This window comes from Streptomyces sp. NPDC047079 (assembly GCF_040643755.1).
Lineage (GTDB): Bacteria > Actinomycetota > Actinomycetes > Streptomycetales > Streptomycetaceae > Streptomyces.
Genome location: NZ_JBEYUZ010000017.1, coordinates 113319 through 158051, shown reverse-complemented (window position 1 = coordinate 158051; position 44733 = coordinate 113319). Strand labels below are relative to the sequence as shown.

At 71.3% G+C, this 44733-nt stretch carries 42 protein-coding genes (1 of these 42 cut by a window edge); 21 read left to right on the top strand and 21 right to left on the bottom strand.

Features of this window, described 5'->3' with window-relative positions:
- Window positions 1–123: 123 nt before the first annotated feature.
- From fxsT to ABZ823_RS22250, 7 genes are all read right to left on the bottom strand, one after another.
- Window positions 124–3099 (bottom strand): FxSxx-COOH system tetratricopeptide repeat protein, encoded by a 2976-nt coding sequence (gene fxsT, locus ABZ823_RS22280; RefSeq protein WP_361662988.1) that lies wholly within the window; start codon window positions 3097–3099, stop codon window positions 124–126.
- 57 nt (window positions 3100–3156) lie between these two features.
- The gene (locus tag ABZ823_RS22275; protein ID WP_361662985.1) at window positions 3157–4308 is read right to left on the bottom strand and encodes an FxsB family cyclophane-forming radical SAM/SPASM peptide maturase; all 1152 of its coding nucleotides are present in this window, start codon (window positions 4306–4308) and stop codon (window positions 3157–3159) included.
- A complete protein-coding gene (locus ABZ823_RS22270) occupies window positions 4305–4505 on the bottom strand; it encodes a hypothetical protein (protein ID WP_361662982.1) in 201 nt (66 codons plus the stop codon). Before ABZ823_RS22270 ends, ABZ823_RS22275 begins: the two co-directional genes overlap by 4 nt.
- The gene (locus ABZ823_RS22265; protein ID WP_361662979.1) at window positions 4502–7753 is read right to left on the bottom strand and encodes an SAV_2336 N-terminal domain-related protein; all 3252 of its coding nucleotides are present in this window, start codon (window positions 7751–7753) and stop codon (window positions 4502–4504) included. The genes ABZ823_RS22270 and ABZ823_RS22265 overlap by 4 nt, the downstream gene beginning before the upstream one ends.
- A gap of 6 nt (window positions 7754–7759) precedes the next feature.
- Complete coding sequence (locus ABZ823_RS22260) at window positions 7760–8797, bottom strand: MoxR family ATPase (RefSeq protein WP_361662976.1); 1038 nt, start codon at window positions 8795–8797, stop codon at window positions 7760–7762.
- A gap of 157 nt (window positions 8798–8954) precedes the next feature.
- Entirely contained in the window at window positions 8955–10937 is a 1983-nt protein-coding gene (locus tag ABZ823_RS22255; protein ID WP_361662973.1) for a trypsin-like peptidase domain-containing protein, read from the bottom strand.
- Entirely contained in the window at window positions 10930–11334 is a 405-nt protein-coding gene (locus ABZ823_RS22250; protein WP_361662970.1) for a CU044_2847 family protein, read from the bottom strand. Before ABZ823_RS22250 ends, ABZ823_RS22255 begins: the two co-directional genes overlap by 8 nt.
- A 144-nt stretch (window positions 11335–11478) precedes the next feature.
- Here ABZ823_RS22250 and ABZ823_RS22245 point away from each other — a divergent pair, with 144 nt between their 5' ends.
- The 3 genes from ABZ823_RS22245 (at window position 11479) to ABZ823_RS22235 (ending at window position 14022) form a co-directional block, all read left to right on the top strand.
- Window positions 11479–11658 carry a DUF6104 family protein gene (locus tag ABZ823_RS22245; RefSeq protein ID WP_028420339.1) on the top strand — a complete coding sequence of 60 codons (180 nt, stop codon included), beginning with the start codon at window positions 11479–11481 and terminating at the stop codon, window positions 11656–11658.
- Between the two features lie 449 nt (window positions 11659–12107).
- On the top strand, window positions 12108–12998 hold the full coding sequence (locus tag ABZ823_RS22240) for a DUF4097 family beta strand repeat-containing protein (protein WP_361662967.1): 891 nt from the start codon (window positions 12108–12110) through the stop codon (window positions 12996–12998).
- 1 nt (window position 12999) lies between these two features.
- Entirely contained in the window at window positions 13000–14022 is a 1023-nt protein-coding gene (locus ABZ823_RS22235) for a helix-turn-helix transcriptional regulator (RefSeq protein ID WP_361662964.1), read from the top strand.
- A gap of 69 nt (window positions 14023–14091) precedes the next feature.
- Here ABZ823_RS22235 and ABZ823_RS22230 read toward each other — a convergent pair whose 3' ends face one another.
- On the bottom strand, window positions 14092–15057 hold the full coding sequence (locus tag ABZ823_RS22230; protein ID WP_361662961.1) for a zinc-binding dehydrogenase: 966 nt from the start codon (window positions 15055–15057) through the stop codon (window positions 14092–14094).
- Window positions 15058–15207: 150 nt separating this feature from the next.
- Window positions 15208–16431, bottom strand: a complete 1224-nt coding sequence (locus ABZ823_RS22225) for an NADP-dependent malic enzyme (protein WP_361662958.1) — start codon at window positions 16429–16431, stop codon at window positions 15208–15210.
- Between the two features lie 535 nt (window positions 16432–16966).
- Here ABZ823_RS22225 and ABZ823_RS22220 point away from each other — a divergent pair.
- Genes ABZ823_RS22220 through ABZ823_RS22210 form a run of 3 tightly spaced genes read left to right on the top strand, consistent with a single transcriptional unit; the run spans window position 16967 to window position 19701 of the window.
- On the top strand, window positions 16967–17926 hold the full coding sequence (locus tag ABZ823_RS22220) for an ABC transporter substrate-binding protein (RefSeq protein WP_361662956.1): 960 nt from the start codon (window positions 16967–16969) through the stop codon (window positions 17924–17926).
- A gap of 33 nt (window positions 17927–17959) precedes the next feature.
- Window positions 17960–18898, top strand: a complete 939-nt coding sequence (locus ABZ823_RS22215; protein ID WP_361662953.1) for an amino acid ABC transporter permease — start codon at window positions 17960–17962, stop codon at window positions 18896–18898.
- Window positions 18895–19701, top strand: a complete 807-nt coding sequence (locus ABZ823_RS22210; RefSeq protein ID WP_361662950.1) for an amino acid ABC transporter ATP-binding protein — start codon at window positions 18895–18897, stop codon at window positions 19699–19701. The genes ABZ823_RS22215 and ABZ823_RS22210 overlap by 4 nt, the downstream gene beginning before the upstream one ends.
- A 94-nt stretch (window positions 19702–19795) precedes the next feature.
- Here the strand turns inward: ABZ823_RS22210 and ABZ823_RS22205 are convergent, their stop codons facing one another.
- Window positions 19796–20563 carry a class I SAM-dependent methyltransferase gene (locus tag ABZ823_RS22205; protein WP_361662948.1) on the bottom strand — a complete coding sequence of 256 codons (768 nt, stop codon included), beginning with the start codon at window positions 20561–20563 and terminating at the stop codon, window positions 19796–19798.
- A gap of 101 nt (window positions 20564–20664) precedes the next feature.
- Here ABZ823_RS22205 and ABZ823_RS22200 point away from each other — a divergent pair, with 101 nt between their 5' ends.
- Window positions 20665–21294, top strand: a complete 630-nt coding sequence (locus tag ABZ823_RS22200; protein WP_361662945.1) for a CGNR zinc finger domain-containing protein — start codon at window positions 20665–20667, stop codon at window positions 21292–21294.
- Here ABZ823_RS22200 and sodX read toward each other — a convergent pair.
- On the bottom strand, window positions 21198–21632 hold the full coding sequence (gene sodX / locus ABZ823_RS22195) for a nickel-type superoxide dismutase maturation protease (protein WP_361662942.1): 435 nt from the start codon (window positions 21630–21632) through the stop codon (window positions 21198–21200). The genes ABZ823_RS22200 and sodX overlap by 97 nt on opposite strands.
- A 145-nt stretch (window positions 21633–21777) precedes the next feature.
- Between sodX and sodN the strand changes: the two genes are divergently transcribed.
- The 3 genes from sodN to ABZ823_RS22180 all read left to right on the top strand — a co-directional run bounded on the left by sodN (window position 21778) and on the right by ABZ823_RS22180 (window position 23483).
- A complete protein-coding gene (gene sodN / locus ABZ823_RS22190; RefSeq protein WP_361662939.1) occupies window positions 21778–22173 on the top strand; it encodes a superoxide dismutase, Ni in 396 nt (131 codons plus the stop codon).
- A 212-nt stretch (window positions 22174–22385) separates the two neighbouring features.
- Complete coding sequence (locus ABZ823_RS22185; RefSeq protein ID WP_361662936.1) at window positions 22386–22817, top strand: helix-turn-helix transcriptional regulator; 432 nt, start codon at window positions 22386–22388, stop codon at window positions 22815–22817.
- A gap of 249 nt (window positions 22818–23066) precedes the next feature.
- Window positions 23067–23483 (top strand): VOC family protein, encoded by a 417-nt coding sequence (locus tag ABZ823_RS22180; protein ID WP_361662933.1) that lies wholly within the window; start codon window positions 23067–23069, stop codon window positions 23481–23483.
- Between the two features lie 392 nt (window positions 23484–23875).
- Here the strand turns inward: ABZ823_RS22180 and ABZ823_RS22175 are convergent, their stop codons facing one another.
- The 3 genes from ABZ823_RS22175 to ABZ823_RS22165 form a co-directional block, all read right to left on the bottom strand.
- Window positions 23876–24223 (bottom strand): DUF952 domain-containing protein, encoded by a 348-nt coding sequence (locus ABZ823_RS22175; RefSeq protein WP_361663012.1) that lies wholly within the window; start codon window positions 24221–24223, stop codon window positions 23876–23878.
- Between the two features lie 346 nt (window positions 24224–24569).
- Window positions 24570–25694, bottom strand: coding sequence for a family 2 encapsulin nanocompartment cargo protein polyprenyl transferase (locus ABZ823_RS22170; protein WP_361662930.1), 1125 nt, complete (start codon window positions 25692–25694; stop codon window positions 24570–24572).
- A gap of 156 nt (window positions 25695–25850) precedes the next feature.
- Window positions 25851–27257: a family 2B encapsulin nanocompartment shell protein gene (locus tag ABZ823_RS22165; RefSeq protein WP_361662927.1), complete on the bottom strand. Its 1407-nt coding sequence runs from the start codon at window positions 27255–27257 to the stop codon at window positions 25851–25853.
- A gap of 315 nt (window positions 27258–27572) precedes the next feature.
- On the opposite strand from ABZ823_RS22165, the gene ABZ823_RS22160 reads away from it, so the two are divergent.
- The gene (locus ABZ823_RS22160) at window positions 27573–28163 is read left to right on the top strand and encodes an N-acetylmuramoyl-L-alanine amidase (protein ID WP_361662924.1); all 591 of its coding nucleotides are present in this window, start codon (window positions 27573–27575) and stop codon (window positions 28161–28163) included.
- Between the two features lie 25 nt (window positions 28164–28188).
- The gene (locus ABZ823_RS22155) at window positions 28189–29175 is read left to right on the top strand and encodes a pyridoxal-phosphate dependent enzyme (RefSeq protein WP_361662921.1); all 987 of its coding nucleotides are present in this window, start codon (window positions 28189–28191) and stop codon (window positions 29173–29175) included.
- Here ABZ823_RS22155 and ABZ823_RS22150 read toward each other — a convergent pair.
- On the bottom strand, window positions 29157–30752 hold the full coding sequence (locus tag ABZ823_RS22150; RefSeq protein ID WP_361662918.1) for a Na+/H+ antiporter: 1596 nt from the start codon (window positions 30750–30752) through the stop codon (window positions 29157–29159). The two genes, ABZ823_RS22155 and ABZ823_RS22150, sit on opposite strands and share 19 nt — an antisense overlap.
- A gap of 63 nt (window positions 30753–30815) precedes the next feature.
- On the opposite strand from ABZ823_RS22150, the gene ABZ823_RS22145 reads away from it, so the two are divergent.
- The 3 genes from ABZ823_RS22145 to ABZ823_RS22135 all read left to right on the top strand — a co-directional run bounded on the left by ABZ823_RS22145 (window position 30816) and on the right by ABZ823_RS22135 (window position 32915).
- The gene (locus tag ABZ823_RS22145) at window positions 30816–31076 is read left to right on the top strand and encodes a UBP-type zinc finger domain-containing protein (protein WP_361662915.1); all 261 of its coding nucleotides are present in this window, start codon (window positions 30816–30818) and stop codon (window positions 31074–31076) included.
- A gap of 250 nt (window positions 31077–31326) precedes the next feature.
- Window positions 31327–31740 carry an anti-sigma regulatory factor gene (locus ABZ823_RS22140; RefSeq protein WP_055492491.1) on the top strand — a complete coding sequence of 138 codons (414 nt, stop codon included), beginning with the start codon at window positions 31327–31329 and terminating at the stop codon, window positions 31738–31740.
- Between the two features lie 17 nt (window positions 31741–31757).
- Window positions 31758–32915: an RNA polymerase sigma factor SigF gene (locus tag ABZ823_RS22135; RefSeq protein ID WP_361663009.1), complete on the top strand. Its 1158-nt coding sequence runs from the start codon at window positions 31758–31760 to the stop codon at window positions 32913–32915.
- A 67-nt stretch (window positions 32916–32982) separates the two neighbouring features.
- Here the strand turns inward: ABZ823_RS22135 and ABZ823_RS22130 are convergent, their stop codons facing one another.
- Window positions 32983–33432 carry a hypothetical protein gene (locus ABZ823_RS22130; protein WP_361662912.1) on the bottom strand — a complete coding sequence of 150 codons (450 nt, stop codon included), beginning with the start codon at window positions 33430–33432 and terminating at the stop codon, window positions 32983–32985.
- A 174-nt stretch (window positions 33433–33606) separates the two neighbouring features.
- On the opposite strand from ABZ823_RS22130, the gene ABZ823_RS22125 reads away from it, so the two are divergent.
- On the top strand, window positions 33607–34575 hold the full coding sequence (locus tag ABZ823_RS22125) for a diacylglycerol kinase family protein (RefSeq protein ID WP_361662910.1): 969 nt from the start codon (window positions 33607–33609) through the stop codon (window positions 34573–34575).
- Between the two features lie 318 nt (window positions 34576–34893).
- Window positions 34894–35151 (top strand): WhiB family transcriptional regulator, encoded by a 258-nt coding sequence (locus ABZ823_RS22120; RefSeq protein WP_003992873.1) that lies wholly within the window; start codon window positions 34894–34896, stop codon window positions 35149–35151.
- 188 nt (window positions 35152–35339) lie between these two features.
- Here ABZ823_RS22120 and ABZ823_RS22115 read toward each other — a convergent pair whose 3' ends face one another.
- Entirely contained in the window at window positions 35340–36806 is a 1467-nt protein-coding gene (locus ABZ823_RS22115; RefSeq protein ID WP_361663006.1) for a PAS domain-containing sensor histidine kinase, read from the bottom strand.
- 726 nt (window positions 36807–37532) lie between these two features.
- Between ABZ823_RS22115 and nagB the strand changes: the two genes are divergently transcribed.
- A complete protein-coding gene (nagB, locus tag ABZ823_RS22110) occupies window positions 37533–38318 on the top strand; it encodes a glucosamine-6-phosphate deaminase (protein WP_361662907.1) in 786 nt (261 codons plus the stop codon).
- Window positions 38319–38425: 107 nt separating this feature from the next.
- Here the strand turns inward: nagB and ABZ823_RS22105 are convergent, their stop codons facing one another.
- The 4 genes from ABZ823_RS22105 to ABZ823_RS22090 form a co-directional block, all read right to left on the bottom strand.
- Complete coding sequence (locus ABZ823_RS22105; RefSeq protein WP_361662904.1) at window positions 38426–39919, bottom strand: glycoside hydrolase family 3 N-terminal domain-containing protein; 1494 nt, start codon at window positions 39917–39919, stop codon at window positions 38426–38428.
- Window positions 39920–39928: 9 nt separating this feature from the next.
- Complete coding sequence (locus tag ABZ823_RS22100; RefSeq protein ID WP_361662901.1) at window positions 39929–40771, bottom strand: carbohydrate ABC transporter permease; 843 nt, start codon at window positions 40769–40771, stop codon at window positions 39929–39931.
- Window positions 40768–41754, bottom strand: coding sequence for a sugar ABC transporter permease (locus tag ABZ823_RS22095; protein WP_361662898.1), 987 nt, complete (start codon window positions 41752–41754; stop codon window positions 40768–40770). The genes ABZ823_RS22100 and ABZ823_RS22095 overlap by 4 nt, the downstream gene beginning before the upstream one ends.
- 90 nt (window positions 41755–41844) lie before the next feature.
- Window positions 41845–43119, bottom strand: coding sequence for an extracellular solute-binding protein (locus ABZ823_RS22090; protein ID WP_361662896.1), 1275 nt, complete (start codon window positions 43117–43119; stop codon window positions 41845–41847).
- Window positions 43120–43543: 424 nt separating this feature from the next.
- Between ABZ823_RS22090 and ABZ823_RS22085 the strand changes: the two genes are divergently transcribed.
- The 3 genes from ABZ823_RS22085 to mctP all read left to right on the top strand — a co-directional run.
- Window positions 43544–44308: a GntR family transcriptional regulator gene (locus ABZ823_RS22085; protein ID WP_361662894.1), complete on the top strand. Its 765-nt coding sequence runs from the start codon at window positions 43544–43546 to the stop codon at window positions 44306–44308.
- Window positions 44309–44434: 126 nt separating this feature from the next.
- Entirely contained in the window at window positions 44435–44701 is a 267-nt protein-coding gene (locus ABZ823_RS22080) for a DUF3311 domain-containing protein (protein ID WP_361662892.1), read from the top strand.
- Window positions 44698–44733, top strand: partial view of a monocarboxylate uptake permease MctP gene (gene mctP / locus ABZ823_RS22075; protein WP_361662889.1) — the 5' portion only. Its footprint extends 1593 nt past the window's final position; only the first 36 of its 1629 coding nucleotides appear in the window; the start codon lies at window positions 44698–44700; its stop codon lies beyond the right edge, outside the window. The genes ABZ823_RS22080 and mctP overlap by 4 nt, the downstream gene beginning before the upstream one ends.

Genomic DNA, 44733 nt, shown 5'->3' with positions numbered 1-44733 from the left:
TGTCGAGCCATGTCGATGCACCCTGGTGCCGAGCCGTGGAGGAACCCCGGTGGTGAGCCGTGCGTGAGGTCGTGCGGCAAAGGAGCCCCTCCGGGAGCGGGCCCCCTGGGCGTGCGGCCGGTCTCACATCATCTGCGGTTCGAAGTCCCAGTAGGGGCGCCGCCCGTCGAGCATGTACCGCACCTGCCGGTGCTCCTCGAAGAAGTTCTCGGTGAGCCGGCGGACCGCCTCCCGGCGCACGCTCGCCGCCTCCTCGTGCCGGCCGGTCTCCGCCAGGTCCTGCGCGAGGCCCGCCGCGAGGTTGAGGGTGAGGACGTGCGCGTCCCCGACCGCGGCCCGCGCCCGCCCGAGGGCGTCCCGGCCCAGCGCCACCGCACGCTCCAGCTCACCGGTCCGGGCGAGCGCCGTCGCGGTGTTCATCGCGCAGCCGACCGACCAGACGTGGGCCGTGCCCAGGGCCCGTTCCATCCCCGCTCGGGCCAGCTCCGCGCGCTCCCGGGCGCCTTGCAGGTCCCCCTGGTCGCCCTGGATGAGGGCGCAGTTGTCGAGGGCTCCCGCGACATAGGGGTGGCTGTCGCCGAGCAGACGCTCATAGCTGCCGCGGGCGGCCTCGGCGAGTTCCCGGGCCTCCTCGAGTTCGCCGATGTCGCGCAGCAGCATCGCGTAGTCCGAGCTCAGCATCAGCGCCTCGGGGTGGTCGGGGCCGTGCCGGCGCAGCATCCGGTCGCGGGCTTCCCGCATCAGTCCCCGGGCCCGCAGGTGGGACCCGTCGCGGCGCAGGCACAGCGCGAGATTGTGCTGGGCGAGCAGGGTCTGACCGTGGTTGCCGCCCAACACCTCCCTGTGCAGGCGGAAGTTCAGCTCCTGGATGGCGAGCGCGTCGCCGTAGCGGCCCAGCAGCCGTAGCGTCCAGGCGGTGTGCAGCCCGGCGTCGAGGGTGGCCGGATCACGGCCGCCACTGAGGGCGATGTACGACTCCAGGACGGCGCGGTGCAGGGTGAGGGACTCCTCGTAGCGGCCCAGCAGCCGCAGGGCGATCGCCAGGTTGCCGCGGATGGCGAGGGTGCGGGGCACCTCGTGCTCGCCGAGGTCGGCTGCCGCCTGGGCCTCCGCGTCCTCGTACAGCAGGCGGGCCTCTTCGTACTGTCCGAGCGCCATCAGGGTTCCGCCGAGCCCGTTCTTGGCCCGCAGCACCTGGATGGGGCTGCGCTCGGGATCGGCGGTGATCCGGCGCAGGACGTCCCGCCCGATGCGCTCCGCCTCGCGGTAGCGGCCGAGCCGGCGTTCCATGTTGGCCAGTTGGTGCACGGCGATGAGCACATCCGGGTCGGTGTCCGGGGAGACGGCGGTCCAGGCGGCGACGGCCGCCCCGCTGAGCTGCCGGCCCTCCTTGTACTCGCCGCGGATCCGCAGGTACTCGATGCAGTCGAGCACCACGGCCCGCACGTCCCGATCGGTGGAGTGCAGCGCGCCCGTCGGTTCCAGATGCGGGATCACCTCCGCGTACCGCGGCCAGTGGACGCGGTCGCCGGGACGGCGGGGGTCGGCGGCGACGAGCACGCGGCGGGCGGTCTCGGCGGACTGCCGCGCCTCCTCCGGGCCCAGATGGCCGCGGACGAAGCGATGGAACAGCCGGTGCATGCGCAGCGTGCCGACGGTCTGGATGTCCATCGGCCCCTGCTCGTACTCCAGCCGCATGGAGGTGGCCTCGGACAGCACCCGCAGCGCGGTGTTCCAGCTGCTCGGCTCGGTGACCAGGGACACCAGGTGCGGGGGCAGGTCACCGGCGCGCGCCGACTGCACCAGGCCCAGCGGTATCACGTCGGGCGAGAAGAACGCGAAGAGCGAGAGCAGTTCGTAGGCGTTGGGGTGCTTCTCGCGCAGGGTGTTGACGGTCTGCCCCCAGGCGGCCTGGAACTCCTTGCGGTACTCCTCGGAGGGCACGACGGGAACGGTGTGCGGGTCGCCCTCCTGGATGCGGGCGATGTACGCGTCGATGTCGGCGGTCTCGTTCAGCTCCACCCAGGCCGCGGTCTGGTCCATCAGCAGCGGGTGGTCCTCGACCGCGGCGGCGAGGCGGTCGGCGCTGTCGCGGCTGAGCCGGCGGCTGCGCCGGCACGCGAAGTCGACGGACTCCTCACGGTCGAACGGGGGGAGGTCGATGATCTGGCCGACCCAGCGGTGCCACTCCTTGCGCGGGGTGGTGACCAGGAGATGGCCGGGGCCCTCGGGCAGCAGCGTCCCGAGGTCCTCGGGGTCCTCCGCCCCGTCCAGGACGACCAGCCAGCGGGTACGGTCTCTGAGGGCCCGTTTGGCCGCCTCGATGCGTCCTCGCAGGGCGTCGCCGGTGTCCGGTTCCGCGCCGAGCTTGTCGGCGAGCCGGGCGAAGTCCTCGCGGGCCCGGTTGCGCACCGACGCGCGGACCCACCAGACGATGTCGTACTCGCCCTTGTAGCGGTGCACGTACTCGGTCGCCGTCTGCGTCTTGCCGACCCCGCCCGGACCGCGCAGCGCGATGCGGGTGCCCTCGCCGCCCTCCGTGAACGCCTGGTGCATGCGCTCCAGGACGCGCTCCCGGCCGGTGAAGTCACGGTTGTGGCGGGGAGCGTTGTCGATGCCGGGCCGGTCCTCCGGGAAGCGAGGGCCACGGCTGCGGTCGAGGCTGACCGGACCGCCGGAGGGCGGGGTCACCTCCAGCGCGTCGAGCAGCACCTCGGCGGCCCGGTCGGCGTCGAGGCCGCGCAGCGGCAGCACCCGGCCGAGCCCTTCGGCGGCCGGCGGCAGGGAGGCGGCCGTGATCGACACGGCCACGACGCGGTGCCCCTCCCGGGGCATGAGGTCGGCCAGCACATCGGCCCAGGCCTGCCGGCGGGCCTCGTCGAACCGCACGAACCAGTCGTCGAGCAGGAGCAGCAGCTTGCCGGGTCTGGCCAGGAGACCGCTCAGCCGCCCCGGCTCCGGTGCGGTGTGCAGCGGATCCCAGCGGACCGCGTCCGGTGCCGCTCCCGCGTGCGCCAGACGGTGTTCGATCCACGTCGCCCAGGACCATGACTGTCCCGCGTAGACGATCGTGACGTGCTCAGGGGACGCGGATGGCATGCCGGGGGTCTCCTTCTGACGTAGGTGAGAGCTACGTCGTGGTCCGTCAACTCCACGTTAGACCAGACTCCTTGACGATACGGAGAGCTGCTCGCCGATGCGCGCGGCGGCGTGCCGGATGATGCGCTCCAGGTCGGCGCAGTGAACGCTCGGGTTCCGGAAGTGACCCGTGAGGCCGGAGTAGCGGTGGGCGTAGTTGCCGCCGCCGCAGACCCGGACCACAGGGCAGGTGCGGCAGTCCTCGCCGAGCGCGTCGAGCCCGGCCCTCAGCGCGGCGATCCGCGGGTGCCCGAGCGCCTCGTCGAAGGAGTTGCGGTGCACGTCCAGGCCGGTGGCGGGCGCGTTCGGATAGGCCGTCTTCAGCGAGTCCAGGCGCTCGATCGTGCCGTCGGTCTCCACCACGACCGCGGCGATCGGCGACAGCCCCACCGCGTCCGTCCGTGAGGATCCGCCCAGCAGCAGCGCCGCGATCTCGGTGAACAGGCGCACCCGCGGGCGGCCCGGTGTGCCGTCGTCCCACCACAGGTCGAAGGCGTCGGCCAGCCAGTCCCCGTAGGGCGTGGGAGCGGGACGGTGGCGGCCGGGCGGGCGGCTGCCCCAGTGCAGGTGCGGCAGCAGGAAGTCGAGGGCGGGCGGGGCCAGGGCCCGCAGCGAGCGGTAGACCTCGGCGGGGTCGGTGGCCGGGTCGACGGTGCACAGCAGGCCGGCGTAGGCGTCCGGCCGCCGTGCGGCCAGCATCCGGGCCGCACGGCGGGCGGCGGGCCAGGAGGGGCGGCCCGCGTGGTCGACGCGGCGGGCGTTGAGGGCGGGGGTGCCCCCGTCGAGACTGAGCCCGATCCGGATGCCGGCGTCGGCGAGGCGGTCGAGCGCGGGCCGGGTGAGGAGGGTCCCGTTGGTCTGCACGGTGACCGTCACGTCGGTGCCGTCCGGCACGGCGCGGCGCACGGCCTCGGCGTACGCGACGAGCGGTTCGGGTCCGGTCAGCAGCGGCTCCCCACCGTGCAGGTCGACCCGCACGGACCGGGGCCGGTGCGTCCTGACGTGCTCGGCGATGCGGCGGGCGGTCTGCCGCACGGTGTGCTCGCCGACGTGGTGCGGGCGGTCGCGCCAACTGCTGTCGGGGCTTCGGTAGATGTAGCAGTACGTGCAGTCCAGGTTGCAGCGGCTGTGCACCTTGAGGACGAACTGACGGAAGCAGTCGGAGCTCACGGTGCGGCTCCCCCCGGGAGGCGCGGCGGCGTCGGGTCGGGCGAGTCGTTGTAGTAGGCGGCCGGTGGTTCGTCCTCCGCTTCCCTCGCGCGCAGTTCGGCGAGCACTGCGGCGAGTACGGGATGGCGGGCGCGGCCGGGTAGGGGGCGCTCGAAAGCGGGCAGGGGTATGCCCGGGGTGTCGTCCGGACCCGTCATGCGTGGCCCCCGCCGCTCAGGGCGCTCAGGGCGGCCCGTGCCTGCTGCGCCTCGTCCCCGTCGCCGAGTCCGGCCTGCCCGTACAGGCTGAGCGCCGTGCGGTACTCCTCGGCGGCGCGGGCCGGGGCGGAGGTGCGGCCGAGGGCCTCTCCGCGTTCGACGCGCACGCGGGCTTCTGCGGCGGCGAGGCCGAGGTCCCGGTAGAGTTCGGCGGCCCGCAGCAGATGGTCGGCGACCGCCTCCCAGTCCGACCACTGGGCCGTGTGCTCGGCCAGCCGGCCGGCGGCAGCGGCGCGCAGCCGCCAGGCCCGCGCGGCGAGTAGGTCGTCATCGGTCTCCCGGGCGGCGGTGCCCACTATCCAGTCGGCCTCGTGGAGGTCGGACAGCCCTCCCTGGCGCAGGTTCCGGTGCAGGAGCGCATCGCCCAGTTCCACCCGGCGGCGCGGCAGTTCGGGGTCCTGTTCGGACGATTCGTCGACGGCCATCCGCAGCACCCGTACGGCGTCGGTCCATTCGCCGGCCGCGCCGAGGGCGAGGCCCAGCCGGAGCAGCAGCCCGGGCCGGGCCGGATCGTCCAGGGGCAGTTCTCCGGTCGCCTGCCACCAGGACCAGACCGCCGCCTCCAGATCGTCGGTGTCGCGGGTCAGTTCATAGGACGCGAGGTACGCCTCGCCGAGCCGGTCGAAGCACTCGGACCGCAGTGCCGTGTCGTCGCCCGCGTGGTCCAGTGCCTGCCCGAGCACGGTGGTGATCCTGCGGCGGGTGCGGGGATCGCGCTCCGCGTCTCGGGTGAGGTCCAGGGCACCGGCCATGTCCAGACAGATCCGGGTCAGCTCCTGGGCGTCGGCTCCCTCGGCGGCGCGCAGCGGCAGCGCCTCCCGGAAGGCGACCTCGGCCAGCTCGGCGGAGCGGTGGGCGAGGGCGCGCCGCTCCGGTCCGGGCTCCCAGGGCCTCGCGCCGCGTCCGCAGTCGTGCCGGGCGAGGGCGAGCAGCATCCGGGCCTCCAGCAGACGGGCTGACGACTCGCCGTTGCGCAGCCGGTGCTGGGTCGCGAGGCCCGCCGCCTGCTCGAACTGCTGGGCGGCCCACTCCTGTGGCCTCCCCTCGTCCGGGCGGAGGACGGCGGAGCCGGCCCGGGCGACCAGCGACGCCGCCCGGAACGCGGCGGTGGCGCGCAGCCCCAGGGCACGGGTCGTCCAGCGTTCCGCGTCGAGCGGGATCTCCTCCAGCCGCTGCCGGGCCTGCCGGCAGGCGAGCAGGGCCAGCCGGCGCGGTGGGGCGTCGGGCTCGCCGAGGTCGTGGCCGAGGCCCGCGGGCAGGGTCGCGGCGGCCGCCCGCGCGGTCTCCAGGTCGGCCGCGATGTGCAGCAGGATCTGCGCCTCCATGAGGAGTTCCGCCGGGTCGCTCTTGCGGGTGCGGGGCAGGACCTCGTAGGCCTCCCGGAGGTTGTCGGCCGTTCCCGCCACCCGCCACCGTTCCAGCAGGGCTCCGGCCAGCCGGGTCCGCAGCGCGTGCCGGTCCGTCTGCCGGCGCTCGGCCTCCAGTGCCCGGCGCAGCAGGCCGATGCCCTCGTCGAGGTCGCGGGCGGTTCCCTGGGCGGCGTAGCGGTCGAGCACCTCGCGGGCGTGCGCGGCCAGCTCCGCCGGGCCCTCGCCGGGCGGGGCCGAGGGGACCTTCCCGTAGCGGGCGAGGACCTGCGAGGAGATCCGGGCGAACGCGCGCAGCAGACGGTCGTCGGTACCGTCCTCGGCCGCGGGGGCTGCGGCCGTCGCACCGGAGAGGTAGGCGGCGGCCAGCGCCGGGAAGTTCCGGGCCGCACGGCCGTACTGCCGCTCGACGTACTGCGAGCTGTGCTTGAGGACCAGCTGCGCCTCGCCGCCGGGCAGATGGCGCAGGAGTTCATCGCGCACGCTTTCGATGAACTCGTATCCGCCGTCCGCGACGGTGTCGCTGCGTCGCATCAGTCCGCCGAGGAGGACCTCCGCCATCGCCTCGGGGCCGCTGCCGGGCAGCATGGCCCGCTGCACGAGTTGCATCACCGGAAGCGCGAGGGGAACGGTGGCCAGGTACTCGGCGAGGTGCCGCGCGTCCTGCGAGGCGGTACGCCGGAAGGCCCGCACCCGGTCGCGCGGGCTGATCTCCCGTTCGGCGAGCGGCCGTGCGGCGGTCGCGGGATGGTCGGCCCGCACCCAGGCCGCGGAGGCGACCTGCCGCTGGGCGGTCGAGTCGCACACGAGGCGTACCCAGTGGGCGAGGGAGGAGGGGCGCAGGGCGAGCACGGGCACCGGAAGCGCGCGCCGGGGCGGCGGTCCGGCGCGTTCCGAACGGAATTCCAGTCCGCCGGCCAGTCCTTCGCGGCGGCGCAGTTCCCCGGAGTAGGCGGGCAGGTGTGTGCCGCGCCACATCCGCTGGGGCAGCGGCTGGAGGACGGCGACCGGGGCGCAGCCGGCCCAGTCGTGCAGCAGCCGCTGCATGATGCCGTTGCGCCACAGCGGTCCCGCGCAGTCGCTGAGGACCAGGGTCAGCCGGCGTCCGCTCGGGTCGCGCAGCAGGCCGGGACCGTCGGCGGGCGACGTCGGGTCCGGGGAGGGTGCCACCCGGACGCCGTCCCGTCCGCCCTCATGGAGGTAGTGGCTCCGGATCTCCCGGAAGGCGCCGGCGCGCTCGCAGATCCGGCGCAGCTCGGCGAAGGTGTCCTGCCACACCACGGTGGACGAGGACACGTCCATGACCAGTTGCAGGCGTGCCTCACGGCGCTGTCCCCGGGCCGGCACCGGGACGATCACACCGGTGTCGGCCGCCCGCTGCGCGGTCGCCTCCTCGTCCAGACCGGACCACGCGGGCCGGCTCGGCGGGCGGTAGCGGTTGAGCGGCCGTAACGCCCGTTGCAGCGCCAGCGGTTCGGGCAGGACGGAGGCGGCGGGCACCTGGGTGGCCACGACGGTGCCCGTGCCGCGCGCGGGGCCCTCGGTCGCGATGCCGCCGACGGCCGGCGTCCGGCGGTCCGCGGCCCGCTTCCGGGCGCGGAGCGCCAGGGACGTCTCGGGCGGAACGGTGGTGCGGTGGCCGCCCGGCCGTAAGCCGGGGTCCTTTCCGGTGGGGTCCTCGTCGGTGGGTTCCCCTGTCGCCGCGGTGCCGGGGACATGGCGGGCGAGCCAGAGGGCGTCCGCGAGTTCCTCGGCGTCCGGAGCGAGCCCGGCCTCGCGCAGCCGGCGGGCGAGCAGCTCCAGGGATGCGGCGGCGGTCATGGCCGGTTACCGCTGTCCGGAGTCGGGTGAGCCCATCAGCAGCCGCGCCAGCTCCGTACGGCCCGGACTGCCCGGCGGAGCCACCCGCTGGGTGAGGAAGATGGCGTTGAGCAGCTGGTCGGTCGGCCGGTACGGACCCGGTCCGTCCGTGGTGAACAGCTCCATCAGGTCGTGGTGTTCACGGTCGGCGCCTTCGCCGAAGTGGGCCTGCACCATGGCGGCGAGCCGGTCGCCGCGCGGCGGGTCGAGGTGCAGATGGACGCACCGGCGCAGCAGCGGGGCCGGAAACTCGCGCTCGCCGTTGCTCGTCATCACGATCACGGGGAACGCGTGGCAGCGGACCCGCCCCCCGGTGACGGGCGCCCGCTGCCCGTCGTCGGTGAGGACCTGCACGGTCCGCTGGCCGGGGCGGTCGGCGATGCGCTCCAGCTCGGGGATGCCGAACTCTCCCTCCTCTACGACGTTGAGCAGGTCGTTCGGCAGGTCGATGTCGCTCTTGTCCAGTTCGTCGATGAGCAGCACCCGGGGGCGTTTCATCGGGAGCAGGGCCGTGCCCAGCGGGCCCAGCCGGATGTAACGCCCGATCGAGAGGTCGCGGCGCGCCCCGGCCGACTCCTCCGTCTCCTCGGCGCCCGCCCGGTCCAGTTGCGCGTCCTGGAGGCGGCCGATCGCGTCGTAGGCGTACAGCCCCGACTTCAGCTCGGTGCGGCTGACGATGGGCCACTGAAGAACGCGGCCGAGCCCCAGTTCGTGCGCCAGCGCATGCGCCAGGGTGCTCTTGCCCGAGCCGGGCTCGCCCGTGACCAGCAGGGGGCGCCTCAAGTAGAGAGCCGCGTTGATGAGCTCCACGGCCCGTGGGTCCTGCACGGGCAGCGGGGGGCGGCGGCCGAGCCGTCGGGAGGAGGCGCTGTCGATCGTGGGTACGGGGTACACGTCGTCCAGGGGCTCGCCGTCGAACCGGCGCCAGCGCGGGGGCGGCGGCAGGGAGTCGACGCGCGCCGGCTCGGGCTCGCCCTTGCCCTGGTAGACCAGCCACTCGCTCATGGTTCGCTCCTCGTCGACGATCGATGGCACGGCGCGTCACGGCCGACGAGGGCAGGCGGCGCCCACAACGGGCCCCTGAAAACGTACCCGTCCACGAGGCGGCGGCAGTCGATTTCCGGACAGCCGTACAAGGGTGTCGCCGGGTGTCCAGTGGGGCTCATGGGGCGTCGAACACCCCCTCTTCCGCGGGGAGGGGACGGCGCCGGTCGTCATAGAGGACGGCGACCTCGCCGGCCCACTCATGTCCGTTCCCCGTGCTGATGTGCTCTCTGATACGACGGAGACGGTCCGGCAGTTCAGCCGGGTCGGCCACCTCCGCCAGGAAGCCGACGGTCGACCGGTGGAGGTCGTCGCAGCGGGCACCGCACTCGTGCCCCGGGTGGTCCCCGGAGTGCCACAGCGCTATTCCGTGTCCGGCGTCCAGGGCCAGGCGCATCGCCGTCCGGCCGGCCCCCGATCCGGCCCGCCGGCACTGCACGGGGATGTGTCCGGGGGGCATCTGCGCGAACCGGTGGGCCTCCAGGGGCTCGCCGTCGAAGACGGTCCCCCTCGCGGTCAGCCGTCCGCGGGACAGCGTCTCCGCCCAGCGGCTGTCCCAGGATTCGGCCGGAACTCCCCGGCGCTCGATGTCGCGGATGACCACGGGACGGCGCACGCCGAGGAGTTGCTGGCGCACCCGGTCCCACAGCGGCGCTGAGTCGTAGATCTGCCAGGTGTGGACGGGGGTGTCGAAATTCGAGAGGTCCAGGGCGACCTCGAGCGGCGCCGGCAGCTCTGGCCGGTCCACCGACTCGAAGGCCTTGGCGAGCGGCTCGTCGAGCGCGTCCCGCAGGTGGTCCCGGATGACGCCGGGACCGGTGGTCACGCCATAGCGGGGCACATCGCTGTTCTCACCCCCGTCGTCGATGCGCAGCGTCCAGTAGAAACGGGTGTGGTCGTCGTCGAGCGGCTCGAGCTCCAGCAGCACCACTCCGCGCTCGCCCGGTCCCGGATACGGTTCCACGGTCCGCTGCCCGCCCGGCAGCAGCCCTGGCGGCAGCACGGCGTCCTCCACATTGGTGCGCACGGACGGCCTGACGTCGGCGAGCCGGTCCCGTATCCACTCGTCGAGTTGTTCGACGGCGGCCTTGTCCGCGGGGTGGTGGGCCTCCAGGAACAGCTGGACCAGGCGGAGGTAGCGCAGGAAGACGAACGCCTCGTGGGGCCGGTCCCCCTCGTAGAGCTGTCCGTGCCCGTCGCGCCAGGAGACGGGCAGGTGCGGGCGCCCGGCGGGGTCGTCGCCGCGCGCCCTGCGCACCAGCTGGGTGATGGTGTGCGGGGCGTCGGCGGGCTCGACCGCCGCCAGCAGCGCGAGCGCCTTCCGGCGGTCCACGGGGCTCCACTGGTCGAAGTCGGCCTCGCGCGGTGTCCCGGGCAGCTTGGCCTGCCGGGTGATCCAGTTGTGCTCGGCCCTGCGGCGCCCGTCGTGCCATCGGTCGTGCTCGGCGATCACCCGGTGGTACGCCGCGAACCGCCGCATCAACGAGACCGCTATGGACAGCCCGCCGTCCCGGTCGCCGCGACGGCACTTGATGACGGCCACGACGGCCCCGGTGGCCGGATCCAGCACCGGGCCGCCGGAGACTCCGGGCGGGAACTCGTTGCTGGGCCCGAGCCGCAGTCCGTACGGCCCGTCGTGGGCGTTCACCGTGGCCTCGCCGTTCCACGCCTGGGCCGCCCCGTCGGCCAGGGGCCGGTAGCCGTACACGATGCGGTTGTCCCCGAACGGGTGGTCGGATCGGTCGCTCAGCCAGACGCACTCGTGTTCCACGGAGTCCAGCAGGCGCACGAGGGCCATGTCCTGGTCCACGGGCAGCTGGGTCCGCTCGTGGGACTGCTCGCCGAGCGGTCCGGGGTAGAGGCACTCCTCGAGCCGGGCGGGGACGGGACGGCCGTCGTGCAGGCCGGGGCCGCGCACCCGGAACTCCTCCTCGTCCTCCCCGATACGACCGAGCAGCACATGGGCGCAGGTCAGTACCCAGCCCGGAGCGACGAGAAAGCCGCTGCCCCACATTTCCTCGTCATCGGGACGCGCGGAGTGGAAGTGGACCGTGGCGTTCTCGATCAGGTGCTCGAGGCGGGCATCGCGCCGCTCAGACATCCGTGCGGGGCTCGGTGGTGGATTGCGTCCGGGCCCCGGTGGCGGCTCGCTCGCGGCGCTCGTCCAGCTTCCACACCAGGCTGACCTCGAGGGACGCCTTGGCCTCTCCGTCGGCGAGCACGGCGATGGCCTTTCCGGGCTTGGCGACGATCTCCACACCGAAGGTGATGGTCGCCTCGTCCGGCCGCGCGGACCGGGCCGCGTCCAGGACCGACTGCCCTACGCCCTGGATCAGCTCTCCCAGCTGCTCCAGCTTGGCCGCCGCGCCGCGTCCCACCCCGATGTCGAGATCGTCCGAGCCGTACCCGCCGGATGGCGTCGTGCCCGGTCCGGGCGTCACCCGCGCCAGCACCGTCTGGCCTCCGGGCAGTGTGATCTCGCGCAGCGTTTCGTCCATGGCTCCCCCGCCCTGTGCACGGCTCCGCTCGCCCGGACGCCGATCCGCCGCCGGTACCGGGCTCTTGAACTGCGACGAGGCTAGCCGCCCGTGCGGTTCCGGAGCGAGACCGCTAACCGGCCAAGTGGCGCATATTCTGAAGGCATGTACTTCACCGACCGTGGCATCGAAGAGCTGGAGAAGCGACGCGGCGAGGAGGAGATCACCTTCGAGTGGCTCGCCGAGCAGCTTCGCACGTTCGTCGATCTCAACCCCGACTTCGAGGTGCCGGTGGAGCGGCTGGCGACCTGGCTGGCACGTCTGGACGACGAGGACGACGAGTAGTCCGGGCGCGGCCGGCCGGGGGCGGCGGCCGACTGGAGGCGGCGGCTGACGGGGCAGTCGCGGAGGCCGGAGACGGGGGCTCGGGATCGACGGCCGGCGCCCGTGAGCGGCACGGAGTCGCGCACCCGCGCACAGACGGCACAGGCGATGTGTCGCGACATCCCCCCTGCCCTCGCTGCTCTCTTCCCTCGCCCTCTCCGCCCGCGCTCCTTTCTTCCCTCACTCTTGTCGCCACCCCCCTCCCCCACGTGCACGGCCGCGCTGCGCGAACTTCGTCAACCCCCTTCTCCCGCGGTTCCCCCGACATGTGCCTTGACTTTGGTCGTCCGCGATATATCGTGAATACGAAGACGCGATATGGCGCGTCGGGTGTCCTCACCCCGCGCCCGTCGCCACACCCGCGGTGTCGTCCGTCGAGTACGCCGTACCGCACCGGCCGAGGAGGTCACATGTCCGAGTGGTCCGTCGCTGAGCCGAGCAAGCTCGCCTTCGACGCCCCCGTGACGGCACTCCATGTGCGCACGGTCAACGGAACGGTCAACGTGGTGGGCACGGACGAGAGTTCCGCACGCCTGGAGGTCTCGGAGATCGAGGGCCCTCCGCTCACGGTGACGCACCAGGACGGCACCCTGACGGTGGTCTACGACGACCTGCCCTGGAAGGGCTTCCTCAAGTGGCTCGACCGCAAGGGCTGGCGCCGCAGCGCGGTGGTCTCCCTGGCCGTCCCCGCGTCCACCCGCGTGGAGGTCGGTGTGATCGGCGCCAACGCCGTGGTCTCGGGAATCGACGGCACCGTCGAGGCGAAGGGCGTCACGGGCGAGACAACACTCGTCGCCCTCTCCGGCCCGGTCCACGTCACCACGGTCTCGGGGAACGTGGAGGCCCAGGGCGTCACCGGAGAACTGCGGCTCAGCTCGGTCTCCGGCGACCTCACCGTCATCGAGGGCGCCTGCCCGCTCGTGAAGGCCGACTCCGTGAGCGGTTCGATCATCCTGGACCTGGATCCGACAAGCGGACCCACCGACGCCCGTCTGGCGAACGTCTCGGGTGAGATAGCGATCCGCCTCCCCCACCCGGCGGACGCGGAGGTCGAGGCGAACACGGCGAGCGGCACCGTGTCCAACGCCTTCGACGATCTGCGGGTGACCGGCCAGTGGGGCGCCAAGAGGATCACCGGCCGCCTCGGCGGGGGCAACGGCCGGGTGAAGGCGACCACGGTCTCCGGCTCGATCGCCGTCCTGCGCCGCCCGCCCGAGGAGGACGAGCCATGGGACGCGCCCGGGGACGCGCGGCCCTCCGACGGCACCACCGGCGGCCCGACCCAGCAGAAGGGGCTCTGACATGTCTCCCGTCTTCGCCCACGGACGACTGCGGCTGTACCTGCTGAAGCTGCTCGACGAGGCGCCCCGCCACGGATACGAGGTGATACGGCTGCTGGAGGAGCGCTTCCAGGGGCTGTACGCACCGTCCGCCGGCACCGTCTACCCCCGGCTCGCCAAGCTGGAGGCCGAGGGCCTGGTGACCCACACCACCGAGGGCGGCCGCAAGGTGTACGCGATCACGGACGCGGGCCGCGCCGAACTGGCGGACCGCAGCGCGGAGCTGGCCGACCTGGAGCTGGAGATCCGCGAGTCGGTCGCGGAGCTGGCCGCCGAGATCCGGGCGGACGTCCGGGGAGCGGCGGGCGATCTGCGCCGTGAGATGCGGGACGCGGTCTCCCGGGCCCGCCGGGGTACCAAGGAGCACACGGGCCCCTACGGGGAGCCCGGCGACCAGTCCGAGAAGGAGGCTTGGCGGACCGCCAAGGAGGAGCTGCGCCGCGCCAAGCAGGGGTGGAAGGAGGAGGCCCGGCGTGCCAAGGACGAGAGCCGGCGGGCCCGTGAGGAGGCCCAGCAGGCGCGCCGCCAGGCCAAGGAGGCCCAGGAGCGGGCGCGCGCCCAGGCCCAGGAGGAACTCCAGCGCATGGCGCGGCGGGTCCAGGAGCAGGTGCAGGACCACTTCGCACGGGGCGACTGGCCGACGGGCGTACGCGAGGGACTGACCGAACTGGCCAAGGAATTCGGCGAGTTCGGGAAGGGCTTCGGGAAGGACTTCGGCTTCGGCCGCACGGGGACGGCGCAGGAGCCGGAGTACACGACGACCCCCGAGGACTTCCCCGGCGCCTACGAACCCTCCTGGGCGCACGAGGACCTCCCGGGCGACCCGGCCCGGGCCCTCGACCGGCTCCTGGACCGCTTCCGTGACGACATCCGCGACGCGGCGCGCGACCATGGCGTGACCGAGGAGCAACTCCTCGACGCCCGCAGCCACTTGTCGACGGCGGCGGCCCACATCGGCGCCACGCTGCGGTCCCGGAAGGTATGACACCCACCGTCCGGGCCGAGCGCCGTCTCGAACGGCGCTCGGCCGGCGGTCCCTCGACCGGGGGCCTCCTCAGCCCGCGGTCAGGACGATCTTGCCGAACTGGTCGCCCGCTTCCAGGCGTTCGAAGCCCTCGCGGGCACGGTCGAGCGGAAGCACCTCGTCGATGACGGGGCGCACTCCTGTGGCGGCGCAGAAGGAGAGCAGATCCTCCAGTTCGTCCTTGGAGCCCATGGTGGAGCCCACCACCTTCAGCTCCAGGAAGAAGATGCGCGTGAGTTCCGCATGGGAGGGCCGGTCACCGCTGGTGGCGCCCGAGATGACGAGCGTGCCGCCGGGCCGCAGCGACTTCACGGAGTGGGACCAGGTCGCGGCGCCGACGGTCTCAATGACGGCGTCCACCCGCTGGGGCAGCCGCGCTCCGGACTCCAGGGCCTCCACGGCGCCCAGTTCCAGGGCCCGCTTCCGCTTGGCCTCGTCGCGGCTGGTGGCGAAGACCCGCAGCCCGGCCGCCTTGCCGAGCACGATAGCGGCCGTCGCGACACCGCCGCCGGCGCCCTGGACGAGGACCGAGTCCCCGGGGCGTACGCCCGCGTTGGTGAAGAGCATGCGATAAGCCGTCAGCCAGGCGGTGGGGAGGCAGGCGGCCTCCTCGAAGGAGAGCTGCTTCGGCTTGGGCAGAAGGTTCCAGGTGGGCACGGAGACCTGCTCGGCGAAGGTGCCCTGGTAGCGCTCGGTGAGGATCGAGCGGGGCTCGTCGGGGCCGACGCCATGACCGGTCTGGCCGATCACGGAGTGCAGGACGACCTCGTTGCCGTCCTCGTCGACACCCGCCGCGTCGCAGCCGAGGATCATGGGCAGCTTGTCCTCGGAGAGTCCGACACCCCTGAGGGACCAGAGGTCGTGGTGGTTGAGGGAGGCGGCCTTGACGTTCACGGTCGTCCAGCCGGGCCTCCGCTCGGGGGCCGGGCGTTCTCCCAACTCGAGGCCGGAGAGCGGGTGGTCAGGGTCGATGCGGGCGGCGTAGGCAGCGAACATGACCTTGACGATAGGCTCCGCCGTGGACGTACGGAACCCGGCCCGGCTGTGACGCGTGTCCCGCCGGAGGGCCCCGTACACGCCGCGGAACCGCGAGGCCGTGGGGATACGGGCGGGCGGGTCACACGGTCCCGCCCACCCGGCGCGCCGTCAGCGTCGCGCGACGCCCTCGGCCCGCGCGGCGGCGGCCACCGCCGCCGTCACTGTCGGCGCCACCCGCTCGTCGAAGGGCGACGGGATCACATAGTCGGCCGCCAGATCGTCACCGACGACCGACGCCAGCGCCTCGGCCGCCGCGATCTTCATGCCCTCGGTGATCCGGGACGCCCGCACCTGCAGCGCGCCCGCGAAGATGCCGGGGAACGCCAGCACGTTGTTGATCTGGTTCGGGAAGTCGGACCGTCCCGTCGCCACCACGGACGCGTACTTGTGCGCGACCTCCGGGTGGACCTCCGGGTTCGGGTTGGCCATCGCGAAGACGAAGGCGCCCTCCGCCATCGACGCGACGGCCTCCTCCGCCACCGTACCGCCGGAGACGCCGATGAAGACGTCGGCGCCCGCGAGGGCGTGCTCCAGCGACCCCGTGAGGCCGGCCTTGTTGGTGAATCCGGCGAGTTCCCGCTTGACCGGCGTCAGGTCGTCCCGTTCCGGCGACACGACGCCCTTGCGGTCCGCGACGGCCACATCGCCGATGCCCGCCTCGACGAGCATCTTCGCGATGGCGACACCCGCCGCTCCCGCGCCCGAGATGACGGCCCGCAGATCCCCGAGCCCCCTCCCGGTCAGCCGCGCGGCGTTCCGCAGGGCCGCGAGCGTCACCACGGCCGTGCCGTGCTGGTCGTCGTGGAAGACCGGGATGTCCAGCCGCTCCTGGAGCCGGCGCTCGATCTCGAAGCACCGCGGCGCCGAGATGTCCTCCAGGTTCACGCCGCCGAAGGAGGGCGCGAGACGGACCACGGTCTCGACGATCTCGTCCACGTCCGTGCAGTCCAGGGCGATCGGGACCGCGTCCACCCCGCCGAACTGCTTGAACAGGATCGCCTTGCCCTCCATGACCGGGAGGGATGCCTCGGGACCGATGTCACCGAGTCCGAGCACGGCCGTGCCGTCGGTCACCACGGCGACGACCGAGGACTTCCATGTGTAGTCGTGGACCAGCTCCGGCTGCTCCGCGATGGCGGTGCACACCCGGGCGACGCCGGGCGTGTACGCAAGGGACAGGTCGTCCTTGTCGCGGACCGGCACGGTGGCCTGCACGGCCATCTTGCCACCGCGGTGCAGCGCGAACGCCGGATCGAAGGAATCGTGGGGCTCGGCCCCTCCGTCCTGATCCGCGCTGTTGTCGCTGCGAGGATTGACGATCTCCGCTGCCACTGTGTCGTACCCCTTAGGTATGCATGGTTGAGGGTGACCACTCCTGGTGAGGGGTGGGCGGGCACCGCGTATGACCCAGATGACTGATGCGTACGGGTGCACACGCGACGGGCGCGCCGCACACGCGCCCTGAGCCCCTGATGAGGGGTGTAATGCACCTTCTTACCCGACGGATGGTGTCCCGGACGAGTCCATAAAGCTAAGGTCACACGCCGGTGACATGACTCATGGCGGGAAATGTGGACAAGTCCCCGACATGTCCACTCGTGGGCACGTCCGCTCCCCCGCAATCGTCCGCATCGTGAGAACTGCCGAAGATCCTGCGGCTGGAAGGATCGATTCCAGCAAAAGCCCGGGCCCGATGGCGGTCCGGGCGCAGTAAGGGGGCCACCCGTTATCCGATTTTGACATAGCGGCGCCCCTGAATATGCGCGACCGAATGGCAAGATGCCTCAACCACACGAGGTCGCGACACCCGAAGGTGTGTGTTCTCGTCGACCCATCGGCATCAATCGCCCCGCCGGAGGAATCCACCATGACCGCAAGCTCCACCCGTCGTTCGACCGCCACGCGCTCCCGGATAGCCGCGGTCGGCGCCGTCGCGGTCGCGGGCACCCTGCTGCTCACCGGCTGCGGTGACCAGACGAAGAGCAAGAGCGACGAAGGCGGCTCGGGCAGCGCCGCCGCGGCCCCGCTGGCCGACAAGCTTCCCGCGTCGATCCGCCAGGCGGGGATCGTCAAGGTCGGCTCGGACATCGCGTACGCGCCCGTGGAGTTCAAGGACGGATCCGGTAAGACGGCCGGCATGGACCCCGATCTCGCGGACGCCATGGGCAAGCAGCTCGGCGTGAAGTTCCAGTTCGAGAACGGCACGTTCGACGCCCTGCTCACGGGCATCCGCTCCAAGCGCTATGACATCGCGATGTCCGCGATGACCGACAACAAGAGCCGCCAGGAGGGTGTCGACCCCGACACCGGCAAGAAGGTCGGCGAGGGTGTCGACTTCGTCGACTACCTGACCGCGGGTGTCTCCATCTACAGCCGCAAGGGCGACACCGGCGGTATCTCGTCGTGGTCGGACCTGTGCGGCAAGAAGCTCGCCGTGGAGCGGGGTACCGTGTCGGAGGACCTCGCCAAGAGCGAGACCAAGAAGTGCACCGGCGGCAAGAAGATCACCATCGAGGCCTTCGACGACGACCAGCAGGCCCAGACCCGGCTGCGCTCGGGCGGCGCCGACGCCGCGTCCTCCGACTTCCCGGTGGCCGCGTACGCGGTGAAGACCTCGGGCGGCGGCAAGGACTTCCAGCTCGTCGGCGACCAGGTCGAGGCCGCCCCGTACGGCATCGCGGTCGCCAAGGGCAACGACCAGCTGAGGGACGCCCTGCAGGCCGCGCTGAACGCGGTCATCAAGAGCGGCGAGTACCAGAAGATCCTCACGAAGTGGGGCGCCGAGGACGGCGCGGTGAAGGAATCCGTCATCAACGGCGGCAAGTGACCGTTGCTCCGCGGCCACTGAAAGGCAACACCCGTGACTGTTGACATCGACAAGACGGCGGGCAACCAGGACACTCCCGCGGCCGGCGCCGAGGCCATCAGGGCCATTCCGGTGAGGCACTACGGGCGGTACGTCTCCGCGGTCATCGCGATCGCGTTGCTCGTCGCGATCATCTACGCGTTCGGCCAGGGCAGGATCAACTGGCATGCCGTGCCGGACTACTTCTTCGACGACCGCATCCTGACGGGTGTGGGCAAGACTCTCATGCTGACGGTCCTGTCCATGCTGATCGGCATCGTCGGCGGCATCGTGCTCGCGGTGATGCGCCTGTCGAGGAATCCGGTGACCTCGTCGGTCGCCTGGTTCTACATCTGGTTCTTCCGCGGCACACCGGTCCTGGTCCAGCTCTTCCTCTGGTTCAACCTGGGCCTGGTCTTCGAGTACATCAACCTCATGCCGTTCTACAAGGACTACTGGTCGAACTTCATGACGCCGCTGCTGACGGCGCTGCTCGGCCTGGGTCTGAACGAGGCGGCGTACATGGCGGAGATCTGCCGTGCCGGTCTGCTCGCCGTGGACGAGGGCCAGACGGAGGCGGCGCACGCGCTGGGCATGAGCCACAGCAAGACGCTGCGCAGGATCGTCATCCCCCAGGCGATGCGGGTGATCGTGCCGCCGACGGGCAACGAAGTGATCAACATGCTGAAGACGACCTCGCTCGTGGCGGCCGTCCAGTTCCCCGAGCTCTTCCGCTACGCCCAGGACATCGGTCAGAACTCGGGCGCCCCGGTGGAGATGTACTTCCTCGCCGCCGCCTGGTACCTGATCATGACGTCGGTCCTCAGCGTGGGGCAGTACTACATCGAGCGGTACTACGCGCGCGGCTCCAGCCGTCAGCTGCCGCCGACCCCGTGGCAGAAGGTCAGGGCCAACATGTTCTCCATCGGCCGTCCGAAGGGAGGCGCGGCATGACCGAGAAGCTCACGAAGAACGACTCTCCCGCGAAGGACACGACCGTCCCGATGGTCAAGGCCGAAGGGGTCCACAAGTCCTTCGGCGCGGTGGAGGTACTCAAGGGCATCGACCTGGAGGTGAGGTCCGGCGAGGTGTTCTGCCTCATCGGCCCCTCCGGCTCCGGCAAGTCGACGTTCCTGCGGTGCATCAACCACCTGGAGAAGATCAACGCGGGCCGGCTGTACGTGGACGGCGAACTGGTCGGCTACCGGCAGCAGGGCGACAAGCTGTACGAACTGCGCGACCGCGAGGTCGCGATGAAGCGCCGGGACATCGGCATGGTCTTCCAGCGCTTCAACCTGTTCCCGCACATGACCGCGCTGGAGAACGTCATCGAGGCGCCGGTCCAGGTCAAGGGCGTGGGCAAGGCCGAGGCCAAGGAGCGCGCGATACAGCTGCTGGAGCGCGTGGGCCTGGCGGACCGGGCGGGGCACTACCCCTCGCAGCTCTCCGGCGGCCAGCAGCAGCGCGTGGCCATCGCCCGTGCCCTCGCGATGGACCCGAAGCTGATGCTGTTCGACGAGCCGACCTCGGCCCTGGACCCGGAGCTGGTCGGCGACGTCCTCGACGTGATGCGGGACCTCGCCGAGTCCGGCATGACGATGGTCGTCGTCACCCACGAGATGGGCTTCGCACGCGAGGTTGGCGACTCGCTCGTCTTCATGGACGGCGGCGTGGTGGTCGAGTCGGGCAACCCCCGGGACGTCCTGACGAACCCTCAGCACGAGCGGACCCAGTCGTTCCTGTCCAAGGTGCTGTAAGGGGCGCGGCGCACGACGCGAAGGGGCGGTACGAATTCCTCGTGCCGCCCCTTCCCCGTGGCGCGCGGGCGGTCCGGCCCTGCGCCTTCCGGGGCTACTTCAGCGCGAGCAGCAGCGTGTCCGAAGGGGAGCACCACACCGGGCGGGCCTCGGCGAAGCCCTTCTCGCGCAGTACGCGCGCGTGCCATGCGGCCGAGGGCGTCTCGCCGTCGGCGTGTTCACCGTAGATCTCGAAGCGGCGGGCGGTCGGCGCGGCGAGGACGGGGTCCTCGGCGGCGAGCTGCCACCAGTCGGCCCAGTCCAGAGCGCCGTCCCGCAGGGCCCGGTCCCTGCGCTCGCGACGCTGGGCGCTCTCGGCGGCGTTGATCCGGGGCGTGGTGTCGTCGATCATGTGGTCGGCGTTCATGAAGACGCCGTCACGGCGGAGGAGTTCCGCGATCCGGCCGTACAGGGCCTCGAGGGGTTCGGTGCGCAGCCAGTGCAGGGCCGTGGCGGTCAGGACCGCGTCGTAGGTGTCGTACGGCAGGTGCGCGGGCCAGTCGGGGTCCTTGAGGTCGGCCTCGACGAGGGTGACCCGGTCGTCGCCCTCGAACGTGCCGCGGGCGATGGTGAGCAGCGCGGGGTCGAGGTCGACGCCGGTGCTGGTGGCCTTGGGGAAGCGGGCGAGCAGCCGGGCGGTGATGCTTCCGGTGCCGCACGCGAGGTCGAGTACGCGGGGCGTGTCGCCGACGAACGCCTCCACCATGTCGAGCATGATCCGGAAGCGGTCCTCGCGGTCGGGCATGTACCACTCCTGCTGGCGGTCCCAGCTCTCCTGCCATGCGCCCCAGTCGGTCCCCGCCGTGGTGTCCGTGTCCGCCATCGCGAGCCTCCGTTGCCTACGTTACGTAATACCCTTGATGCACGATCGTCTGTTACCCGACCGCATCCACGACCATAGAGCGCCCCCGGTAAGGACTACAAGTGGAACTGGCCTATTACTCGGATTTCGCCGTACGTCTCGTGAACAGCGAGGAACCGGCCCGGGGCAAGGACTCGCTCACCTCGGTGGAGGCCGTCCGCGACCTCTTCGGCGTCAACCAGTCGGCGGCCCGCCGCGCCACCGACGCCGACGTCACCCGTTTCCGCTCGGTCCGGGCCCGGCTGCGCGCGGTCTTCGAGGCGGCGGACCAGGGCGACGAGACCCTCGCGGTTGACCTGCTGAACTCCCTGCTCCTGGAGTTCCCGGTGAGCCCGCAGATCTCCGGGCACGACCACCGGGACGAGGACGGCCGCCCGCTGTGGCACATGCACCTCGCGGACCACCCGTCGAACGCGACCGCGGGCTACGCGGCGATCGCCGCGATGGGCCTCGCCTTCCACCTCACGGAGTACGGCGTGGACCGTCTCGGCCTGTGCGAGGCGGCGCCGTGCCGCAACGCCTACCTCGACACCTCGACGAACCGCTCCCGGCGCTACTGCTCGGACCGCTGCGCCACACGCGCGAACGTGGCCGCCTACCGCGCCCGCAAGCGCCTGAAGGCCGACCGGTCGCCCAGTACGGGCCGGGCGGCCGTGAGCACCCAGCGCACCAGCGCGAGCGGCGAGCGCTGACCCTCCTTGAGCGGCCGGTACCGCAGCCACACCCTCCCGAGGATCAACTCCTCGGGAACGGTGCCGTAGTCGGTGCTGTCCCCGCCCGCGTACGGATTGTCGCCGAGCACCCACCAGCCGCCCTGCCGCAGCTCCACGGCCCGCTTGACGACCAGCAGGTCCTGCTGGAAGGGGTGCCGCAGGACGATGACGTCGCCCGGCCGGATCCGGGCCCCGTACTGAACCAGCAACTGGTCACCGTGGTGCAGCGTGGGCACCATGGAGGGCCCCGTCACCTCCGCCGCCCCCAACGGCAGCAGGGTCCTCGTGCGCTCGATCTCCTGTGACAGCTCCGGCATCCCCGGCACCTCCCCGGTCCGATCCTCCACCAGTCCCAGTTTCACCCCGGACTTTTGTCGTAAGCCCATGGGGGCACTCGCGAAAAGCCCTCCCCTACGGAGTAATGTCCCACCTGAGAAGACGATCACGAGGAAGGACAGCTTCATGCTCTCCCGCCTGTTTGCCCCCAAGGTCAAGGTCAGCGCCCACTGCGACCTGCCCTGCGGCGTCTACGACCCGGCCCAGGCCCGCATCGAGGCGGACTCGGTGAAGGCCATCCAGGAGAAGATGGGGGCCAACGACGACCCGCACTTCCAGGCTCGCGCCACCGTCATCAAGGAGCAGCGCGCCGAGCTCGCCAAGCACCACGTCTCGGTGCTGTGGAGCGACTACTTCAAGGCCCCGCACTTCGAGAAGTACCCGGAGCTGCACCAGCTGATCAACGAGACCCTGAAGGCCCTCTCGGCCGCCAAGGCGTCGACGGACCCGGCGACGGGCCAGAAGGCGCTGGACTACATCGCCCAGATCGACAAGATCTTCTGGGAGACCAAGAAGGCCTGATCTCGATCAGGCCTTCTGACCTGCAACTCCCCTCGATTTGCAGCGTCTCCCTGTCCGCACCCGGCCCCGAGGCCGCCGAACACGGCGTCCATGACGGGCCGGGTGCGGTCTTTTCCGCCCCTGTGCGAAACGTCCTCAAGCGTGCGCTGATCCGCGAAGGACGGGCCGGCCCGCGACCCCCGGGTGTCGGTGGTCCGTGGGATGCTGGCGGCGTGGATGTGGACGACCTGGTCCGGTTGCGGCGGGCGCGAGACCGGATGGACCGTGAGTACGCGCAGCCGCTCGACGTGCCGTCGCTGGCGCGCACCGCGCTGATGTCGGCGGGGCACTTCCAGCGCAGCTTCCGCGCCGCGTACGGGGAGACACCGTACGGCTATCTGATGACCCGCCGTATCGAGCGGGCGAAGGCGCTGCTGCGGCGTGGCGACCTGACCGTGACGGAGGTCTGCTTCGCCGTGGGGTGCACCTCCCTCGGGTCGTTCAGCTCCCGCTTCACGGAGCTGGTGGGCGAGACACCGAGCGCGTACCGGGCGCGGTCGCACGAGCACGGCGCGGCGATACCGCCGTGCGTGGCGAAAGGGCTGACGCGCCCGCGCCGGGGCCGCCCCGGCGATACGCGCACCGATCCGCGCGCGCAGCTCTAGGTCCACCGTCGTCGCACCCCGGTCGGCCGCCGGGAGGGTCGGGGATTCGACGACAAGGCCTGACGTCAGCGCCTGGTGCTGTGGCCGGAAAGGTTTGCCGGAGAGCTCGCGGCGTGCGGTGCGGGACATCGCAAGGCCGAGCATCGCCCGCGTACTTGATGTACTCGGGTGATGCGACAACGCGGCGAGGTGCCGTGCCGGGCGTCGCGGGCCGGTGAACCTTTCCGGTCGCAGCACTAGCGTGGGGTCATGGACCTGAAACTCTCCCAGTGCTTCATCGCGGTGGACGACCACGACAAGGCGCTCGCCTTCTACCGGGACGTCCTGGGCCTGGAGGTACGCAACGACGTCGGCTTCGAAGGGATGCGCTGGGTGACGGTCGGCTCGCCGCTCCAGCCGGACGTGGAGATCGTGCTGGAGCCTCCGGCCGCGAACCCGGACGCATCCCCCGCGGACCGCCAGGCGATGGCGGAGCTGCTCGCCAAGGGCATCCTGCGCGGGGTCATCTTCTCCACCGAGGACTGCGACGCGCTCTTCGCCCGCGTCCAGGCGTCCGGGGCGGAGGTCCTCCAGGAGCCCATGGACCAGCCGTACGGCGTGCGGGACTGCGCCTTCCGCGACCCGGCGGGCAATTTGCTGCGCTTCAAGGAACGCCCGCGCAGCTGACGCGCGCCTGCGACCACCGCCAAGCTGAAGTGCACGCCCGCGACCGGCCGGGGACGGCTCGTGGACGAACGGCCTGCCCCGCCGGCCGGTCGAGGACGTTCCGCCCCGCGGCCTCCCCCGCCGGGCGGGGGAGGCTAACGGCCCGGCTCCCACAAAGCGGTCGCGTCCGCACACACCAGTATCGCCGGCTCCCCGGAAGGGCCCTGGGCCGGGCAACTCCGTCCCCCGCACCGCGGCGGACAGCCGCGGCTGCGGCGCACGCTCCCAGCGGGCCGGGGGATCCGGCTCGTTCTGGTCCTGAAGCCACAGCGTGAGGCCCCCGCCCACCAGGACGAGCGCCGCCCACACCCCGACCGCCCACCGCCACACCCTGCGTCCTCCCCCCGCTCCGCTCACCCCTGTGTCGCCGCCCCGCGGTCCCAGACCTCCACGTCCACCACGGCGGACACCGGTATCGGCCCGTAGATGTGCGGGAACTCCTCGCCGCCGGGCCGCACGGCCTCGTAACGCACCGGGGCCGTCAGGAGCCCCGGATCGATGACGAGCAGGACGAGTTCGTCGGGCCCCTCGTACTGCCCGTACACCCGGCGGGCCACGCGGGGGACCTGGTGCCGCAGGGAACAGTGGATGAAGCCCTCCTCCTGGAGGGTGACGCCTCGCGTCGACATCTCGTAGAAGCCGGTGGCGCGGGCCGACTCCCACACGGAGCGCTCGGTGAGGTGCACAAGTGGTTCCGACATGCCGCCCACCCTAGGCCCGGGCTCCGACGGCGCCCCGGGCTCCCGCGCCACGGAGGCCGGGCACTGCGGATTTCGGCACGGGCCGGGCCGCCATACGGGGACGAAGGCGCCCAAGGTCTTGTGGCGCCGTACGACGGTGGCGACGGGCTGCCCGCACACCGGACAGACCTGGTCCTGGCGGCCCATGACCTCAGCGTAGGGCGGCCCCTGTGCGCACCGCCTCCCCTGGGACGACGGACGGGCCCCGCACACCGTGGGGATGTGCGGGGCCGCCCCGCGCCGGGGCCACCGGTCGCCGTACGGGGTCAGGAGCCGTACGGGCCGGGGCTCCGGGGTCCTGCGGCGGTCAGGTGCTGCGCCGGGTCACGAACTCGGCCAGGGCCAGCAGTCCGACCGCCGAGTCCGGGTCGGGCACCGCGCGGGACAGCTCCTGCATCGCCCGGGCCATCCGGTCCGCCGCCTGCACCTGCGCCCAGTCACGGCCGCCCGCCTGCTCGACGGCCAGCACCGTGCGCTCCAACTCCCCGTCCTCGTAGGGCCCCTGGTACAGCTCGGCCAGCTCCGCGGCCGCCGGGGTGCCGGAGGCGAGCGCGGCCACCACGGGCAGCGACTTCTTGCGGGCCATGAGGTCCGCCCCGGCCGGCTTGCCGGTGCGGCTCGGGTCCCCCCAGATCCCGATCACGTCGTCGATGAGCTGGAAGGCCAGCCCGGCCTGGCGGCCGAACGCGTCCAGCGCCTCCACGTCCGCCTCGTCCGCTCCCGCGTACAGCGCCCCGAGCGCGCAGGCGCAGCCCAGCAGCGCGCCCGTCTTGGCCTCGGCCATGGCGAGCACCTCCTCGAGGGTGACCTCGTGGGGGCCGCGCCGCTCCATGGCGGTGTCCGCGTGCTGTCCGGCGCACAGTTCGACGACGCAGGCGGCGAGCCGGGCGGCGGCCGCCCCCGACGCCGGGTGCGGATCCTCGGCGAGCAGCCGCAGGGCCAGCGCCTGCAGGGCGTCCCCGGCGAGGATCGCGTCGGCATCGCCGAACACGGTCCAGGCGGTGGGGCGGTGCCTTCGGGTGGCGTCCCGGTCCATCACGTCGTCGTGCAAGAGCGTGAAGTTGTGCACGAGTTCGACGGCCGCGGCCGCCCGTACGGCCGTGGGCTGCCGTCCGCCGAGCGCCTGCGCCGCGGTCAGGACGAGCGCGGGCCGTATCGCCTTGCCCGCGTTGCCGGCGGCCGGGGTGCCGTCCGCGTGCTGCCAGCCGAAGTGGTAGAGCGCGATCCGCCGCATCGAGCCGGGCAGCGAGTCCACGGCCCGGCGCAGCTCCGGGTCGACCGAGGCGCGGGTGCGCTCCAGGATCGCCACGGCCTCGTGCCCGTCGAGCGACTGCTCCGGTCCCGGCAGCGCGGCGTGCCGCCCCGCCGGGATCGTCGCGCTCCACCGCGGGAGCGTGGGGCTTTGCTTGGGCTCCGTCATGAACTCACCCATGGGACCGCCTCGAAGAGTCTGCGGGCGGAGAGGCCTCCGCCACCGGGCGCGCACCCGGTGGGTGTACCCGCTCCGACGGGCGGGAACACGGCGTGCCGCTTGGACGTGACGCCCGGGCCGCAGGGGCGCGCCGGGAGCGGACCAGGACCGAAGGCGTCACCCCCAGCGGCCGATCTCGACGTTCTCCAGAACACCCAGGGCGTCGGGCACCAGGACGGCCGCCGAGTAGTAGGCCGTCACCAGATAGCTGATGATCGCCTGCTCGTTGATGCCCATGAAGCGCACCGAGAGACTCGGCTCGATCTCGTCGGGGATGCCGGACTGCCTGAGCCCGACGACACCCTGCTCCTCCTCGCCGGTACGCATGGCGATGATCGAGGTCGTACGGGCCTCGGTGACCGGGATCTTGTTGCACGGGTACAACGGCACCCCGCGCCAGGTGGGGATACGGTTGCCACCGATGTCGATGGTCTCGGGGACGAGTCCGCGCTTGTTGAGTTCCCGGCCGAAGGCGGCGATCGCGCGCGGGTGGGCGAGGAACAGTTTGGTGCCGCGCCGCCTGCTCAGCAGTTCGTCCATGTCGTCGGGGCTCGGCACCCCGTCGTGGGGCTGGATCCGCTGCTCGTACTCGCAGTTGCTGAGGAGCCCGAAGTCGGGGTTGTTGATCAGTTCGTGCTCCTGGCGCTCCTTGAGCGCCTCGACCGTCAGCCGCAGCTGGTGCTCGGTCTGGTTCATCGGCTGGTTGTAGAGGTCGGCCACGCGCGTGTGGATGCGCAGCACGGTCTGGGCGATGCTCAGTTCGTACTCCCGGGGCGCGGCCTCGTAGTCGACGAAGGTGTGCGGGATGTCCGGTTCGCCGCTGTGGCCGGCGGCGAGGTCGATGGCCTTCTCGCCGTATTTGTTGGTGGCCTGCTCGGGGGCCGAGCGCTGTTCACGGAGATGGTCGCGCAGGGACTCGGCGCGCTCCGCGACCAGTTCGACCTCCCGGCGGGGCAGCGCGAGCACCGTGCAGGCGGTGACCGCGCGGGCCGTGTACTCCCAGATGGCGTCCGGGTCGAGCAGTGCCTGCTCACCGAAGTAGGCACCGTCGGCCAGCACGCCGAGCACCGCGTCGTCTCCGTAGGGGCCGGTGCCGATCTTCTCCACCTTGCCGTGTGCGAGCAGGAACACCTCGTCGGCCTGGCTGCCGAACTCGGCGAGCACGTCCCCGGGCGCGAACCTGCGCTGCTGGCACCGCTGGGCGAGTTCGCCGAGCACCTCCTGGTCCTCGTAGGAGCGCAGGGGCGCCAGCTCGCCCAGTTCCGCGGGAATCACCGCGACCTGGTCGCCGGTCTTCACGAACGTCACCCGGCCGTCGCCCACGGCGTAGGTCAGGCGCCGGTTCACCCGGTAGGTGCCGCCCTGCACGCTCACCCACGGCAGCATGCGCAGCAGCCAGCGGGAACTGATCTCCTGCATCTGGGGTGCGGACTTGGTGGTGGTGGCCAGGTTCCGCGCGGCCGCAGTGCCCAGACTCTGTTGCGGCCTGTTCTGCTCCGCGCGGACCTCTTCGCCTACCGACATGGATATTGCCCCTCCCGATCACGCATCGATCTGCGGGAAAAGCGTCTCAGCACGCAGAGTGCCGGTGCCACTACCCGAAAGAGCGGGAATGGATCATCGCCTGTCCGGGCACACTGGGGCGCTTCGCGGAGCGGCCCCGGCGGCAGCTCGGGCCCGACCGCCCGCCGGTTCGGCCGATGATCGTCCCATCCTCCGCTGACCGGATCGGCTCGCACGCCGGGCGAAAGGCTGGTCCGGGCCGGGTGGTCACCGGTACAAGCTGCGGTACGAGGCGGCGGCGACCGGCGGCCGTCGCGCGGAGAGAAGGAGGCGGCCATGGCCCCACCCATGTCCGCGGGAACGTTCCTCGACCGGCTGCGGGCGGAGGGCCTCACGGTCGTCGAGGTCGGCGACTGGGAGCATCACAACCGCAACCACAAGGGTCCCTGGGGCCCGGTCCACGGAGTCATGATCCACCACACGGCGACCACGGGAGGCGAGCGGACCGTCGCGATCTGCCGTGACGGCCGGCCGGATCTTCCCGGACCGCTGTGCCACGGCGTCATCACCAAGGACGGGGTGGTGCACCTGGTGGGCTACGGCCGCGCCAACCACGCGGGCCTCGGCGACGACGACGTGCTGCGCGCGGTCGTCGCCGAGAAGGCGCTGCCCCTCGCCGACGAGGCGGACACCGACGGCAACCGCCACTTCTACGGCTTCGAGTGCGAGAACCTCGGCGACGGCACTGACCCCTGGCCCGCCGCGCAGTTCGACGCGATCGAGCGGGTGAGCGCGGCGATCTGCCGCCACCACGGCTGGTCGGAGCGCTCGGTGATCGGACATCTGGAGTGGCAGCCGGGCAAGGTGGACCCAAGGGGCTTCACGATGGACCGGCTCAGGGAGCGGGTCCGTGACCGCCTGAAGTGACACCGCGCGCCGGGCGACGGCAAGGATGTCCGACAATGACGGGGTGACCAGCCCCGATGTGCCGGACCGACGCCGGGCGACCGACGCGGCCGTGCTGCGTCCGTGCCTGCCCACGCCGCTGCGGGAGGTCACGGACGAGCGTTTCGCACGCCACGGGGTCCGGCTGCTGCTCAAGCGGGACGACCTGATCCACCCGGAGCTGATCGGCAACAAGTGGCGCAAGCTCGCACCCAACCTGAGTGCCGCGGCAGGCCGAACCCTGCTCACCTTCGGCGGGGCGTACTCCAACCATCTGCGGGCCACCGCCGCGGCGGGCCGGCTGCTGGGGCTGGACACCGTCGGCGTGGTCCGTGGCCAGGAGCTGGCCGACCGCCCGCTCAACGCCTCCCTCGCCCGGTGCGCGGCCGACGGGATGCGGCTGCACTTCATCGACAGGTCGACATACCGGCGCGTCTCGGAGCCGGGGGTCCTGGCCGGCGTGCTGCGCGGGGCGGACGCCGAGGACGCGTACGTGGTGCCGGAGGGCGGCAGCAACTCCCTCGCCGTACGGGGCTGCCACGCGCTCGGTGAGGAACTGCGCGGCCGGGCGGACGTGGTCGCCGTGGCCTGCGGTACGGGGGGCACGCTGGCGGGTCTGGCCGCAGGTCTGGCCCCGGACCAGCGGGCCCTCGGGGTGGCGGTCCTGAAGGGCGACTTCCTGGCCGGCGAGACGGCCGCCCTTCAGACCCTGGCCTTCGGCGGCCGCCGCGGCAGCTGGTCCGTGGACACCCGTTTCCACTTCGGCGGTTACGCCCGTACGACCGCCGAACTCGAGGCCTTCGCCAGGGACTTCGAGTCGCGCCACTTCCTGCCGGTGGAACGTCTCTATGTCGCCAAGCTGCTCTACGGACTTGTCGCCCTGGCCGAGGAGGGCGCGTTCCCGCGGGGAACGACAGTGGCCGCGGTGATCACCGGAACCCCGTTCCCCTCATCGGCCCCGGGCGCGGTCGCGGGTCACACGGTTTCCCGGTAGGCCGCCGCCTCCTCCAGGTCCAGGCGTCTCAGCAGCGTGCGGAGCATCTCGTCGTCGATGTAGCGGTGATTGCGGAGCCTCACGAAGACCTCCCGTTCGGCGCCGATCATCGCCCGGGACAGCCGGCGGTAGGTGTCGTCGGCCGTTTCGCCGGTCACCGGGTTCACCGCGCCGAGACGCTCCCACACGGCGTTGCGGCGGCGCTCCAGGACATTGCGGAGGCGGTCGGCCAGCGGCGGCGGCAGGGCGTTGTGCTCGTCCCGGAGGAGGTCCTCCAGGCGCTGCTCGGCGGCCCGCGACGCCTGCGCCTGGGCGTTCGCCTCGGCGAGGGTCTCCGCCTGGGTGTCGCGCCCCGGCAGTCTGAGCAGGCGGACCAGCGGGGGCAGGGTCAGACCCTGCACCACCAGGGTGCCGATCACCGTGGTGAAGGTCAGGAAGAGGATCAGGGTGCGGCTGGGGAACGGGGCGCCGCCGTGCACGGTCCGTGGGATCGAGAAGGCGACGGCGAGGGAGACCACGCCCCGCATCCCGGCCCAGCTGATGACGAACGGCACCTTCCAGGTCGGGTTCTTCTCGCGCTCCCGGATGCGCCGGGACAGCAGTCGCGGCACGAAGGTCACCGGATACACCCACAGGAACCGCGACACGACGACCACCGCGAACACGGCCACCGCGTACCAGGCCGCGCCCCTGCCCTCGTATTCGCCCAGTCCCCTCAGGACGACCGGCAGCTGGAGTCCGATGAGCGCGAACACCGCGGACTCCAGGATGAACGAGACCATTCGCCACACCGCCTCCTCCTGGAGGCGGGTGGCGAAGTCGACCTGCCAGTTGTGGTAGCCGAGGTAGAGGGCGACGACGACCACGGCCAGCACGCCGGAGGCGTGCGCCCACTCCGCCGTCCCGTACGCCACGAACGGGATCAGCAGCGACAGCGTGTTCTGCAGCAGCGCTTCCTTCAGGTGCGTGCGCAGCCAGTGGATCGGCACCATCAGCAGCAGGCCGACCACCACGCCGCCGACCGCTCCGAGCGCGAACTCGCGCACCCCGTCCGCCCAGGTGGCACCCTCCCCGACCGCCGCCGCGAGCGCCACCTTGTAGGCGGTGATCGCGGTCGCGTCGTTCACCAGCGACTCGCCCTGGAGGATGGTGGTGATCCGCGACGGCAGCCCCACCCGCCGGGCGACCGCGGTGGCCGCGACCGCGTCCGGCGGCGCGACCACCGCGCCCAGGACCAGCGCCGCGGTCAGCGGCAGGTCCGGCACGATCAGATAGGCGGCCCAGCCGACGACGAGCGTCGCGAAGAGCACGTACCCGACGGACAGCAGCGCCACGGGCCGCAGCTGCGCCCTCAGGTCCAGGTACGAGCTGTCGGCGGCCGCCGTGTACAGCAGCGGCGGCAGCACAAGCGGCAGGACGATGTCGGGCTCGAGCGTGTACTCGGGCACCCCCGGCAGATACGAGACCGCGAGTCCCGCCGTGACGAGCAGCAGCGGTGCGGGAATGGGGGTGCGGCGCGCAGCCCCCGCGACGGCCGCACTGCCCGCGACCAGCAACAGCAGCGGCAACACGTTCATGCCTTCCGCCCGCCCCTCTTTTGTTCACGCGGCTTCCCGCGGACCCGTCGTAACCTGGCAATCATGAAACAGTGCACGCACACCGACGCGCTGCCGCACCCCGAGCCCGAGCCCCGGAGCGAGACCTGCCTGGAGTGCCTCGCCGCCGGCACACACCCGGTGCAACTGCGGCTGTGTCTGGAGTGCGGGCACGTGGGATGCTGCGACTCTTCGCCCTTGCGGCATGCGACGGCGCACTACAAGGAGACCGGCCACCCGGTGATGCGCACCTTCGAGCCGGGTGAGAAGTGGCGCTGGTGCTTCGTCGACCATGTACTCGTGTGACCCTGGATCCGGACGGTTCGACGGTATGACGCCTGGGTACGTCAAACCGGCGCGCGCTCTTCCCGATTGGGCCCGCAGACCCCTAGCCACTGTGCGTATACATAGGTTTACTATGAGTGACAGCAAGGGGCCGGGGTCGCGGGGACAGAAAAGCCGGTAGCGCGATAGCGTCACCGCTGAACCATGTAGGCGTTACCCCGGGGGGCAACCCTCGGCCCCCGAATAAGCTTGTACCACCTTGGAGGTGAGGGTGTCCCAGATCGCAGGCGAGCCCGCGACCCAGGACTTCGTGGAAGTCCGGCTGCCGGCAGCGGGTGCCTACCTGTCGGTGCTGCGCACGGCCACCGCCGGTCTCGCGGCCCGTTTGGACTTCACCCTCGACGAGATCGAGGACCTGCGCATCGCGGTCGACGAGGCCTGCGCGATCCTGCTCCAGCAGGCCGTGCCCGGCTCGGTGCTCAGCTGCGTCTTCCGGCTCATCGACGACTCGCTCGAGGTCACGGTCGCGGCCCCGACCACGGACGGTCACGCACCGTCACGGGACACTTTCGCCTGGACCGTCCTTTCGGCCCTGGCCGGCAAGGTCTCCTCCGCGGTCGCCGACGACAAGACCGTGTCCATCAGCCTCTACAAACAGCGCGGCGCGGGACCCGGGCCGGCGTGACGAACGGGGACGGGCCGGTGCGGGACGAAGAGCGCGGCACACGGGAACTTTCCGCCGGGAACGCCGGCGACCCCAGCGGGTCGCAGCGGACGGCGGGCGGCGTGGACGGCATCCCGGAGCAGGCCCGTCCGCATCCGGAGGACGACGCCTCGGCGGTCGCGGCACCCGCGCAGGCACGGGCGGCCGGGGCACAGGAGGCGTTGTCCCAGGGGGGCGGCGGACGACAGGATCCGGACGGTGCCGCACTGAGCACACCCTCCGGAGGAAGTGGGGCCTCCCCGGCGCATGGGGGTTCCTCCGCTCGAGCGCAGTCGAGAGTGGGGGGCGAGCCGAGAGCGCGGGGAAGGGTGACGGGCGGGACGATGAGCGAGCACGAGCGAAACGCCGAGCAGAGCGTGCCGGGCGGTGCGCAGCACGATCCACAGGACCGCAGCGGGGCGCGGTCCATGTTCGTCGAGCTGCGCAAGCTGAAGGAGGGCAGCCCGGAGTACGCGGAGCTGCGCAATCAGCTGGTCCGGATGCATCTGCCGCTCGTCGAGCACCTCGCGCGCCGCTTCCGCAACCGCGGCGAGCCGCTGGACGATCTGACCCAGGTCGCCACCATCGGCCTGATCAAGTCGGTGGACCGCTTCGACCCGGACCGTGGCGTCGAGTTCTCGACCTACGCGACACCGACGGTCGTCGGCGAGATCAAGCGGCACTTCCGGGACAAGGGCTGGGCGGTCCGGGTGCCGCGGCGCCTGCAGGAGCTGCGCCTGGCCCTGACGACGGCCACGGCGGAGCTGTCCCAGCTGCACGGCCGCTCCCCGACGGTGCACGAGCTGGCCGAGAAGCTGGCCATCTCGGAGGAGGAGGTCCTGGAGGGCCTGGAGTCCGCCAACGCGTACTCGACGCTGTCCCTGGACGTCCCCGACACGGACGACGAGTCCCCGGCGGTCGCGGACACCCTGGGCGCGGAGGACGAGGCGCTGGAGGGTGTGGAGTACCGGGAGTCGCTCAAACCACTGCTCGAGGATCTCCCGCCGCGAGAGAAGCGGATCCTGCTTCTCCGCTTCTTCGGCAATATGACGCAGTCGCAGATCGCGCAGGAGGTCGGCATCTCCCAGATGCACGTCTCGCGCCTGCTGGCCCGGACCCTGGCCCAGCTGCGGGAGAAGCTCCTGGTCGAGGAATGACGAAGGGCGACCGGATGCCGGTCGCCCTTCGGTGCCCGCACGACGGCCCGTGACGCCGTCCGTGCGCCTACTTCTGGTCCTGTACGTTCCCCGGCCCCCGGATGCCCAGCGCCCGTGTGGTCGCCGGGTTCACCAAAAGCACCAGGGCCGCCACCGCGACGACCGCGAGCGCGATGCCGCCCGGAATCGCGAGGCTGTCGGCCTGGAGCAGGTTGTACGCCACCGGAAGCGCCATGATCTGCGTGATGACCGCAGGCCCCCGGCTCCAGCTGCGCCGCAGCAGCAGACCGCGCGCGGCCAGCAGGGGCAGCAGCGCGAGCACGATCAGGGTGATGCCGCCGGTGACGGCCTGCCGGCGGTCGTCCGGTGAGCCCGTGAGGCCCAGGACGAGGATCCACGCGCCCCCGGCCACGAGGGCGAGGCCCTCCAGGGCGGCGAGTGCCGCCGCGACGGTCAGCCGCACGGGACGGGGCTCGGCGTCGGGGATCGGGGAGGTGGGGTTCTGCTCAGCGCTCACCCCTGAAGGGTAGCCGTCGCCCCGCGTCCGGCCGGCGGGGGCGGGCACCGGGCGGACACGGTCGCCGGACCCCGGGCCGCTCCCGGCGACTGTGCTCAAGGCCACTCCCCCTCCTCTTACCGGATCCCTACCTCGGCCTGGGACGAGTACCGCCGAGTAGGTAACCTGCAACCCATGCGTGCACTTCTCGTGGTCAATCCGGCGGCAACCACCACAAGCGCACGTACCCGTGATGTCCTGATCCACGCGCTGGCGAGCGAGGTGAAGCTCGAAGCGGTCACCACCGAGTACCGGGGGCACGCCCGGGACCTCGGCCGCCAGGCTTCGGAGAGCGAGGACATCGAACTGGTCGTGGCTCTCGGCGGCGACGGCACGGTCAACGAGGTCGTCAACGGGCTGCTGCACCAGGGTCCCGACCCCCTCCGGCTCCCCCGCCTCGCCGTCGTGCCCGGCGGGTCGACCAATGTCTTCGCCCGCGCCCTCGGCATTCCCAACGACGCCGTGGAGGCCACCGGCGCGATCCTCGACGCCCTGCGCGAGGGCCGCGAACGCACGGTCGGTCTTGGCCTGGCCGCGGGCGCCCCGGGCACCGAGGACGAGTCGGTGCCCTCCCGCTGGTTCACCTTCAACGCCGGTCTCGGCTTCGACGCGGGCGTGGTGGGCCGGGTCGAACAGCTGCGGGAGCGGGGCAGGCGCTCCACCCATGCGCTGTATCTGCGCCAGGTGTGGCGCCAGTTTCTGGACGAACCCCACCGCAGGCACGGGACGATCACCCTGGAGCGGCCCGGTGAGGAACCGGTCGAGGATCTCGTCCTGTCCATAATCTGCAACACGGCGCCGTGGACCTTTCTCGGCAATCGTCCGGTGTACGCGTCGCCTAAGGCGTCGTTCGATACCGGACTCGACGTACTCGGTCTCAGCCGCATGTCGACGGCCGCGGTTGCCCGGTATGCGACCCAGTTGCTCACTTCGTCCCCCGAGCGCGGGCCCCGCGGCAAGCACGTGGTCTCCCTGCACGACCTGAGTGGCTTCACCTTGCATTCGAAGGTGCCGCTGCCCCTCCAGATGGACGGCGACCACCTCGGGCTGCGTACCAGCGTGACGTTCACAGGCGTACGCCGTGCACTGCGTGTGATTGTGTGAGCAGAAGGGGCCAAACTCCTTTCACTCGAACGTTTAGGCCAGGATCCACCCCTTGGAAGTACGGCTGTGACCTAGTCGACACCAAGGAATCAAAAAAAACTTTTCGGAAGGGGTTGTATCCGCCGCTGAGGTTTGCGAGTCTCTACGTGGCGCTCGGGACGGCCCGCTTCATCGGCATCCTCAGAGCGCCGGAACCCCTCCTCAATCCACAGGACCACGTCAGTGAGTCTGACGCTCGGCCCTTCACTTGTTGAGGGATTCGTGAAAGCGTTCACATTCACAAGCAATCCGCACGTAACACCAAGAGAGGTAGCAGCCATGGACTGGCGTCACAACGCCGTTTGCCGCGAGGAAGACCCCGAGCTGTTCTTCCCCATCGGCAACACCGGTCCTGCGCTGCTGCAGATCGAGGAAGCCAAGGCCGTCTGCCGTCGCTGCCCGGTTATCGAGCAGTGCCTGCAGTGGGCGCTCGAGTCCGGTCAGGACTCCGGCGTCTGGGGTGGTCTCAGCGAGGACGAGCGCCGCGCCATGAAGCGCCGCGCCGCCCGCAACCGGGCCCGTCAGGCCTCCGCCTGACACATCCACCCCGTACGAGCCTGAGCTTGGCGGCGCGTACAGCGAGTACGCATCTCCCGCCCCCGAGCCGCAGCGCGCAGTACCCCCGGTGCGCAGCAATAGCTGGCAACTGAGCTTTAGCCCCGGACCACTTGTGGTCCGGGGCTCATTGCTGTGCCGGCGGCGGTTCGGAGGGCGCCCCCCGAGGGTCACGCGTGGGCGGGGACCGGGATGTCCAGGATCACCCGCGTGCCCCGCCCGGGCGCCGGGACCATGTCGAACGTGCCGCCCAACTCGCCCTCCACCAGGGTCCGTACGATCTGCAGGCCGAGGTTGCCCGCCGTCTGCGGGTCGAAGCCCTCGGGCAGACCGACCCCGTCGTCCTGGACGGTGACGAGGAGCCGGGCCTCCTTCGTCGTACCGCCGCGGACCGCCGAGACCTCGACCGTGCCGGTCTCGCCCTGACGGAAGCCGTGTTCCAGCGCGTTCTGCAGCACCTCGGTCAGCACCATGGACAGCGGGGTCGCGACCTCGGCGTCCAGGATGCCGAAGCGGCCGCTGCGCCGGCCGGTGACCGTGCCGGGTGAGATCTCGGCCACCATGGCCAGCACCCGGTCGGCGATCTCGTCGAACTCCACCCGTTCGTCCAGGTTCTGAGACAGCGTCTCATGCACGATGGCGATGGAGCCGACCCGCCGTACGGCCTCCTCCAGGGCCTCCCGTCCCCGCTCGGACTCGATGCGGCGGGCCTGGAGGCGCAGCAGGGCGGCGACCGTCTGGAGGTTGTTCTTCACCCGGTGGTGGATCTCTCGGATGGTCGCGTCCTTGGTTATCAACTCCCTTTCGCGGCGCCGCAGTTCGGTGACATCCCGCAGCAGGACGAGCGAGCCGATACGGGTGCCCTTGGGTTTGAGGGGGATCGCGCGGAACTGGATCACCCCGTCGTTGGCCTCGATCTCGAACTCACGCGGCGCCCAGCCGCTGGCGACCTTGGCGAGCGCCTCGTCCACGGGGCCCCGGGTGGGGGCGAGTTCGGCGGTGGTGTGGCCGAGGTGATGGCCGACCAGGTCGGACGCGAGGCCCAGCCGGTGGTACGCCGACAGCGCGTTCGGCGACGCGTACTGGACGGTGCCGTCCGCGTCGAGGCGGATCAGTCCGTCTCCGACACGCGGCGAGGCGTCCATGTCGACCTGCTGGTCGGGGAATGGGAAGGCGCCGGCCGCGATCATCTGTGCCAGGTCGGAGGCGCTCTGGAGGTAGGTGAGTTCCAGGCGGCTCGGGGTACGCACGGTCAGCAGGTTGGTGTTGCGCGCGATGACGCCGAGGACGCGTCCCTCGCGTCGTACGGGGATGGACTCGACCCGGACCGGGACTTCCTCGCGCCACTCGGGGTCGCCCTCGCGCACGATCCGGCCCTCGTCCAGGGCCGCGTCCAGCATGGGACGGCGGCCGCGCGGGACGAGGTGGCCGACCATGTCGTCCTGATAGGAGGTGGGGCCGGTGTTGGGGCGCATCTGCGCGACCGAAACGTATCGTGTGCCGTCGCGCGTGGGGACCCACAGGACGAGGTCGGCGAAGGAGAGGTCGGACAGCAGCTGCCACTCCGACACCAGCAGATGGAGCCACTCCAGGTCGGAGTCGCTGAGGGCGGTGTGCTGGCGGACCAGTTCGTTCATGGAGGGCACGTCTGCGAGGGTACCCGGGAGCTGCGGCAACGCTCGAAATCAGCCAAGCGGCAGCTCCGCCTCCGCGGCATACCGGCCCCGAGAACACCCGCGGGCCGCGGCGCCTGGGAGGGACCCTCAACCCTCCCGGCACCGCAGCCCGGAGCAGCAACGGCCACGGGGTGTGCGGTCCCGGTCGGCCGAAGGTGAGGAGCCGGTGCAGTCAGGGCAGAGCGCCCCGGTTCCTCGGTCCGTCCTCCTGTGCGGGGAAGACGGAGGTTCGTGCGAGATGGTCTTGCCGGTGCTGTTCTCGCCCGTACGACGGGAACACTTTACGTGCATTACCTGCACTCGTGGACTAGACCATGTCATGGACCATGGTGCTGCGTCCGGGGGCGTGTGTCCATGCGTCGGCGGATGTTTGTTTGTCTCTTCATCGGACATCCCCCGACGGTCCCACCGCAGAGTAGCGGCCTTCGGCCCGCGCGGGGGCCGGATCGCCACCGTGCGGCCGTCAGCACGCCTCCGTCACCTTCGCCGGGGCGCGCGGCGGTCCCGCCGATGCCGCGCGAGGAGATGACCGGGGGCTTCGCGAAGCGGTAGCGGGAGGCGAGGATCCGGGCTGCGCACCCCTGTCCCGAGGGGGCGATTCTGCTAGATTGGTCTATACCACATGTGTCCTCGCGTGTGTGCCCTCGGGTTCCCACGCGAGCCCCTCCTCAGATCGGCAGGCCCAGCGTGGAAGTTGTCATCGTTCCGGACGCCAAGGCGGGTGGCGAGCTCATCGCCGAGGCCATGGCACAGCTGCTCGAACGCAAGCCCGACGCCCTGCTCGGCGTGGCCACCGGATCGACGCCGCTGCCCGTCTACGAGGCGCTGGCGGCCCGGGTGCGCTCCGGGGCCGTCGATGTCTCCCGGGCGCGGATCGCCCAGCTCGACGAGTACGTGGGCCTGCCGGCCGACTACCCGGAGTCGTACCGCTCGGTGCTCGGCCGCGAGGTGCTCCGGCCGCTCGGGATCGGCATGGGGGCGTTCATGGGGCCCGACGGCACGGCCGAGGACCTACGGGCGGCGTGCGCGGCATACGACGCGGCGCTGGCCGAGGCCGGCGGGGTGGACCTGCAACTGCTCGGGATCGGGACCGACGGGCACATCGGGTTCAACGAGCCGTGCTCCTCGCTTGCCTCCCGCACCCGGATCAAGACGCTGACGGAGCAGACCCGGATCGACAACGCGCGCTTCTTCGACGGCGATATCGACCAGGTTCCGCACCACGTCATCACCCAGGGCATCGGGACCATCCTCGAGGCCCGGCACCTGGTGCTTCTCGCGACCGGCGAGGGCAAGGCGGACGCGGTCGCCGCGACCGTCGAGGGGCCGGTCGCCGCGGTGTGCCCGGCCTCCGCGCTCCAGCTCCACCCGCACGCGACCGTCGTCGTGGACGAGGCCGCCGCGTCCAAGCTGAAGCTCGCCGGCTACTTCCGGCACGCCTACGCCCACAAGCCCGACTGGCAGGGCATCTAGGGGGTGTTTCGACCGGAGACGTTCACCGGCTCGCGGCGCCCGGCCCGGCACCCGGGAGTCCCTCCCCGGCGGGAGGGCGCCGGGTCCCTGCGCCCTCCCGCCGGGTGTCACCTGCCGGCGATGACCTCCGCCGCGGCGCGTCCGCAGACCCGCGCCGCGCCGTGCGTGGCGATGTGCAGGGCACCGCGGGGGGTGGACTGCGGGACGCCCATCTCGACCACCAGGGTGTCGGGGCGCCGCGCGAGGATCGTGTCGAGGGCCCTCTCCATCCACGGGTGACGGTGCTCGTCGCGGACCACCGCCACGATCCGCCGCGCTCCGGCGGCCTCCAGCACCGCCCGTCCCGCCGCCTCCCCCGCGAAGCTGCCCGTCTGCGTGCCCGGGAGCATGCGGAGCAGCTCCGCCGCCACGCCCCACGGGGTCTCGTCGCCCACCGCGATGTTCGCGACCGGTGTGAGGGCGGCGACATACGGCGGCTCGGTGAGCGGGGCGAAGCCCTCCGCTCCGGTGACGGTCAGCGCGCGCCGGGCCGCGAGCAGACCGATGTCGGCGTCCGGGGCCGGCCGCGCGACCGTGCTCTCCGCTCCCGCCGACGCGGTCCAGCGCGCCAGCGCCCGGACCCGCTCGGCCGCCTCGGCGAGCCGCTCCTCGGCCAGCTCACCCGAGCGCACCGCCGTGACCAGGGCGTCCCGCAGGCGTCGTACCGTCTCGTCGTCCGCGAGGCCGCCGCCCACGCAGATGGCGTCCGCGCCCGCGGCGACGGCGAGGACGCTGCCCCGCTCGATGCCGTAGGTCCCGGCGATCGCGCGCATCTCCATGCCGTCGGTGACGATCAGGCCGTCGTAGGCCAGTTCGCCGCGGAGCAGGTCCGTCAGAACCCGCCGGGACAGCGTGGCCGGGCGGTCCGGGTCCAGGGCCGGGACCAGGATGTGGGCGCTCATCATCGCGCGTGTGCCGGCCGCGACGGCGGCCCGGAAGGGGGCGAGTTCGCGCTCCTGGAGCACCGCCGACGACGCGTCGATGCGCGGCAGCGCGTGGTGGGAGTCGACCGCCGTGTCGCCGTGCCCGGGGAAGTGCTTGGTGCAGGCGGCCACGCCCGCGGACTGCAGGCCGGTGACGTAGGCCGCGGTGTGGCGGGCCACCAGGTCCGTGTCGGCGCCGAAGGACCGCACGCCGATCACCGGGTTCGCGGGGTTGGAGTTCACATCGGCGGAGGGCGCCCAGTCGAGATTGACCCCGCACTCCGCGAGCCGGCGGCCGAGCTCGTAGGCCACCGCGCGGGTCAGCTCCACGTCGTCCACCGCGCCCAGCGCGTGGTTGCCCGGGAAGGAGGAGCCGGTCCTCACCTCCAGGCGGGTGACATCACCGCCCTCCTCGTCGATCGCCACGAGCACGTCGTCGCGTTCGGCGCGCAACTGGGCGGTGAGCGCGGCCAGTTGTCCGGGTGAGGCGATGTTGCGGCCGAACAGGCCTACCGAGGCCAGACCCTCGCCGAGGCGGCGCAGCAGCCAGTCGGGGGCCGTGGTCCCCGTGAAGCCGGGCTGGAGGACCGTCAGCGCGTCGCGGGTGAGGGTGTCTGTACCGCTGGCGAATGTCGTCATCGGGTGGCGTTATCCCTTCACTGCGCCCGCGGTCAGGCCCGCGGCCATCTTGCGCTGGACGAGCAGGAACAGGACGACGATGGGCACGGCCATCATCGTGGCCCCGGCCATCATCGGGGCGTATTCGGTGCCGTGTTTGGTGGTGAAGTTGCCGAGCCACACGGTCGCGGTCTGGTGTTCCTGGCTGAGCAGCATCAGGGCGTAGAGGTACTCGTTCCAGGCCTGGATGAAGCCGTAGACCGAGGTGGCGACCAGGCCGGGGGCCAGCAGCGGGAAGACGACACGGAGGAAGGCGCCGGTGCGGGAGCAGCCGTCGACCATGGCGGCCTCCTCCAGCTCCCTGGGGATGTTGACGATGAAGCCGCGCAGCGTCCACACCGTGAAGGGGAGGATGAATGTCAGGTACGTGATGATGAGGCCGGTCAGCTTGTCGTACTGACCGAGGTCGTTGAGCAGCAGAAAGACCGGGATGATCATGGCGACCAGCGGGACCATCTGCACCGCCAGGATGCCCACGATCACGATCTTGCGGCCGCGGAAGGCGAAGCGGGAGATGGCGAGCGCGGCCAGCGTGCCGACGACCACGCCGATCACGACGACCGTCAGGGACACGGTCAGGCTGCGGCCGACCGGGCCCCAGAAGTCCGCGATGTCCAGCGCCCGGCGGAAGTTGGCGAGCGTGATGCCGGTCGGCAGCAGGCTGGGGTCCGTGTCGATGGCGTCCTTCGCCGGCTTCAACGCCGTGTTGAGCATCCAGTAGAGGGGAAAGCCGGCGGTGACGAAGACGAGGAGGCCGAGGATGTTCCAGCCGAGCCTCGACTTCCGGCGGCCGGAGGTGACGAGGGCGCTCATTCGACCTCTCCGATCTTCAGCATCTGGCGCATGTAGACGGCGACCACGCCGAGCAGCAGCAGCACGGTGATCAGGGCGATCGCCGCCCCCTGCGCATAGTCGTTGACGACGAAGGCGCGGTCGTAGGAATAGGTGTTGAGGACCTGGAACTCCGCCTCGGGATGGCCGCCCCGCATCACGAACACCTGGGGGAAGACGCCCATGTCCCAGATCACCGACAGGGTGGTGAGCATCACGAGGACGGGCCTGAGGACCGGCAGGGTGACATAGCGCAGGACACCCCACGAACCGGCGCCGTCCAGCCGCGCGGCCTCCTCCAGTTCCTTGGGCACCTGGGTCAGGCCCGCGCTGAGGGTGATGACGACGAAGGGCACGGCGCCCCACACCACCAGGAGCATGATCACGGTCAGGCCCTCCGGTCCGCTGGCGAACCAGTTGTGGCCGATCATCTCGACGCCGGGCAGTTTGCTGAGCAGCGCGTTGAAGACGCCGTAGTCCGAGTCGAAGAGCCATTTGAAGACGGTGGTGGCCACGATGACGGGCATGCCCCAGCTCGCCACGAGCACGATGTTGATCAGGGTCTTGAGCCAGCCGGAGACCCGCTGAAGCAGCAGCGCGATCGCCATTCCCGCGACCATCGTGAAGACCACGGAGCCGGCGGCGAAGACGATCGTCCGCAGAACGACGGCCCAGAACCCGCTGTCGCCGAGCACCTTGGAGAAGTTGGCGAACCCGACCGACTCGGGCGGCTGGAATCCCCACAGCTGGGACTGGCCGAACTTCTGGAAGGAGAGGGTGACCAGACGGACCAGCGGATAGCCCATCACCAGGGCGAGGACCAGCAGACAGGGCGCGAGCAGCAGCCAGGGGGCCGCGGCCCCGCTCGGCGTCCGCTTGGTGCGTGGCCGGTCCCGGACGGCGGGTGGCGGCGCCGGCCGCGGCGGCGGCACCTTGGCAGGGGTGGTCGTGTCTGCGGCACTCATCGCGCGCTCCTCAGCGGTCCCTCGGGTCGAACGGGACGCAGGGCCCCGGCCCCCGGGCACCCCCGGGGCGACAGGGCCCTGCGCGTCAGGTCACTTGGTGTTGATGACCTTGTCGATCGCGGCGTCCGCGTCCTTCGCGGCGGCCTCCACGGACTTCTTGCCGGTGCCGATGTCCTGGAGCATGGTCTGGAGGATCTGCGCCTTCTCCACCTGTCCCCAGCCGGGTGCCATCGGGACGAACCAGTTGGACTCGGCCGCGTTGGCGGGGACCGCCGTAGCGGGGTCGTGCTTCAGCGTGGCGAGGTCCGTCTTGTTGTTGGGCAGGTTGCCCTTGGCGATCAGGCCCTTCTGGCCCTCGGACCCGGTGAACGCGTTGATCCACTCGGCGGCGAGCGCCTGCGCGTCGGACTTCACCGGGATGGCGAGGTCCGAACCGCCCAGGAACACCGGGATGTTCTTGCCGGACGGGCCGGGCATCACGAAGTTCTCGAGGTTGTCCTTGAGCTTGCCGGTCTTGTCGTTCTTCGGGTCGGCCGCGGTCGCGCCCTCCCAGGCGGCGGCGAAGATCATGGCGGATTTGCCCTGGCCGTAGACGATGTACCGGTCGGACTCGTCCTTGGTCTTGTCGCCGTGCATGTAGGTGTCGACGACCTTCTTGAACTCGGTCAGGCCCTTGACCGACTCGGGCGAGGACAGGTTGGCCTTCCACTGGCCGCCCTCCTCCTTGGCGATGGAGCCGCCCGCGTCGTAGACGAAGGACATGGCCGCGTACCAGTCGCGCGTCGGCTGGTACCAGGCGTTGAACGTGCCGCCCTGCTTCTTCTGGATCTTGTCCAGGTCGGCGGTCAGCTCCTTGTACGTCTTCGGGGGCGTCTTGATGCCGGCCGAAGCGGCGATGTCCTTGCGCCAGTTGGCGACGCGACCGCCGGCGTAGTACGGCACGCCGTACGTCTTGCCCTCGTAGGTGACGGAGGTCTTGAGGCCGTCCAGCCACTGGCCGGAGTTGTCGAACTTGGCCGGGTCCACCTCGGCGAAGGCGCCCTTGACCATGTAGCCGAGCATCTCGCTGTTGCCCATCTCGACCACGTCGGGCACCTTGTCGGTGGCGAGGACCGCGTCGAGCTTGGTGTTCTTGTCCGGCCAGCCGTAGTACTCGTGCTTGATCTTAAGGCCGGGGTGCTTCTTGGTCACGGCGTCGTCGGCGGCCTTCACCAGCCCGGGCCAGTTGTTCTGGGCGTCGACCGTCAGCCAGACGGTGAGTTCCTTGGCGTCCGACCCCCCGGACGTGCTGCCGCCGTCCCCGCACGCCGCGATGGAGACCATCATGCCCGCGATTCCGATCGCGGCTATCAGCTTGCGCTTCACGCCATCCTCCTCAGGGATGCCACAAACCCCCCTTGTCCCCGCGGCGACTGATGACGAGTACCGCCCGTGGGGCCGGGACCTGGACCAATGGTGTAGACCAGTACGGGGGAGCTTGGCCCAGACCAATAGGAGTGTCAAGGGAGTTCGACGCGGTCGGGGCGTCCGTTATGGGACCTACATATGCAAGGACCTTTAAGTAGGAACCCAGCGAAATGGGCAGGCCAGTGAGGGGCCGCCCGACTGGACCACTTCCGTGCGGTGGACTAGACCAACCGGAGTACCGACGGTATACAGAGGGGACCCCCGGCCGCGTGACGGGGATCGCGGAACGTGCGGGGGCACCCCCCGTGGAGCCGTGCCACGATGTGAGCCGTGACCGACGGCGTGTCGGTCACTTCGGCATCCGGAGCCGGGAAGGCAGACCATGAGCACCGACGTCAGCAGTGCGGAGAGCGAGGGCGGGGCGACCGTCCGCACCGCGCGCGTGCCCAAGTACTACCGCCTGAAGAAGCATCTGCTGGGCATGACGGAGACGCTGCCGCCCGGAACGCCGGTACCGCCCGAGCGCACGCTCGCCGCGGAGTTCGACACCTCGCGCACGACCGTTCGCCAGGCCCTTCAGGAACTGGTCGTCGAGGGCCGGCTCGAGCGCATCCAGGGCAAGGGCACGTTCGTCGCCAAGCCGAAGGTCTCCCAGGCCTTGCAGCTGACCTCGTACACGGAGGACATGCGCGCTCAGGGCCTCGAACCGACCTCGCAGCTGCTGGACATCGGCTACATCACCGCCGACGACACCCTCGCCGGGCTGCTCGACATCTCGGCCGGCGGCCGGGTGCTGCGCATCGAGCGCCTGCGACTGGCGAGCGGCGAGCCCATGGCGATCGAGACGACCCACCTGTCCGCCAAGCGCTTCCCGGCGCTGCGCCGCTCGCTGGTCAAGTACACCTCCCTCTACACGGCACTCGCGGAGGTCTACGACGTCCATCTCGCGGAGGCCGAGGAGACCATCGAGACCTCGCTGGCCACCCCGCGCGAGGCGGGCCTGCTCGGCACGGACGTCGGCCTGCCGATGCTGATGCTCTCCCGGCACTCGCTGGACCGGCGGGGCCAGCCGGTGGAGTGGGTGCGGTCGGTGTACCGCGGGGACCGGTACAAGTTCGTGGCACGGCTCAAGCGGCCTCAGGAATGAGCCGCCGGCAGGGCTTTCCCCGCTGCTGAGGACCGATATCCGGACGAGGTCTTCCGCTTCCGGGATGCCGTCACCTACATTGCCTGCGCATTACACAGGTGAACACTGAGGGGACGGAGCCAGCAGATGTCAGATCGGCCGGATGGGACAAGAGCGGCGAGGGTGACGCCGCTGCGCGTCGTCATCGCCCTCTGCCTCGTAGCACCCTTTGTCGCGATGCTGTGGGTCGGCTCCTACGCCAAGACCGATCCCACGCTCATAGGGATTCCTTTCTTCTACTGGTACCAGATGCTGTGGGTGCTGATCTCCACGGCGCTGACCATGGTGGCGTACCAGCTGTGGCGGCGTGACCAGCGCGCCCGCGCCGGCCGCGAGGGAGGTGCGTCGCGATGAAGGACGGCGTGAACGGCGTCGCGCTCGGCGTC

Excerpts from the sequence above, each read along its gene's own strand:
- ABZ823_RS22210 (WP_361662950.1), top strand. The coding sequence starts at position 18,895 with ATGACCGAGAAGCTCACGAAGAACGACTCTCCCGCGAAGGACACGACC.
- sodN (WP_361662939.1), top strand. The coding sequence starts at position 21,778 with ATGCTCTCCCGCCTGTTTGCCCCCAAGGTCAAGGTCAGCGCCCACTGC.
- ABZ823_RS22105 (WP_361662904.1), bottom strand. The coding sequence starts at position 39,919 with ATGACGACATTCGCCAGCGGTACAGACACCCTCACCCGCGACGCGCTG.
- ABZ823_RS22220 (WP_361662956.1), top strand. The coding sequence starts at position 16,967 with ATGACCGCAAGCTCCACCCGTCGTTCGACCGCCACGCGCTCCCGGATA.
- ABZ823_RS22260 (WP_361662976.1), bottom strand. The coding sequence starts at position 8,797 with ATGAGCGAGTGGCTGGTCTACCAGGGCAAGGGCGAGCCCGAGCCGGCG.
- ABZ823_RS22245 (WP_028420339.1), top strand. The coding sequence starts at position 11,479 with ATGTACTTCACCGACCGTGGCATCGAAGAGCTGGAGAAGCGACGCGGC.
- ABZ823_RS22145 (WP_361662915.1), top strand. The coding sequence starts at position 30,816 with ATGAAACAGTGCACGCACACCGACGCGCTGCCGCACCCCGAGCCCGAG.
- ABZ823_RS22160 (WP_361662924.1), top strand. The coding sequence starts at position 27,573 with ATGGCCCCACCCATGTCCGCGGGAACGTTCCTCGACCGGCTGCGGGCG.
- ABZ823_RS22270 (WP_361662982.1), bottom strand. The coding sequence starts at position 4,505 with ATGACGGGTCCGGACGACACCCCGGGCATACCCCTGCCCGCTTTCGAG.
- ABZ823_RS22120 (WP_003992873.1), top strand. The coding sequence starts at position 34,894 with ATGGACTGGCGTCACAACGCCGTTTGCCGCGAGGAAGACCCCGAGCTG.
- ABZ823_RS22165 (WP_361662927.1), bottom strand. The coding sequence starts at position 27,257 with ATGTCGGTAGGCGAAGAGGTCCGCGCGGAGCAGAACAGGCCGCAACAG.
- ABZ823_RS22125 (WP_361662910.1), top strand. The coding sequence starts at position 33,607 with ATGCGTGCACTTCTCGTGGTCAATCCGGCGGCAACCACCACAAGCGCA.
- ABZ823_RS22255 (WP_361662973.1), bottom strand. The coding sequence starts at position 10,937 with ATGTCTGAGCGGCGCGATGCCCGCCTCGAGCACCTGATCGAGAACGCC.
- ABZ823_RS22180 (WP_361662933.1), top strand. The coding sequence starts at position 23,067 with ATGGACCTGAAACTCTCCCAGTGCTTCATCGCGGTGGACGACCACGAC.
- ABZ823_RS22155 (WP_361662921.1), top strand. The coding sequence starts at position 28,189 with ATGTCCGACAATGACGGGGTGACCAGCCCCGATGTGCCGGACCGACGC.
- ABZ823_RS22205 (WP_361662948.1), bottom strand. The coding sequence starts at position 20,563 with ATGGCGGACACGGACACCACGGCGGGGACCGACTGGGGCGCATGGCAG.
- ABZ823_RS22080 (WP_361662892.1), top strand. The coding sequence starts at position 44,435 with ATGTCAGATCGGCCGGATGGGACAAGAGCGGCGAGGGTGACGCCGCTG.
- ABZ823_RS22230 (WP_361662961.1), bottom strand. The coding sequence starts at position 15,057 with ATGTTCGCTGCCTACGCCGCCCGCATCGACCCTGACCACCCGCTCTCC.
- ABZ823_RS22115 (WP_361663006.1), bottom strand. The coding sequence starts at position 36,806 with ATGAACGAACTGGTCCGCCAGCACACCGCCCTCAGCGACTCCGACCTG.
- ABZ823_RS22085 (WP_361662894.1), top strand. The coding sequence starts at position 43,544 with ATGAGCACCGACGTCAGCAGTGCGGAGAGCGAGGGCGGGGCGACCGTC.
- fxsT (WP_361662988.1), bottom strand. The coding sequence starts at position 3,099 with ATGCCATCCGCGTCCCCTGAGCACGTCACGATCGTCTACGCGGGACAG.
- ABZ823_RS22095 (WP_361662898.1), bottom strand. The coding sequence starts at position 41,754 with ATGAGTGCCGCAGACACGACCACCCCTGCCAAGGTGCCGCCGCCGCGG.
- ABZ823_RS22240 (WP_361662967.1), top strand. The coding sequence starts at position 12,108 with ATGTCCGAGTGGTCCGTCGCTGAGCCGAGCAAGCTCGCCTTCGACGCC.
- ABZ823_RS22150 (WP_361662918.1), bottom strand. The coding sequence starts at position 30,752 with ATGAACGTGTTGCCGCTGCTGTTGCTGGTCGCGGGCAGTGCGGCCGTC.
- ABZ823_RS22100 (WP_361662901.1), bottom strand. The coding sequence starts at position 40,771 with ATGAGCGCCCTCGTCACCTCCGGCCGCCGGAAGTCGAGGCTCGGCTGG.
- sodX (WP_361662942.1), bottom strand. The coding sequence starts at position 21,632 with ATGCCGGAGCTGTCACAGGAGATCGAGCGCACGAGGACCCTGCTGCCG.
- ABZ823_RS22235 (WP_361662964.1), top strand. The coding sequence starts at position 13,000 with ATGTCTCCCGTCTTCGCCCACGGACGACTGCGGCTGTACCTGCTGAAG.
- ABZ823_RS22265 (WP_361662979.1), bottom strand. The coding sequence starts at position 7,753 with ATGACCGCCGCCGCATCCCTGGAGCTGCTCGCCCGCCGGCTGCGCGAG.
- ABZ823_RS22250 (WP_361662970.1), bottom strand. The coding sequence starts at position 11,334 with ATGGACGAAACGCTGCGCGAGATCACACTGCCCGGAGGCCAGACGGTG.
- ABZ823_RS22175 (WP_361663012.1), bottom strand. The coding sequence starts at position 24,223 with ATGTCGGAACCACTTGTGCACCTCACCGAGCGCTCCGTGTGGGAGTCG.
- ABZ823_RS22170 (WP_361662930.1), bottom strand. The coding sequence starts at position 25,694 with ATGGGTGAGTTCATGACGGAGCCCAAGCAAAGCCCCACGCTCCCGCGG.